We start from the raw sequence: 57,671 nt of genomic DNA on the forward strand, positions 1-57,671 counted from the left end.
TCATGGCTCCATCTTCTCAAGAGTGGGAGCCTCCACCAATCCCGGGGCGGTTCACAAAGCCTGGACCCAATTGCCAACATCAATCCTTCCTGCATCCTTCAACGGGTTCTTCTCACCATAGTGTTTGGCGAACCCTTCAACCGCAGTTGTTTTTATTTTAAACGTCTTGGTTTTGGTTGAAGACTTGATCTCAGCCAACCACTGCACGACAGCCTTACCGATGGCAATGCTGGGAATGGAAGACGAAGGATTGGCGGGGGGTTTTGCGGAAGAAGCTTGGGCTTGTTCGATGATGCGTTGAGCTTCAGCTTTGATGTATTCCTGATAGTACGGCTCTTTATTCAAAGGACCGATGTGCTCTACCGCATCCATGAGAAGCTCATGGTCCTCTTTGCCAGTGGCTTCAATCTCTACGGTGCCATCGGGTCTGACAATGACCCGATATCCCAAGGCAATGGCCTTGGCGATTTCATCAACAGAAGGTAAGCCATCCTTAGCCACTGACACACCCAGCCCCCCAACTTGTGTGAAGGGTTGAGCATACGCTTGGACCAGTGCCAAAGCACGCCTTTGAGCCGTGAGGAGATCACGGGTTCGCAGGCTTTTAGTGATTTCAGTTTTGCCCGCTTTGCGAGACAAATACGTCGGAATTCTTTGGCGAAAATGCCAGATTCCTGATGTCGCCAGCCGAAGGTAATTCGGGATACGCATACCGTTCCTTGTGGAGCGATATGTGGACTGGCAAGCTTTTCTCAGTTATGAGGAAAATCTTTCAAAATCAGAGACTTTACTGAGGTGGCGGAGAGAGTGGGATTCGAACCCACGGTAGGCTTACACCTACGGCAGTTTTCAAGACTGCTGCCTTAAACCACTCGGCCATCTCTCCATTTTTACTTTGCGAACAGGTGCGCTATGCGCACCTCTACGGCAGTTTGACTCCGGGCATCCTGCCCTCCGCCCCTTCGGGGCCATCGGCTTCGCCGATGTTCGCTCCGGCTTCCTGCCTCCGCGTCAAGACTGCTGCCTTAAACCACTCGGCCATCTCTCCGTGTTTTGTGAGCGACCCGGTCTCTCTAGACATCTAGGAAGTCGCCGGGTTGACGAGTCTTTGACTCACTTGCAAGGCCGGTAATCCTATCAGGAATCACGTGTTTGCGGGCCAGGCCGCCCCTTCCGCGACAGCGACACCAGTGCCCAAACCGTGATCGCCACCGGAATCAACGCCCCAAGCAGCGGAAACAGCGTCACCGGATAGCGCACCACCATCGGCACCAATTGCGTAGCCGTAGCGAAGCCGATGATCCACAACCGCCAGCTCCGCCGCTTGCGGGCAATCCAGAAACTGGCCAGCACCAGCACGAGGGCGATGATGCTGAAGACCATATCCAGCCTCGGGATTTCCCACACGCTGGTAAAGCTCAAACGCGTGCCGATGACGGAGGCGAGCACGATCATCAGGAAGTAGCTGGAGTAGAACTCCACTTTGTCCCATGAGCGGCTCGCCTGCGCGGTCATGCGATTTTCTCGGCGCCGTGCATGTAGGGGCGCAGGGCTTCGGGCACGGTGATGGCGCCGTCGGCGTTCTGGTAGTTCTCCATCACGGCGATCAAGGTGCGGCCGATGGCGAGGCCGGAGCCGTTGAGGGTATGCACGAGTTCGGGTTTGTTGGTTTCCGGGTTGCGCACGCGGGCTTGCATGCGGCGTGCCTGGAAATCCGTACAGTTGGAGCAGCTGGAGATTTCGCGGTAGGTGCTCTGGCTGGGCAGCCACACTTCCAGGTCATACGTTTTGGTGGCGGTGAAGCCCATGTCGCCACCGCACAACAGCATTTTGCGATACGGCAGGCCGAGCTTTTGCAGCACGGTTTCGGCGTGGCCGACCATTTCTTCCAGTTGCGCGAAGGAATCTTCAGCGCGTGTGATCTGCACCATCTCCACTTTTTCGAACTGGTGCTGGCGGATCATGCCGCGTACGTCGCGGCCGTAGCTGCCGGCTTCGGCGCGGAAGCACGGGGTGTGTGCGGTGAGGCGCAGCGGCAGTGCGTCGGCGTCTTGAATGGTGTCGCGCACGAGGTTGGTGAGCGAGACTTCCGCGGTGGGAATCAAATAGCGCTTGGTTTCGCCGACGTGCGTGGCGAACAGATCTTCTTCGAACTTGGGTAGCTGGCCGGTGCCCTGCATGCTGTCGGCGTTGACCAGCAGCGGCACGTTGCATTCCAGATAGCCGTGTTCGCGCGTGTGCAGGTCGAGCATGAATTGCGCGAGGGCGCGGTGCAGTTGCGCGAGTTGGCCGCGCATCACCGTGAAGCGCGCGCCGGAAAGCTTGGCACCGGTTTCGCCGTCGAGCCAGCCGTGGCGTTCGCCGAGGTCGACATGGTCTTTCACGGCGAAATCGAACTGGCGTGGCGTGCCCCAGCGGGTGATTTCCTGATTGTGTTTTTCGTCGCTGCCCAGCGGCACGGATTCGTGCGGCACGTTGGGAATGCCCAGTGCAATGTCGTTGAGTTGGGCTTGCACTTCGGCCAGGGCGTGTTCGTTGGCCTTGAGCTTGTCGCCGATGCCGGCGACTTCGGCCATCAGCGGGGCAACGTCCTCGCCCTTGGCCTTGGCCTGGCCGATGGCCTTGGAGCGGGTGTTGCGCAGGTTCTGCAGCTCCTGCGTTTCGGTGGAGAGCTGCTTGCGTTGGCTTTCCAGCGTTTCCACGGCGGCCACGTCGAGCATGAAGCCACGGGTTTCTTTCAGGCGCGCGGCGGTTTCGGCCAGGCGCGAACGCAGCAGTGCGGGGTCCAGCATGTTCGGATCCGAATATGGGGCAAGAACGCTGGATTATCGCTGTGGGGGCGCGGCGGTCGCAATGCGGCGCCCCGCCCGGTCAAACCGGCTTGCGCTCCGCTCGGCCGATCCACCACGCCATGACGGCGCCGGCAAGCAGCCAACCGATGAGTTGTTCGGCTAGCGCGGCCCAGGCTAATTCGACCGGAAAGCGGTACCAGGTCCAGTACGGCACCAGGGTGGACAGCCAGGCGAACACGGCCGCGGCGGCAGCGATACCCAAGCGCCTGGCGAAGCCGAATACGGCCAGTCCCATCACAAACGCGAGTGCCAGCGACGCCAGGGTGTCGGATGCCCACTGGCGCGGGAGCTGGCGATGCATGTCGGTCATGTCGTCGCCTTGCGGCAGGTAGACGATCCATGCGTAGGGCGAGGTGGCGGTCTTTTGCGCGTAGGCCTTGCGCGCGGCCTGGTCGCGCCATTGGCTGGGATCGAAGCTGGGCAGGATGTAGACGCCCGGGGTTTGGCCCAGGCCTTCGTGCAGGGTGCTCAGTACGGCGTCTTCATGCGCGGGTTGATGGATGCCAGGGTTGCCCAGGCCAAGTGCCATGTGGGCGATGGCGCCCCAGATGAACATGACGATGCCGCCGAAGATGGCGGCGACGAGGATGCGCATGGCGGTGCTCTCCCCTGGTGGATGGTGAGGGGAATTTACGGCGGGGGTTGGGTGGGCGCAAATGCCTTCGGAAGTTCCAGCTCCGGATGAAGGCCGAGGTTGGTCTAGCGTCATTCCGGCGCAGGCCCACTGGTGTCCGGCGCGGGTTTTGCAAAGCCGCAGCAAGATGTGGATATGACGCAATTTAGTGCTTTTCTATCGAGGGCAAGACTCAAAAATCCCCGTAAGGCCGTCATTCCCGCGAAAGCGGGAATCCATTTTGCTCTGGTGCATCCCTGAAATGGATTCCCGCTTTCGCGGGAATGACGGCCGTATGGGATACCGCAGACGTACATGAAGCTACGCAAATTCCTTGCCGGACAGCAGTGGGCGCAGGCCGGAATGACGACTAGCTTTGAAACTACGTCTACGTGAATTTCCAGGTTATGGTGTTGGCCCGGTTACTTCTTGCGTGCCTGCTTGCGCGCTTCGCGCAGCGCCAGCAGCTTTTCGCGCAGCTTCAATTCCAAGCCGCGTTCGACCGGTGCGTAGAACTCGGTGCCTTCCAGTGCATCCGGCAAGCATTGCTGATCGAGCGCGATGCCGCCTTCTGCATCGTGGTCGTATTGATAGCCTTTGCCGTAGCCGAGGCCCTTCATCAAACGCGTGGGTGCGTTACGCAGGTGCATGGGCACTTCCAGCGTACCGGTTTGGCCGATCACGTCGCGCGCCTTGTTGTAGGCCATGTAAGCCGCATTGCTCTTGGGGGCGATCGCCAGCCAGATGGCGAGCTGCGCCAGGCCCAGTTCGCCTTCGGGGCTGCCCAGACGTTCATACGTATCCCATGCATCCAGCGCCATGCGCCACGCGCGCGGTTCGGCCAGGCCGACGTCTTCCACCGCCATGCGCGTCATCCGGCGCGCGAGGTAGAGCGGATCGCAGCCGCCGTCGAGCATGCGCGTGAGCCAGTACACAGCAGCGTCGGGGTCGGATGAGCGAACGGATTTATGCAGCGCGGAGATCTGGTCGTAGAACTGTTCGCCGCCTTTGTCGAAGCGTCGCGTACGATCGGCCAGCACCTGTTCGAGGGTGGCTTCGTCGATCATGTGGCCGTCGGCCAACTCGGCAGCAATTTCCAGCAGCGTTAACGCGCGGCGCACGTCGCCATCGGCGGCCTGGGCGATCAGGTGCAAGGCGGTATCGGCCACGTCCAGTTGCATCGCGCCCAAGCCACGTTCGGCATCGGCAAGCGCACGTTGCAAGGCTGCAACGATGTCGTCGATGGATACCGCATCCAGCACGTGAACGCGGCAGCGCGACAGCAACGCTGAGTTCAATTCGAACGAGGGGTTTTCGGTCGTGGCGCCGATAAAGATGATCACGCCGCGTTCGATATGCGGCAGGAAGGCATCCTGCTGCGCCTTGTTGAAGCGATGCACTTCGTCCACGAACAGCACGGTGCGACGGCCTTGCGCGAAGTTCACTTCCGCTTCGGCCAAGGCTTTGCGCACCTCGGGCAAGCCGGAAAGCACGGCGGAAATGGCGCGGAAATCGGCATCGGCGTAACGCGCCACCAGCAATGCCAGCGTGGTCTTGCCGCAACCGGGCGGACCCCACAGCACCATCGAGTGCACGCGGCCGGCTTCCAACGCTCGCCGCAGAGCCTTGCCGGGTGCAAGCAGGCGTTGCTGGCCGACGATCTCGTCGAGGGTGCGTGGACGCATGCGCTCGGCCAGTGGCTTGAGTTCTTCCGTGTCGCTGCCGAACAGTTGCGGGGTATGGGGTGCTTCGCGTCGTTCCATCGGTGGATGATAGGGCATTCGGCATGGGCGACGGTTCAAGGCTTCACAACCTCTTCGTGGGGAGGGAGCAACACGATGCCGCTTGCATAAGGAAATTCTTGGCGATTATTATTAATAATGATTTATTTCAATAATGATTCATAGCTTAGTTTTGGCTTAATTAAGTCCAGTCATTTAGCGCAAGCATTAGCCGCCTTTATTACATCGGCAATGCAAGGCTTAGATTAGCCTTAGCGCATTTTCTTTCGCATCACAAAATCGTCATTTTTAATGCCATTGTTACGGAATTGTCATACTGCATCTTTACGGTGTCGGCCTTTCTACAACCCCGCCGATACCGGAAAAAACCATGACTGCATCCACACATGCGCTGTACCGCCGCACGCCGGTCTATCTCGCTCTTTGCCTGGCCATGGCCGTTGCGGTACCCATCCATGCGCAGGATGCGAGCCGTAACGGCGCCAATGCCATTAGCGGCCCAAGCGCCGAGGATAATAGTGGCGACGGCACTTCCAATAATCCCAAAACGCTTAATGGCGTGCAGGTAACGGCCAATACAGCGGTCAGCTCGATCGCCCCCACCCAAGGGTCGACCATCGCCACCGAGCCGCAATCGATTATCGGCAGCACCTATATCCAGGAAAATGTACCGCCCAGCGGCGACTACTCCGACATCGCTGCCATCGCGCCGAGCGTGTATACCGTGACGCCGAACGGCGCCGGCTTGATGGAAGCCGCAGTCGTTTCCATCCGCGGCTTCCAGGATGGCCAGTACAACGTGACCTTCGACGGCATTCCGTGGATGGACTCCAACGACTTCACACACCACTCCACCTCGTACTTCACCAACCAGGAAACCGGCAGCGTGGTGGTGGATCGCGGCCCGGGTACGGCCGGCACGCTGGGTAATGCCACCTTCGGCGGCACCATTTCGGTGGATTCGATCAGCCCGCAAGGGAAGTTCAACGTCAACCCGTACATCAGCTTCGGTAGCTGGGATACTGCCATTGAAGGTGCGCGCATCGATACTGGCGCCTTCACCAGCAGTGGCACCACCGCGGTGATCAATTTGCAGAACGGCGAGTCGGATGGCTACCTCAGCTACGCCGGCCAGCGCCGCCAGAGCGTGTTCGCCAAGGTTATTCAGCCGCTGGGCGACAACACCACGCTGACTTTCGCCGCGCTGTGGAACAACTTGCACCAGTACGTGCCGTTTGGTGCCACCAAGGCGGAGATTGCGCAGTACGGCGTCAATTGCGGGTTGAACAACGACCCGACCAGTCAGGCCTACTACCGCTACAACAAGGACGAAATCGACACCGACATGGCCTATATCGGCCTGCATTCGGAGTTCTCCGGCTGGACGATCGACAACAAGACTTACACCTACGGCTACAACCACTTCGGTTTCAACGGCGAAGATCCGAATGGCGAAACGCCCAATGGCACCGCCTATAGCCTCACCGACGTGCCCGGCCAGCACATGCGCAACACGAACCGTTCGTGGGGCGACATCTTCCGCTTGAGCAAGGAAATCGGCCCGGGTGAAGTGCGCACCGGCGTGTGGTACGACCATCAGGACGACATCCGCTGGCTCTACGAATTCGACGATACGCTCGATGCGCTCAATCCCGTGGTGATTCCCGGCGCCTCGACGCTGCAAATGGCCGCGGCCGACCGCCGCATGAACGACTCGCTGATCACCATCCAGCCGTTTATCGAATACCAGTGGAACATCACCGACAACGCCTATTTTGTCGGCGGCGCGAAGTACAACTACTTCAAGCGCAACCTTGATGCTTCGGTGAACCAGAAGACGGGCACGCCGCTGAACTACTCCAAGGACTGGAGCGTCACCCTGCCCTCGGCTGCGTTCCACTACGCGTTCACCTCCAACTGGACCGCGTACGCGCAATGGGCCAAGGGCTTCCTGGCCCCCAACCTCAACTTGCTGTACGTGCCGGACCCGGCTTTCTCCGACAGCGCCGTGGCGCCGGAAAAGACCACCAATATCCAGCTCGGCAGCACCTGGAGCAGCGATCGCCTGACGCTGTCGGCTGACGTCTACAAGATCAACTTCAATAACTTCGTGCAGAGCCGCAAGGTTGCCAGCATTACCTATTTCTACAACGGTGGCGGCGTGCACTATAAGGGCATCGAGCTGGAAGGCACTTACATGCTGGGCGACGGCTTCAGTGTGTATGCCAATGGCTCGTTGAACCGCGCCATCCAGACGGCGGACAACTCGTGGAATCCGAACACGCCGCACAAGACTGCCGCGCTGGGCTTTATCTACAGCAGCGGCCCTGTCTATGCCTCGTTGGTGGACAAGTTCGTGGGCAAGACCTATTACACCGCCAGCAACAACGACGACACACCGATCGGGGGCTATGCGATCACCAACTTCACCGCCAGCTACACGTTCGATCCGCACATCACCGATGTGAAGGATTTCAAGATCGGCTTCCAGATCAACAACATCTTCAACAACACGACCATCAATGCGCTGGCCGGTACCACTGGCGCGGATGGCACGCCGCTGTATTGGACGATTCCGGCGCGCAATTTCAACTTTACCGTGTCGGCGGATCTGTTCTGATGAAACGCAGTGCACTGCTGTTTGCGTTGTTTGTGATCGGCCAGTCCGCCCTGGCTTATGGCGACGGCGCCTCTCCCGCCCTCGTTCAATTGTCGAACCTGCTGCCGCCTCCGCCGGCAGCAGGTTCGACGGCGGCTCAACGTGATTTGCAGGCGGTGTTGGCCGCGCAGAAGATACGCACCGCGCAGGATATGGCGGCGGCCAGGGCGGACTCGGAGCGTTCCGTGTTTCGCTTTGCCGATGCGCTGGGTTTGACCACGCAACCGGCCGCATTGCCGAAGACGGCGGCATTCTTCGATCGCCTTGCCCAGTTGGACAAGGCCGAGGCGAAAGAGGCTAAGGAGTTCTGGAAACATCCACGCCCTTCAGTGGTATCCAGCCAGGTGCAGGCCTTGTCGAAGGAGAAGCCCGATGATTGGAGCTATCCAAGCGGGCACGCGACGTTTGGCTATAGCACCGCGGTGTTATTGGCCAATATGCTGCCGGAAAAGCGCACGGCGATTTTTGCGCGGGCGCATGTGTATGGCGAGCATCGCGTGGTGATGGGTGTGCATTTTCCTAGCGATGTGGAAGCCGGGAAGATTGCTGGGACGGTGATTGCGGATGAGATATTGCGTGATCCGCAATGGCAGGCTGATTACGCTGCGGCGCGCGTTGAATTGCGGCATGCGTTGGGATTGCCTTGACGTGGGCTGGGATGACAATCCCAGCATGGAGATGGCAAAGAGTGCTGGGATTGCATCCCAGCCTACGAGTCAATTCGAAGCGAATTGTCATTCCGGCGAAGGCCGGAATCCAGTTCAAATACGTCGCGCGAAGCGCTCAACATAAAGAAGTTAGGTGTGCTTCGCACGGTTTATTTGACTGGATTCCGGCCTTCGCCGGAATGACGGTGAGGGTAAACCCGGCCTATCGCGCAGACCGCTGCAAAAAGAAATGCCGGTAAATGCCATACCCCAATCCAACAACACCCGTCAGCACCGCCGGCACCAGCAACACCCGCTCCTGCATATGCGCATAACCCAGCGCGCCCAGCATCGAACCAGCAATGAAGTTGCTGGCCACCAGCAGGCAGATGTGGATGCGTAGTACGTCCACATCCAGGCCACGCAAGCGCTGGCCCAGGTACATGCCCAAATCGGTAAAGATGCCCGACACGTGCGTCGTGCGCAGGGCCGCGCCGCTGTAGGTACTCACCATCGCATTTTGCAAACCGCAAGCGCTGGCAGCCAGATAAAGTCCAAGATCCTTGGCGTCGTGAATCAGGGGCATCGCGACGAACAGCAAGACCGATTCCAGCATCAGCACCACGCCGTAGCGACGCCCCACCTGCAGCGCCCGTTGTTCGACGATGAAGCCGCTTACGATGGCGCCGATCAGAAACGACACCAGGGTCAGGCCCCAGTGCGCAATTTCCTTCAGATCAGCGTGCGCGACCGCGATGCCAAGTTCGGTGCTGGTACCGGTGAGATGCGTCACCGGCTGATGGCGAAAACACAAATAGCCGACCGCGTTGATGCAACCGGCGACCAGCGCAAGCAGGCTGCCGCCGATCCAGGCCCAACGCGGCAGCTGGCGGATCAATTTTTCAACGGTTGCGTGTTGAGTTCAGGCAGGTCGCCGATCACGTCCGTGCCCTTCGGCGGCGTGAAATTGAAATCCTGCGGGGGGATTTCCGGGTTGCGCTTCCAGTTGGAGAAGCGGATGTCGGTGATGGCGCCGAGCTGGTCCTTGAATTGCATGCGCGCCAGGCCATTCGCGTCAAAACCGAGGTCGGCGTAATTGAATTGCGGATCTTTCGCGGTGGAGGTGAGCCGCAGCCAGACCAGGCCGTCGTGCTCACCTTGCTCGGTGACGTGGAACTCCTTGTCCAGCTGCGAGAGATCGGTCAGCACGGTCAGGGGGCTGTGTGCTTCTTCGGTGTCCTGGCGGCGCACGGTGACTTGTTCCAGGTCCGGGTCGTACAGCCACACACGGCTGCCATCGGCGACGATGGTCTGCTTGTAGGGCGCGAGCGTATCCCAGCGGAATTGGCGGGGAGCCTGCAGCACCAGGGTGCCGTTGCTGGTTTTGCTGTTTTTGCCGTTGGGGTCGGTGAGGGTTTGCGAGAAATTGCCGGAGACGGCGTGCAGCCCTTGGGCGAAGGCGTCGAGACGGGCGCGTGCCGGGCCGGTGGCGGCGGCTTGGGCCAGGGTGCTTGCGAACAGCAGCAACACGGCAAGAAGGACTGCGACGTGGAGGCGTTTCATGGATTCCTGTTCCTGGGTTTGCCTGATGCGGTCAAGTGTAAATCCATGGACGTCATTCCCGCGGAAGCAGGAATCCATCTTGCCCTGGCATCTCTGGAAATGGATTCCCGCTTTCGTGGGAATGATGTCCATCCATAGGTTGGGTTGGGGCAGCGTAACCCAACAATTACGTAGTGAAACGGCTGCTCAAAATCTTCGGTTACGCTGCGCTAATCCACAAGCCACGCACTTCTTTTGGCCGTCATTCCCGCGAAAGCGGGAATGACGGCACGTACGTAAATACAAGGTTTACCGCAAGATCAGCCCCTCACCCCAGCCCTCTCCCCGGAGGGGGAGAGGGAGAAAGCAGTTCAGTGCTTCGGCGGTGGCGGCGCCAGCACTTCGCGGTTGCCGTTGTGCAGCGGCGCGCTCACCACGCCGTCCTGCTCCATCTGCTCGATCAGGCGCGCAGCGCGGTTATAGCCGATGCGCAGATGGCGCTGCACGCCGGAGATCGATGCGCGGCGCGTTTCGGTGACGATGCGCACGGCCTTGTCGTAAAGCTGCGCCTCGGCGTCGCCACCTTCTTCCCCATCCTGCGGCAGGCCCGATTCATTGATGAATTTGCCGTCGCTGGTGGCCTGCACTTCCTCCAGCACGCCTTCGATGTATTGCGGCGCACCCTGCGATCTCAGCCAATTGACCACGTTGTGCACTTCATGGTCGTCGACGAAGGCGCCGTGCACGCGATCGGGCGTGGCGGTGCCGGGCGGCAGGTAGAGCATGTCGCCATGGCCGAGCAGGGTTTCGGCGCCGGATTGATCGAGGATGGTGCGCGAGTCGATCTTGCTCGATACCTGGAACGCGATGCGCGTGGGGATGTTGGCCTTGATCAAGCCGGTGATCACGTCCACCGACGGACGCTGCGTGGCGAGGATCAGATGCACGCCGGCGGCGCGCGCCTTCTGCGCCAGGCGGGCGATGAGTTCTTCCACCTTCTTGCCGACGATCATCATCATGTCGGCAAACTCGTCGATGATCACCACGATGTACGGCAGCGTCTCCAGCGGCTCGGCCACCTGGCCGGGCATGTCGGGATTGGGGCGGAACAGCGGATCGAGCAGCGGCTGGCCCGCGTTCTCGGCATCCTTCACCTTTTTGTTGAAACCGGCGAGGTTGCGCACGCCCACGGCCGCCATCAGCTTGTAGCGTCGCTCCATCTCGGCCACGCACCAGCGCAGTGCGTTGGCGGCTTCCTTCATGTCGGTGACGACCGGCGCGAGCAGATGCGGAATGCCCTCGTAGACCGAGAGTTCCAGCATCTTCGGATCGATCATGATCATGCGCACGTCTTTGGCGCTGGCCTTGTACAAGAGGCTGAGCACCATCGCGTTCACCGCCACGGACTTGCCGGAACCGGTAGTACCGGCGACCAGCAAGTGCGGCATCTTGGCGAGGTCGGCCACCATGGCGCGGCCGCCGATGTCCTTGCCCAGTGCAAGCGTGAGCGGCGATTTCTGCTGGTCGTATTTGTCGGAGCGCAGGATTTCCGACAGATACACGATCTGCTTCTTGGCGTTCGGGATTTCCAGGCCGATCACGTTCTTGCCCGGAATCACGTCGACCACGCGCACGCTGACCACCGAAAGGCCGCGCGCGATGTCCTTGTCCAGGCTCGACACCTGGCTGCCGCGCACGCCGGCGGCGGGTTCCATCTCGAAGCGGGTGATCACCGGGCCGGGGAAGACGCCGACTACCTTGGCTTCGATCTTGAAGTCCTTGAGCTTCAACTCGACCTGGCGTGAGAGCACTTCCAGTGTTTCTTCCGAGTAACCCGGCCCCTGCTCCGGCGCTTCATCCAGCAGCGACAGCGGCGGCAGTTCGCCTGGTTGCGCGGCGCCGACGAACAGCGGGATCTGCGTTTCCACGCGTGCGCGTTCGCTCTTCACCACCGGCGCGGCGGGTGCCTCGATGCGCACGGGTTCGCGCTTGGCCTGCTTGATCGCTTCGTTTTTCTTCACCACGTCGCGCTCGACGCGCGCCTGGTGCGCGGCGATCACTTCCGGCGCCTTGCGCAGCTTGCCGCCGAACCAGCCGGCGAGCTTCAGCACACCCTGCCCGGTGAGATCCATCAGCTTGAACCAGGACAGCCCGGTGGCGAAGGTGACGGCGGCCAGGAAAACCGCCAACAGGAACAGCGGCGCGCCTTTGTCGCCAAACGCACCGAGCAAGGCATGGCCGATGCCGCGGCCAATCACGCCACCGGGCCCTTCCGGCGCCATCGCGCTGTCGCGGAAGATGATCCAGCACAACCCCGGCGCGGTGATGAAAAAGAACACCGAACCGATCAGGCGCAGCGAGGGTTCCCACGGCTGCACGCTGCGCACGCCGTGGTTGCGCAGCACCTTTATGCCGAGCAGCAACAGCAGCAAGGGGAAGCAGTAGGCCACGATGCCGAACAGATAGCGCAGCAGGTCGGCGATGTACGCACCGACCGTACCGCCCAGGTTGTGCACGTGGCCGCCGGTGTCGGCGTGCGACCAGCCGGGATCGGCGGCGTCGTAACTGAAGAGACACACCAGCAGATACAAGGCCAACGGCAACAGCAGCAACGCGCCCGCCTCACGCAGGCGGCGCTTCACTTCCTCGCTCAAGGCCGTCTTTTCCTTTGCTTTTCGAACGTTTGCGCTGCGCGCCGCCACCGGGGTGTGTTTCCTTGTAGGAATGTCGAACAAATTTGCGCGTTGCAGTGTAACCAACCGAAGGTGGTCGCCGAACAGCGGGGGCACTACCGTCGATGGACAGGTTCAGAAACCGGCAGCGCAAGTCAACCTTGAATAGCCCCCGCGACTTCCCCATCCTTGCGGCTTCCTCGGAGCGCCTGCGAAGGCTTTCTTCCCGATCCAGAACCGCCCTGATAAATCGTCTGCAACCCCTTAAGGATTATAGCAATGACCACCCCCAAGCATAGCCGCCTGCTGATCCTCGGCTCGGGCCCCGCCGGTTACACCGCCGCGGTGTACGCCGCGCGTGCCAACCTCAAGCCGACCATGGTCACCGGCCTGCAGCAGGGTGGTCAATTAATGACCACTACCGAGGTCGACAACTGGCCGGGCGATGTGAAGGGCGTGCAGGGTCCGGAATTGATGCAACGCATGGCCGAACATGCCGAGCGCTTCGAGACCGAGATGGTGTTCGACCATATTCACCAGGTCGATCTCAAGCAGCGTCCGTTCCGCCTGAAGGGCGACTCGGGCGAGTACACCTGCGATGCACTGATCATCGCCACGGGCGCCACCGCCAAGTACCTCGGCATTCCGAGTGAGGAACATTACAAGGGCAAGGGCGTCTCGGCCTGCGCCACCTGCGATGGCTTCTTCTTCCGCGAGCAGGACATCGTGGTGGTCGGCGGCGGCAACACTGCGGTGGAAGAGGCGCTGTACCTGGCCAACATCGGCCGCAAGGTGTACCTGGTACATCGCCGCGACAAGCTGCGCGCGGAGAAAATCATGCAGGACAAACTGTTCGAGAAAGCCGCCGCCGGCAAGATCGAACTGGTGTGGAACCACACCATCGATGAAGTGCTGGGCGACCACACCGGCGTTACCGGCGTGCGCGTGAAGGACATCAACAGCGGCGTCACGCGCGATATCGCGGCGACCGGTTTCTTCGTCGCGATTGGCCATTCGCCGAATACCGGCATTTTCGAAGGCCAGCTGGACATGCACGATGGCTACATCAAGATCCGCAGCGGCCTGGAAGGCATGGCGACGATGACCTCGGTACCGGGCGTGTTTGCAGCCGGTGACGTGGCTGACCATGTATATCGGCAGGCAGTAACGTCGGCTGGCTTCGGCTGCATGGCGGCGCTGGATGCGGAGCGGTGGCTGGATCAGAACGGTAAGGTTTGAGGCTTGTTACTTCCATTCCTCGCACTGGGGAAGCAACCTCAGTTCGTCGTCCCGGCGAAGGCCCGGACCCGGCGACTTTGCGTTGCAGTAAAGACACTGGGCCCCGGCCTTCGCCGGGGTGACGGACATAAGACCAGTGCTCCGCGCTACTGATGATCGAAGCCCGCTTCCACGACAGTATCGACGACATCCCCGCCTCCGCCTGGGACGCCTTGCGCCCGGACGACAATCCCTTCCTCTCGCACGCCTTTCTCGCCGGCCTCGAACGCACCGGCTGCATTCGTCCCGAGTGGGGCTGGCAGGCACATCACCTGGCGCTTTATCGCAACAGTGCATTGATCGCTGCGGCGCCGCTGTACCTGAAAGGCAATTCGCACGGCGAATTCGTATTCGATTGGAGCTGGGCGGCCGCGTGGGAACGCGCGGGCGGGCAGTATTACCCCAAGCTGCTCAATGCGGTGCCCTACTCACCCGTGACCGGGCCGCGCCTGCTCGTCGGGAATGATCCAGCGCAAGCACCCGAACTGCGTGAGCTGCTGGTGGAAGCAATGCGGCAACAGGCACAACGGCTGCAATTGTCATCCGTGCACGCCAACTTCCTCGCCGACACCGACCTTGACGCTTTCGATGGCGACTGGATGGCACGCAGCGACGTGCAATTCCATTGGCATAACCAAGGCTATGCGGATTTCGACGCCTTCCTCGCCGCGCTGAATCACAAGAAGCGCAAGAACATCCGCCACGAGCGCAAACGCGTGGCCTCGCATGGCCTGGATATCGGCATGGTCGGCGGTGCGCAGCTCACCATGCGGGAATGGCGGCGCGTGCATGCGCTCTACACCGATACGTTCGATGCAAAAGGCAATCACGCCGCGCTCACCGAAGCGTTCTTTCAATACCTGCGCAAGGAAATGGGCAATACGGTGCAGCTGGCGCTGGCCAGGCAAGCGGGGGAGATCGTGGCGGTGGCATTGATGCTGCGCAGTGCAAGCACCTTGTACGGACGCTATTGGGGCGCCAGTGTCGATCTGCCGGATCTGCATTTCGAACTGTGCTACTACCAGGGCATCGAATACGCCATAGCGCAGGGCCTGCAACGCTTCGAGCCCGGCGCGCAGGGCGAGCACAAGCTCGCGCGCGGCTTTCTGCCGGCACGCACGCATTCGCGCCACTACCTGGTGCATGAGGGCTTCCGCAGCGCCGTGCGTCGTGCGCTTGCGCACGAATGCGAGAGCATGGACGCTTATGCTGACGATCTTTTAGATCACAGCCCTTACGCACGATCATGATTCGCCTCCCCAGGCTCGACGACCGCGCCCCGGGTCATTTTCCCGACCCGCGCACTGCCCTCATCGAACCCAACGGCTTGCTTGCCTTCGGCGGCGATCTTTCGCCCATGCGCCTGATGACGGCGTACGCGAACGGCATTTTCCCTTGGTACAACGAAAACGAACCCATCCTGTGGTGGTCACCCGATCCGCGCTGCGTGTTTCACACCGACTCGCTGCGCCCCAATCGCAGCCTGCGCCGGGCATTGCAGGGCAAGGCTTGGACCGTGACGGTGAATCGCGCTTTTCGCGCCGTGATGCAAGCTTGCGCGGGGCCGCGGCCAGGCCAGTTCGGCACATGGATCAGTGCCGCGATGATGGATGCGTATGAAGCGCTGCATCACCTGGGTTACGCACACAGCGTCGAAGTGTGGGAACAGGAGCGGCTGGCGGGTGGTGTCTACGGCGTTTCCATGGGGCGATTGTTCTGCGGCGAATCGATGTTCAGTGCGCAAAGCGGCGGTTCGAAACTGGCCTTGTGTGCACTGGCTGCCTTGTTGCGCGAATGGAAATTTCCGTTGATCGATGCGCAGGTGAGCAATCCGCATTTGCTGGGGTTGGGTGCGGTCGAGATCTCACGCGATGCGTTTTTAGAGAACGTCGCGACGTTGGTGACGGCGCCGTTTGATGAGAAACAGTGGAAAGACCTCCCCGGCATTCCTGCGCAACGTATTCTGGAAAACGGCTGCTTTACGCTGCGGGAGTGACAGCTGCGGAGTTACGGTTTACGGCCTCTATGCTCGCGATCCTTCACGTGATCGATAAACGCACGCAACTTCGGCATGATCTGCCGGCGGCTGGGATAGTAGAGAAATACGCCCGGCATCACCGGCGCATAACACTCCAGCACTTGCACCAATCTCTTCGTTTTCAAACCTTCCGCCACCATCGGCTCCGGCAGCTGGGCAAGCCCTACGCTTTCCAGTGCCGCGCCAAGCATGGTGGGAAAATCATTGGCGATAAGCGGCCCGCCCACGGCGATCTCGATCGCACGGCCGTTGTCGTTGAATGCCCACGGCGCAAGCGCACCGTTGGATCGCCGCCATCGCAAGCAGGCGTGCTGGCGCAGGTCATCCAGCATCTTGGGCCGCTTGCGGCTTTTGAAATACATAGGACTGCCGACCACGACGAAATGAAACGGCGGGCTCAGCGGCACGGCGACCATATCCGCATCAAGAAACTGCCCCATGCGCACGCCGGCATCGAAGCCTTCCGCCGCAAGGTCGATCAATTCCTCGCTCGCGGCGAGTTCCACTTCGACCTCGGGATAGGCCGCGCAAAACGATGCAATCAGTGGTTCCAGCAGGATCGGTACCGCCGCGCGCGGCACGGAAAGACGCAATAGTCCCGCTGGCCGCTGGCCGAGCCCGCGCGCCACGTCGCTCGCCGCAACGAGTTCCTCGAAAGCAGGCTTGGCACGCGACAGAAACCGTTCGCCGGCTTCGGTCAGGCCAACGCTGCGCGTGGTGCGGATGAAAAGCGCGGCGCCGATACGTGCTTCAAGCACGCGAACCGCCTGGCTGATGGCCGAGGGCGTTACGCCGAGTTCCGCTGCGGCCCGGCGAAAACTGCGATGCCGGGCCACGCTGAGGAACGACTCCACGCCATCCAGCGCGCCCTGCCTGACTGTGAAGTTTTGCTTCATAGCCCATCAACATTGTGAGCGATAGTCGCTCGTGCGAGGCGATGGTACACCTTACTCCTCCCGTACCCATGAGGAAGTGCTGCCATGACCGATGCATTTGAAGGCGTCCGCGACCACTATCGCGCGAACGGCCTGACCGAGCGGCTGAAGACGGCGCTTGCCGTGTTCGGGCCGGAGGAGCGCGGGCTCACGCCGCAACAATTGGGTGCGCTCGATCAATTCCACACCCGCGGGCTTGCTGCGACCGCCGAGCTGGCTACATTGGCGAACATTCACGCCGGCATGTCGGTGCTGGATGTCGGCTGCGGTATTGGCGGACCGGCTCGTTTTCTGGCGGCGAGCCATGGCTGCAAGGTTACCGGCATCGATCTCAGCGAACCGTTTGTGGACGCCGCGCGCTATCTCACCCGGCGCACAGGACAAAGCGAACAGGTGTCGTTTCATGCCGCCAGCGCATTGGAACTTCCTTTCGATGCCGGCCGTTTCGACGTCGCGTTGCTGCAGCATGTGGCCATGAACATCGCCGACCGCGCACGGCTGTACCGGGAAATCCGGCGCGTATTGAAAGCCGGCGGCAAGCTGGCGACCTTCGACGTGGTTACCCTCGGCGGCGAACCGCATTACCCCGTTCCCTGGGCACGCACGGCGGCAACCAGTTTTCTGCTTACCGCCGATGCGACGCGCCAGACGATTGAACACGCAGGTTTCCGCATGCTGGCATGGCAGGACGACACCGCGGCAGCAAAAGCATGGGTTGCCCAATGGCGTGAATCCGGCCCGCCGCCGTCGCCGAACCTCGGCGTGGTCATGGGAACGGATTTTGCGCAACTGGCCAGCAATCTCGGGCGCAGTCTGCTGGAAGGCCGGCTCGGCGTTCTGACTGCCGTGTTCGAAACCACCGCCTGACAGGAGGCACCATGTCGCCGGAAGTTCTTTTTCGCTGGCATCTCGTCTTGGGATATGTCGCGTGGCTGCTTTGCTTCGGCACCTACGTCTGGCCCAGGCTTAAATTGATGACACCATTCGATGCCCAACGTGCCATCGCCACGCTGCACAGTTTTCGTTTCTTCGGCCTGGTGTTTCTTCTGCCGGGCGTCGTCGGCCCCGATTTGCCGGCAAGCTTCGCGGTGGTCGCGGCCTACGGCGACTTCGCTACGGGTTTGCTGGCGATGCTGGCGCTGCTTACGGTTCGCCTACGCCCGCTGTTCTGGTCGTTCGTGGTGGCATTCAATGTGGCGGGCGTGATCGATCTTGTGCTCGACTACTACCACGCCACGCTGGCCAACCTGCCCGCGCATGCGGGGGAACTGGGCAGCTTGTATGCCATACCGATCATCTACGTGCCGCTGTTGATGATTACGCACGTGACCGCGTTCTATTTGTTGTTGCGTCCGCAGGCCAGGGCGAACGCGTAACCCACGGCCGTCATTCCCGCGAAAGCGGGAATCCATTGCCCTGATGCAAAAAAAGCGAAGATGGATTCCCGCCTTCGCGGGAATGACGGCCGTGAGGCCATGTGGCGAGACCAGGGGGTCAGCCGTTCAATGCCAGCGCCTTCAATTCGGCGTAGTGATCGAGAAACAACCTCACCAGATGCGGATCGAGATGGTTGCCCGAAGCATGGCGCAGGTAGTCCAGCACTTCCACTTCCGGCCATGCGGGCTTGTATACGCGCGCATGGCTCAAGGCATCCCACACGTCCACGACGCTGAAGATGCGGGCGGCTAGCGGAATCTGCTCGCCCTGCAAGCCCTGTGGATAGCCGGTACCGTCCCAGCGTTCGTGGTGGCTGTAGGGAATGGCACTGGCGCCGCGCAGAAAATCGATTCGTTGCAGCATGTCGTAGCCCATGCGCGGATGGGTGCGCATCAGCTGCGTTTCTTCGTCGTCCAGTTTGCCGGGCTTGATCAGGATGGCGTCCGGCAAGGCCAGCTTGCCGATGTCATGCAACAGCGCACCGAACTTCACGTCACGCAGGGCATTGCCTTCAAGACCTGCCAGCCGGGCCAGCCCCATCGCCATGCGCACCACGCGCTCGGAATGGTCGCTGGTTTCCTTGTGCCGGATGTCCATGGCCTCCACCAGCACGTGCAGCGCTTGCTCGTGACTGACGAGCAACTGCCGGTTGGCTTCGCTCAGGCGTCGCACGGTGCGGCCGATCATCCAGTACAGCAGCAGGCCGGTGCCCAGAACGAACAACCATCCCTTGGCGATCTGATAGAGGATGATGCGACGCGGATCATGCACCAGGTAACCCAGCAGGTGCCCGGAAAACCAGATCCATGCCGCCGACACCAGCACATAGGTGCCGGCGGTGCGCCATTGCGGACTGATCCTTATCACGGGCTGGCAAACATTCGGCAGGCAAGCAATGCACGGGAATGGCGCGACGTCAGCAAACTGTTGCAAGCGCTGTCAGGAAGAAATGCCACGCCACGCCCCTGTGTATCTAAAAGATGCATTCTGCCATTCGCCGAGTGAAGCATGTCGTGCTGATTTGCGCAATTCGGATGGCGAGATAATCGAATGACGTCATCATTGCGAACAGACGTTGCGGCCAACCTACTGGCGGCGTAATGCAGCTTGCAGCAGCCGGCGTTGCAGGCGATCGCTCAACGAAATCGCTGTGGACAGTTGCATGCGCTCCAGCGTTGCGGCTTCTTCCGCCCTGGCTTCGCCCGGCTTGCACAGTGCCTTGAACAATTGCCAGCGGCCTTTCCATGTGGCACCGGACGATTGCAGCCATCCCAAGGCTGGCAACAGGCGCCGTTCAACCTCGGTAAAATCGCTACCGAAGGGAAACGCCGGCAGCAGTCCCTTGCGCATCGGTTTGGCCAACGCCTCGTGCAGCGCTTCAGGACAATGCTTGCGCCAGGCTTCCGGAATCTTGAAATCGGCAGCCAGTTTTCCGTGCGACTTGGCTTCGGCCGCCAGCGCATCGACGAAGCGCGCATCGCTGATCGCCAACATGGCTTCGATGCATTCGCTATCGCTTTTGCCGCGCAGATCCGCCACGCCATATTCGGTTACCACGATGTCGCGCAGATGCCGTGGGATGGTGTTCTGGCCGTAATGCCAGCGAATATTGGTTTCCACACCGTTGCGCCCGTACCGCGTGGCGCGCTGGAGCAGTACGGAACGGCCATCGGGCAGTTCGTGCGCCATTGCGACGAAGTTGTACTGGCCGCCGACGCCGCTGACCACGTGGCCGTCCTCCAGCGTTTCGGAAGCCGCCGCGCCGAGCACGGTCGATATCATGCAGGTGTTGAAGAAACGCGCACCGCGACGCTGCAGCATGGCCAGGGACTGGTGGTCCCCATACAGCTGGTTGACGTTGGAAACCGGGCACATGTCGATCGCATCGACGTCACTGCCCACAGTGGTATCCAGCCATTCGTAGAGGTCGCGTGTGCCAAGAAAGAATGCACCGCGCAGGTAATGGCCGCCGGGGACGTCGTCCGGCAGGCGTCCACCGGCCGCAGCGCGCTCCAGCGCAAGATTGTCCCAGCTGCGCCGCTTGAGGATGCCGCCCTTGGCCAGATGCATGAAGCCATCCAGCACCATTTCGCTGCAGCCGTACAGGCCGGTCTTGAAAACACCCAGGCCGCCGAAGCGTTCGGCCAGTCGATGCGTCGCACCGTGTGGATCGAGCGCCACCAGCATTTTTCGCCAGGCGGTGTTGTCCTGATGCCGCAGCAACAATCCTTTCACCAAGGCGTCCGACAAAGCGCCGATACCGATCTGCAGGCAACCGCCATCTTTCACCAATGCGCTGGCATGCAAGCCCAGCGCATATTCGCTTGCATCCACTGGCATTCTGGGTAGTGCGAACAGCGGTGGCGAGGCTACGGGAGCGAGTTCGACATCGAAGAAATTCTGCGGGACCTCCGCCGCGCCGGTGATGTAGGGCAAGGATGGATGCACTACCGCCACACACAATGGCCGCGCCTTGCCGGCCGCCTTGAGGCGATCGAGAAAATCCAGCGTCAGGTCCGGATTGCAGGACAGGCTGTAATGCACGCCGGCGGGCGTTTCGCGCCGTGCAACCAGCTGCACCAGCAGGTTGATGTCCTGCACGACCAGGTCGCGCGCGACATGGGTGTAGTTCTGGCTGATGTAGTGGCGCTGCGCACTGGCCGAGTGCAGCAATGCACCCGATTGCATGTAGAACTCGTGCACCGCCACATTGGGCGGCAACTGGCCTTGCATCTGGTCGATGGCGTATTGCGGATCGAGATAGCCGGCGCCGAAGTGGCGCTCCACGAAGGGATCCAGGAAACGTGCTTCCAGCTTGCTCTTCGCGCGCGGCCGCACCAGCGACAAGGCGGTGTACAAGGTCATGGAGCGCCAGGTATCGGCCTGCATCAGGCCGTACAAGGTATTGAGCAGGCCATGCGGTTTGCCCAGACCCAGCGGCGCCGCGACGCGCAGGTCAGCCCCCAGCCGCTCGACGATAAAGCGCGCGCAGGCATCGGTATCCGTAAAACGCTGCTCTGGCAACATGGCGCGATCATGCCAGAAAGCGTCGAAAAGGAAGCGTGGGGCATGCTTCAGTGCGAAGCCCCCCTCTGCTTGCACCTGATTGGCGTCGACCCTCCGCTGTGAGAGGTGCAATCCCCTCCCCCGCTGTCACCGGGGAGGGCGTTGTTCGTAGCGAGCAATACGCTTCACGCGCTTTTGTAAACGCCACGCGGGTTTGCACTCCAACTTACATCCCTATACTTCCCGCATGCCTACCTCGCCCCCTCCCCATCGCCTGCTCGCCGAACAAGCGTTGAGCCGTGCTGCCGGCGCGCCGCTGCTGGGCGGCAACAAGGTGGAATTGCTGATCGATGCCGAGCAGCATTTCGGGGCCTGGCTTGCAGCCATCCGCGGCGCGCAGCAGCGGGTGCTGCTGGAGAACTACATCGTTCGCGACGACGAGGTCGGGCGCGCCTTTCGGGATGCCCTGGCGGAACGCGCACGCAGCGGCGTGCAGGTTGCTGTCATCGTGGATTGGCTGGGTTGCCTGGGCCAGTCCGGTTCGGCTTTCTGGAAACCGTTGCGCGAGGCCGGTGGTGAAGTGCGCGTATTCAACCCGCCGCAGTTCGGGCAAGCCCTCGGCTGGATGAGCCGCGATCATCGCAAGCAATTGGTGGTGGACGGGCGCGTGGGGTTCCTGTCCGGTGTCTGCATCAGTGGGAAATGGCTGGGCGATCCGTCGCGTCACGTACCGCCATGGCGCGATACCGGCCTGGCCTTGCGCGGGCCCGCGGTGCTGGAGCTGGAAGCGGCGTTTGCCGATAGCTGGATCGCCGCCGGCGGTGCGCATCCCATCTATGCACCCGTCCCTGCCGACACGGAAATCGGCAACGTGGCGCTGCGCGTGATCGCCACCCAGCCGGCCACCGCGGGCATGTACCGGCTGGACCAGCTGATCGCTGCGATGGCGCGCCATAGCCTGTGGCTGACCGATGCGTATTTCGTGGGCGTGGCGCCCTATGTTCAAGCCTTGTCCGCCGCCGCGCGCGATGGTGTGGATGTACGACTGCTGGTACCGGGCAGCAGCGATATTCCGCTGGTAGCCAGCCTGTCGCGCTCGGGCTACCGGCCATTGTTGAAAGCCGGCATTCGCGTGTTCGAGTGGAATGGTTCGATGCTGCATGCCAAGACGGCGGTGGCGGATGCCCAATGGGCGCGCGTGGGTTCTTCCAATCTCAATCTCGCCAGCTGGTTGAACAACCGCGAGATCGACGTGGCGATCGAAGATGCCGGCTTTGCCTCGCAACTTGCAGCGCAATACGAAAAGGATCTGGAGAACGCCACCGAGATCGTGCTGGCGCGGCGGCGTTATCGGCGCGGCGAACGCGTGCGCAGCAGCGAAGCACGTCCACCGCAGCCACGCCACGTGGGCGGGAGTTCCAGCCGTGCCGCGGCAGGCGCGCTGCGCATTGCCAACACCATGGGTGCGGCACTGACCGATCGCCGCGTGCTGGGCGATACCGAAACCGGCACACTGCTGAGCGTCACATTGCTGTTCGCCGCGCTCACGGTTATCGCCGTGCTCTGGCCTGCCGTGATCGCCTGGCCGCTGGCGGTCATCGCCGCGTGGTTTGCGATCAATACCGGGGTTCGCGCATGGCGATGGCGCAAGCGGCATGCACGACGCCTGCGCGAAATGCGCGAATACGACGACATGTGATGGTGCCGTCGGCTGCGATGGAATCCCAGCCAGCGGTGACGACGATCACAGAGAGAAACGGGGACGGATTGCGTGCTGCTTTTCCTCGCAGTGCCTACACGAAACCTTTCGTTGCTCGTGACTAGAGTCCAGCCGAGCAGACAGGCATCCTTTCGACATGCGATCCACTGCGTCTGCTCGATCCGCCCGGGGATAGTCAGGCGACCTTGCGAAGCGCGTTGCACCCGCCGATGGTGCCCGGCCACCTAACGCTGTCTTACGTCGTAGCGAGGAGGCACTTATGAAGCGTACGTCTGTCTTCACATTCAACGCGACCAGTGTGACCAGCATGTTGGCCATGGCGGCTCTGACGGTAGCAACTACATTCCTGAGTGCAGGGCCGGTCCACGCGCAAACGAACAGCCCCGTTATCCTTGAGTGCCAGGCGGGCACCAACGGCAATGGCTACGCCCTCGGCTGCAACGGCACAACGCCGTCCGGCAGCGTCGCGTTGAATTGCCAATCACCCAACCCGATCAGCAACAGCGGTGGCCTATACGTCGCCATTGCCGCGAACTGCAGCGGCATCTTTACGATCGGCGGCACCACCGTATCCAATGCCCTGGTCTTCTCCATCGTCAACATTGATGCGAACAATGGATCGATCATCGGCAGTGGAGGCGGATCGGACACGCTTTCCGTCAGCAATGCACTGTCGAGCGTCAAGGCCTCCTTGCAGGGCAGTTCTTTCTCGTTGACCTCATCGCCGCTTACGCTCACCACACCCAGCGGCAATATCAACGTTAGCGCGAGCGTGCTCGGCATCGGCCTGGCGCAACTTGCGACGCATGGTGGCACGGGCTCCGTGAGCGTGACTGACGCGCCGCTACCAAGCCTTCTGATCAATGCTGCCAACATCAGCGCCAGTGCGTCCGTGCTCGGCCTGCTTAACGCGAATCTTGCCTGTGGCAGCTCAGTGGCCATCAATTTGAATCAGATCTTCCCGATCGCCATTCCGCTAGCCTCTTGCAGCGGGTCGTAAGCCTCGCTACATCCTTGCACTGGCCGGCCGTGGGTCCGGTCAGTGCAACGTCATGTCGCTTTGCATCTTCACACGATGCTGTCAGCGCCATTCGTGCTAGTCTCCCGCGTCCATGCACGCGCCCGACGATTTCACCGAAGGTGCCGGCGGCAAGCCGACCCGACACGTCCTTACACCCAGCACGCTCAACCGGCTGGTACGCGGTTTGCTGGAAGATGCCTTGCCGTTGGTATGGATCGAAGGTGAATTGTCCAACGTGGCGCGCCCGGCGTCCGGCCATCTCTATTTCACGTTGAAAGACAGCCTGGCGCAGGTGCGCTGCGCCATGTTCAAGACCAAGAGCATGGGGTTGCGCTTCCGGCCGGCAGACGGCGTGCACGTGCTGTGCCGCGCGCGCGTGGGGTTGTATGAGCCGCGCGGCGAATTCCAGCTGGTGGTGGAGCATATGGAGCCGGCCGGCGAAGGTGCGTTGCAGCGCGAGTTCGAGCGGCTGAAGGCGCAACTGGATGCGGAAGGCCTGTTTGCACAGGAACGCAAGCGTCCCCTGCCCCGCTTTGCACGCCGTATCGGCGTGATCACTTCTGCGACCGGTGCCGCCATTCGCGATGTATTGAGCGTGATGTCGCGGCGTTGGCCGCTGGTGGAAGTAGACGTATTGCCCGTGCCGGTGCAAGGGCGCGAAGCGCCGCCGGCGATCGTGTCCATGGTGCGCAAGGCATCGGCCTGCGGGCGCTACGACGTGCTGCTGCTCACGCGCGGCGGTGGTTCGCTGGAAGACCTGTGGGCGTTCAACGACGAACAGGTGGCGCGCGCGGTGCATGCCAGCACCGTGCCGGTGGTCAGTGCGGTGGGGCATGAAATCGACTTCAGTATTTCCGATTTTGTCGCCGACCTGCGTGCACCGACACCCTCCGCGGCGGCGGAGCTGCTGGTGCCGGACATCCTCGCGCTGCGCCGTCATGTCGAACAGCTGCATCAGCGTACGGTCGCCATCCACGAGCGGCGTTTGCACACCCGCATTCAACGGCTCGACCACCTGCTGGCGCGCTTGCAGGCACAACGCCCGCAGGCGCGGTTGGCCCGCGATCGGCAACGGTTGCAGCAATTGCAGCGTCGCCTGCTTGCCTGCCGGCAGGCGCAGCTCACGCGGAAAACCATTCGGCTGGATCGCGTGCATGCGCGGCTGTTGGCGCAACATCCGCGCCAACGCGTCGCGCTGTTACGCCAGCGGCTCGAACAGCATGCGCTGCAACTGCGCCATATGACGCAACACAAGCTGCAACGCGAGCGCCTGAATGTGCAGCAGATTGCGCGCGCGATGCACGCGGTGAGCCCGCTGGCGACGCTGGAGCGCGGCTATGCGATCTTGTTCGATGAAGAAGGCAAGGTATTGCGGTCGGCGCAGAACGTAGCGGTGGATACGCCGTTGCGGGCGAAGCTGGCGGATGGCGAGTTGGCGTTGCGGGTCAGCAAGAAATAGCCGCATCATCCACATGCCGTCATGCCAGACCATCACCGCGTAGGTTGGGGTGAGTCGCAGCCGAACCCCAACATGGCATGCACGTATCCGGTGATATCCCCTCTTCGTCATTCCAGCGAAGGCTGGAATCCAGTGCTTTTTTTGGCGCCAAAGTCGCTGGATTCCAGCTTTCGCTGGAATGACGAGCGAGAGTTTCTGGCCAGCTTGCAAGGACCCCGCGATGTTGGGGTTCGCGTTCGCTCACCCCAACCTACGATGGTTGGCCGGCCATCCATTCTTCACGCGACTCAAACGCATTCCCGCACGAATCGAACATCGGAGTACAAATAGCAGCGCTATCTTTCCTGGAGACGATGCATGAAGGCCGCGGCCTTGTTTGTCAAAGCGTTGGAAGCCGAAGGGGTGACCCGCATCTTCGGCGTGCCGGGCGAGGAAAACCTCGACCTGGTGGAGGCGTTGAGGGAATCGTCGATCAAGCTGATCGTGACCCGCCACGAACAGGCAGCCGGTTTCATGGCAGCCACCTGGGGCCGGCTGACCGGTGAAGCGGGCGTGGCGCTATCCACCTTGGGCCCTGGCGCCACCAACCTGGTGACGGCCGCCGCCTATGCCCAGCTCGGCGCCATGCCGATGCTGATGATTACCGGGCAAAAGCCGATCCGCACCCACAAGCAGGGCTTGTTCCAGCTGGTGGACGTGGTGGACATGATGCAGCCGCTCACCAAGTACACGCGCCAGCTGGTATCGGCGGCAACGATTCCGGCGCGCATCCGCGAAGCATTCCGCCGTGCGGAGGAAGAACGCCCCGGCGCCGTACATCTGGAATTGCCGGAAGATATAGCCCGCGACGAAGTGGACGAATACATCCTGCTGCCCACTGAGTACGCGCGCCGGCCCTCACCTGACGATGCCGCGCTGGTGCAGGCGGCCGAAGCGATCAGCCTCGCCAGGCATCCCATCCTGATGATCGGCGCCGCCGCCAATCGCCAGCGCACGGCGGTGGCCCTGCGCGCCTTTATCGACAAGCTCGGCATTCCCTTCTTCACCACGCAGATGGGCAAGGGCGTGGTGGATGAGGATCATCCGCTATGGCTGGGCAATGCGGCGCTATCGGATGGCGATTTCGTGCATCGCGCGATCGATGCGGCGGACGTGATCATCAACGTCGGCCACGACGTGGTGGAGAAGCCGCCGTTCTTCATGCAGCGCGGGCGGCGCACAGTGATCCACATCAATTTCTCCTCGGCCGAAGTGGATACGGTGTATTTCCCGCAGATCGAGGTCGTGGGCGATATCGCGCACACGGTGGAACGCCTGACCGATGCGCTGAGTGTGCAGGAGCACTGGGATTTCCAGTATTTCAACAAGGTGCGCGAAGCGTTCCGGCATCAGCTTGGCCAGTACGCCGATGAAGCACGCTTCCCGATGCACCCCGTGCGCATCGTCGCCGACACGCGCCGCTATATGCCGGACGACGGCATCCTGTGCCTGGACAACGGCATGTACAAGCTGTGGTATGCGCGCTACTACAAGGCGCGCCAGCCCAACACGGTGCTGCTCGACAACGCGCTCGCCACCATGGGTGCAGGGCTGCCCTCGGCGATGGCGGCGAAGATGGTGTACCCGGAGCGCAAGGTACTGGCGATCTGCGGCGACGGCGGTTTCATGATGAACGCGCAGGAGCTGGAAACCGCGGTGCGCTTGAAGCTGGACCTGGTGATCTTGCTATTGCGCGACGACGCCTACGGCATGATCCGCTGGAAGCAGGCGGAGATGGGCTATGCCGATTACGGCATGCAGTTCAGCAATCCGGACTTCGTGCGTTTTGCCCAAGCGCATGGTGCGCATGGGCACCGTCCGCAAAGCGCGGATGAATTTCTCCCTACCCTGCAACGCGCCTTCGACGAAGGCGGCGTGCACTTGATTGACCTTGCAATCGACTATTCCGACAACCATCGTGTGCTGGACGAAGAAATCCGCAGCCTGAGCGCCGCGGTGAAGGAATGAGCATGCTCGATAAAACCTATCCCTATTACCTGGCCAACGAGCCGCGCACCTCCTCCGCGATGATGGAGGTATACGACAAGTTCAGCGGCGAGGTCGCCACGCGCGTGGCCGTGCCGGATGCGCAAGCCACGGAAGAAGCCATTCGCGCGGCCGTGCAAGCGGCTGGCCCCATGAAACGCTTCAAACCCTGGGCGCGCCAGGCCGTCTTGCAGCATTGCGTGAAGCGTTTTCAGGAACGTTACGACGAACTCGCCATGGCGCTGTGCATCGAGGCCGGCAAGCCGATCAAGGATGCCGCCGGCGAAGTGACGCGCCTCATCGAAACCTTCCGCATCGCCGCCGACGAAGCCGTACGCGCGAATGGCGAAACCTTGAACCTGGAACTGGCCGGACGCCTGGATGGCTACCACGGGTTTACCCGCCGCGTGCCGCTGGGGCCGGTGTCGTTCATCACACCGTTCAATTTTCCGTTGAACCTGGTGGCGCACAAGGTGGCGCCGGCGATCGCCGCCGGCTGCCCGTTCGTGCTGAAACCTTCGGAAAAAACACCTGTCGGCGCACTGATCATCGGGCAGGTGCTGGCAGAAACCGATCTGCCCAAAGGCGCCTTTTCCGTGTTGACGCTGGACGGCAAGCACTCGGCGCCGCTGGTGGAAGACGAGCGGCTGAAGCTGCTGTCCTTCACCGGCGGACAGATCGGCTGGGATCTGAAAGCACGCGCCGGCCACAAGAAGGTGACCTTGGAATTGGGCGGCAATGCCGCGTGCATCGTGGATGCCGATCAGCACGCGCACCTGGACAGGGTGATCGAGCGACTGATCTTTGGTGCGTTCTATCAATCCGGCCAGAGCTGCATCAGCGTGCAGCGCATCTATGCGCATGCATCGCTCTATGAGGAACTGAAGCAACGCCTGGTTGCCGCCGTGAAACAGCTAAAGGCCGGCGATCCGAAGGACAAGAGCGTGTTCCTCGGCCCAATGATCGATGAAGCGGCAGCAACACGACTGGAAGGCTGGATCAACGAAGCGCAGCAGGCCGGCGCCAAGATTCTCTGCGGTGGCAAGCGCAAGGGCAACATGCTGGAAGCCACGGTGATGGAAAACGTGCCGAAGGATGCCAAGGTCAATCGCATGGAAGTATTCGGGCCATTCGTGCTGCTGGTGCCGTTCGAACACATCGACGAGGCGTTCGCGATGGTCAACGACTCCGATTACGGTCTGCAGGCCGGCATCTTTACCAACAGCCTTTCCAACGGCATGCGCGCGTGGGATGAGCTGGAACAAGGCGGCGTGATCGTCAACGACGTGCCGAGCTTCCGCGTGGACAACATGCCTTATGGCGGTGTGAAGCTGTCTGGCGTGGGACGCGAGGGCGTGCGCTATGCGATCGAGGACATGACCGAGATTCGGTTAATGGTGATGCGGGAGACATGACCCGCATCATTCCGACGTCGTCATTCCGGCGAACGCCCATTGCTGCCCCGGGGAAATTTTCCGTCGTCCTTGCGGAAAGCTAAAACGACGTCATTCCAGCGAATCACTGCTGTCCGGTACGTATTTTGCGCTGCTTCGCAGGCAATCCCCACGGCCGTCATCCCGCGAAAGCGAATGACGGCCATAGAGCTTCTAGCGCTTTTCGAGCCGCGGCATCGGCAGACGACGCTAAGTGCTTGTGATCCATCATGTCGCCATGGATTCGCAAAACGCATGCCGGACAGCAGTGAGCTTGCGCTGGAATGACGAGATAGGGGTTACGCGGAAGCCTCAAGCTCCACGCATGGCGCGCCCATCGCGCGCAACCGCATCACATCGCGCAACGGTGGCGCGCCATGCTGCCGGCTGTATTCACGGCTGAACTGTGAGGGACTTTCATAACCGACGCGATGCGCCGCGGTGGCCACGTCGCAACCTTCGGTCAGCAGCAAGCGGCGGGCCTCATGCAGGCGCAACACTTTCTGGTATTGCAAGGGGCTCATCGCGGTGATCTGGCGGAAGTGGTGATGCAGCGACGAGGGGCTCATGTTCACCATGCTGGCCAGTTCGGCGATGCGCAGCGGCTTGTTGTAATGCACTCGCAGCCACTGGATGGCGCGAGCGATCTGCTGGCCCTGACCGCCGGCCATGGCGATCTGAGCGAGGCGCACGCCTTGCTCGCCGGTAAGCAATCGGTAAAGCAGTTCGCGTTCGATCAACGGCGCCAGCAACGACAGGTCGTGGGCTGAATCGAGCAAGCGCACCAGGCGCAGCAGCGGGTCGAGCACCTCGGCGCTGATCGGGCTCAGGGCAATGCCACGCGCGGTGGCAGTCGCCGGCTTGGCCAGTTTTACTTCCGACAGCCATTCGCCGATGCGCACGGGGTCAAGGCGCAAGGTGATGCACAGGCAGGGCTGCTGCGGCGAGGCACGCACCACCTGGGCGGTGACTGGGACATCGATGGAGTTGATCAGGTAGTAGCCATATTCCTGCTCCAGCCGTTCATCGCCCACCAGCACGTGCTTGTTGCCCTGGAGCAGCAACCCCAGGCACGGTTCGTACATGGCACAGCTGCGGTCGCTGGGAGCATCGGCGCGGAAGAACGACAGGGCCGGCCAGGCTGTCTGGGTGACGCCTTCCGCCTGGGCGTATCGTTCAACAATGGCTGTCAATTCCTCGCGATCCTGCTCGAGGCGGGAAGGCATCTCGATCGGTTTGAGCTGAGTGTTCATGCGGAATACCGCCTACCTGGAACGCGTGAAGCTTGCCTGTTACTGCATATCAAAGCGAGTGTTCAGGGGTGAATTTGCAGGATCAAGCAAGCATCTAGCAGGATTCGGCTACTTCGCTTTTGCTGCGCTGCGCATACTTTGCGGCCTTCCTTCGTTTTCATGTCCCTGGAGAACCGCATGGCCCTGAGCATCCGCGGCTACGCCGCGCAATCCGCCACTACCGCGCTGGCACCCCATCAGTTCGACCGGCGCGATCCGCGCGCGGACGACGTAGTGGTCGACATTCTGTATTGCGGCGTCTGTCATTCCGACATCCACACGGCCCGCAATGAATGGGGTGGCTCCCAGTATCCGGTGGTGCCCGGTCACGAAATCATTGGCCGCGTGGCCTCGGTGGGCGCACAGGTCAGCGGCTTCAAGCCAGGTGACCTGGTGGGCGTGGGCTGCATGGTGGATTCCTGCCAGCATTGCGCGGCTTGCGAACAAGGCCTGGAGCAGTACTGCAAGGAGATGCCCACCTTCACCTACAACAGCCGCGACCGTCGCGACGGCATGATGACCTACGGCGGCTACTCCGAGCGCATCGTGGTGAGCGACAAATTCGTGCTGCGCATACCGGAAGGCGTGGACCCGAAAGCTGCCGCGCCGCTGCTGTGCGCCGGCATCACCACCTGGTCGCCGCTGCACCACTGGAAGATCGGCAAGGGCCACAAGGTGGCCATCGTGGGCCTCGGCGGCCTGGGCCATATGGGCCTGAAGTTCGCCAAGGCATTGGGTGCGGACGTCACGCTGTTCACCCGTTCGCCCGGCAAGGAAGCCGAAGCGCGCCGGCTGGGCGCCAATCACGTAGTGCTGTCTACCGATGAGAAGCAGATGGCGGCGGTCGCCGGCCACTTCGATTTCATTCTCGACACGGTGCCGCACCAGCACGATCTCAATCCATATCTCGCCACGCTGAAGATCGATGGCGTGCACGTGCTGGTGGGCCTGGTGGAACCGGTGAATCCTCCGGTGCACGCCGGCAGCCTGATCTTCGGCCGCCGTTCGCTGGCGGGCTCGCTGATCGGCGGCATTGCGGAAACACAGGAAATGTTGGATTTCTGCGCCAAGCACGGCATTGTCTCGGACGTGGAGATGATCGACATCCAGGACATCAACACGGCTTACGGGCGCATGCTCAATAGCGATGTGCGTTATCGGTTCGTGATTGATATGGCGTCGCTGAAGAAGTCAGCGTGAATCACAAACCGCAGCCAAGCAGTTCCCTCCCCTGCCTGCAGGGGAGGGAACGATTGATCGCGATGCTCGATTTTGAAGCCGCCTCAAACTCGTTATCAATAGACAAGCACTGATGCGGAGCAGACCCACCACCTTAGCTGCACGTCAAGCTGCGCCGTATCGGCTCGGCGGCGCATTCCAACCCATCAAGTTGTAAATGTGAAACGTCAGCACGCCCACATATTCATGCAAGGCCATGTCGGTAAGCGCCATGTTCCAGCCATTGGGCAACCACGTCGGACGTGCATTGACGTAATCGCCGCGCACCAGCAAGGCATCCATGCCGAAGTGCTCGAAGTATGTCTGCGCACGGCGCATATGTACGGCCGAGGTCACCAGCACGATGCGCTGGGGCATGTATGCCTTGATCATCGGCCGCACGAACTGCGCGTTCTGCCAGGTATTCAGGCTATTCGCTTCTAGCAGGAGGTCATTGCGGTCCACGCCCATGTCCACGAGCGCATCGCCGTAAACCTCCGCTTCCGCCCTGCCGTAGTGCAAAGGGTCACCGCCGCTCACGATCACCTTGCACTCGCTGCCACTTTGCTTGCAGGCGTGGTACAGCTTGTAGCTTTCGATCAGCCGGTTGCCGGCGAAGATCATCGGGCCTACCTCGCCGGTGGCCGCCACGCGCGAGGTGCCCACGCCCAGCACGACGATGGCGTTGCGCTGCGCCCAGGTCACCTTGGGCCGGGTGGCATACGGCGCTTGCAGGTGCGTGAGCAGCCACGCCGGCAAGAAACCGCAGGCGCTGACCACGAACAGCACGAATGCCAGTCCGTAGAACACCCATCCGCCACGGTCACGACGAAAGCGGCCTACCACATAACCCATCAGGCAAAGCAGCAACAACAGCAGCAACATGCAAGTTTTCCTTGTCGAAAGAAACAAGCGTAACGCAAGCTTTCTATGACCGCAGGCGCGTCATCGACGGTGCATCAGCGCGCAGCATGCCTGTACGCGGGCGGATTCCAGCCCATGGCATTGTAGATGTCGTATACCAGCACGCCGGCGTATTCATGCAAGCATCTGTCAGTCAGCGCCATGCTCTGGCTGTTGGGGAGCCATGAGTACCACAAGCCAACGTAATCGCCGCGCACTGGCAAGGCATCGATGCCGAAGTGCTCGAACGCCTTTTGCGCGCGACGCATGTGCATCGCCGACGTCACCAGCACTATGCGCTGTGGTGCATAGGCCTTGAGCATGGGTTGCACGAATTGGGCGTTCTGCCAGGTATTCAGGCTGCGCGACTCAAGCATGAGGTCGTCGCGGTTCACGCCCATGCGCAGCAAGGTATCGCCATACACTGCCGCTTCGCTCTTGCCGACATGGGATCCATCGCCGCCGCTGACGATCAGCTTGCAATCGTTGCCGGTCCGCTTGCATTCGCGATATAGCGCGTAGCTTTCGACCAGCCGGTTGCCCGCAGTCACGGGTGGGATCACTTCGCCGGTGGCGAAAATCAGCGTGTTGCCTGCGCCCAACACCACGATGGCATTGCGCGGCGCCCAGGTGACGGTTGGATGGCCGGCATAAGGCGCTTGCAGATGCATGGCCAGCCACATGGGCACGGGACCGCAAGCGCTGGCTGCGAACAAGACCAGTGCCAGGCCGTAGCACACCCATCCAGCACGGCGGCGGCAAAAACGATTTGCCACCAAACCCAGCACGCAAAGCAGTAGCAACAGCAGCAACATGCGAGCCATCCCGGTCGAAAAAGCGTAAGCCTAATGCAAGCGCCATGTGACCGCAGAACGCGCTTCCCCTACTCTGCGCAGCATGACGTCGATACTGCACACCCTCGTTGCGCCGTTCCAGCACAGCGAAGACATTCGCAAAAGCCGCTTCCTCGCCCGGGCCGCTCCGGTGGAAACACCGCAGCAGGCATTGGCCTATGTGCAGCAGGTGAGCGATGCGTCCGCCACGCACAATTGCTGGGCGTACCGTATCGGCCAGGACTACCGGTTCAACGACGACGGCGAGCCGGGCGGCACCGCCGGGCGCCCGATCCTGCAGGCGATCGAGGGCCAGGGTATCGATCGTGCGGTGGTGGTGGTGACGCGCTGGTACGGCGGCATCAAGCTGGGCGCTGGCGGCCTGGCGCGGGCCTATGGCGGCACGGCGGCCGAATGCCTGCGGCTGGCCGAGCGGACGCCTATCGTGGCGTTGGCGCGGCTGGGTCTGCACTGCGAGTTTGCCGAGCTGGCGCTGATGAAAGCGCGGCTGAAAGAGCTTGGCGTGGAGATCGAGCAGGAAAGCTTCGAGGCCGGTGGGGTAACGTTGCGGATGCGTCTTCCCGCCGCACGGGTGCATGAGGCCAGGGCGCGTATCGTCGATATCAGCCGTGGACGGAGCGAGGGGTATGCGCTTGAGGGGTAGCCCGCACCTGCCTCGCCGCCATCACGCGCGGCGCGCGGAACGATCATTGAATCACCTCCGGCCACCCTTATCTGATTCTCCATCTCCCTCACGGCGAACCTCATGAGCTCGACGCCCGCGAACGATCCCAAGCCCCGTCGCCGTATCGGTTCCCTGAAGTTGCTCTGGCCGTTCGTGAAACCCCATCGCATGTTGGCGGTGGGCTGGCTGGCGTTCCTGGCCATTTCTTCCGGCTCTACGCTGGTGCTGCCGATGGCGGTGCGGCACATGATCGACCATGGCTTTCGCAACTCCAGCCTCACGGCGATCAATGCCAGCTTCCTTGGATTGTTCGTGGTGGCCCTGGTGATGGCGTTTGCCACGGCGGCGCGCTTCTATTGCATCTCGCTCCTGGGCGAACGCACGCTCGCTGCGTTGCGCGCCAAGCTGTACGCGCACGTGATTCGGCTGGACGTGAGCTTCTTCGAACGCAATCGCGTGGGCGAACTTATTTCGCGCCTGGGCACCGATACGGAAGTGGTACAGGCCTTGGTGGGCTCCGGCATTTCGGTGGCGCTGCGCAGCGCAGTGATGCTGATCGGCGCAACGGCGGCGATGATCTGGACCAGCCCGCACCTGGCCGGCCTTACCGCGCTGGTGATTCCGGCGGTGGTGCTGCCGATCCTGATTTTCGGGCGCCGCGTGCAGAAGCTTTCGCGCGCCAGCCAGGATCGCCTCGCCGACACTGCCGCCATCGCCAATGAAACGCTCAATGCCGCCACCGCGGTAAAGGCATATGCGCGCGAAGGCATCGAGAGTGATCGCTATGGCAACGCCATCATGCGCGCGCTGGCGACGGCGCGCGAACGGATCGGCATGCGCACATTGCTGACCGCGGCAGTGATCGTGCTGTTCTTCGGCGCGATCACACTGGTGCTGTGGGTGGGTGCGCGCGACGTGCTGGATGGCAGCCTGGATGCCGGCGTGCTGGCGCAGTTCGTGGTGTACGCGATGCTCTCCGGCGGATCGATGATGGGCCTTTCCGACGTGTGGGGCGACGTGCTGCGCGCGGCCGGCGCGATGGAACGTATCGGCGAACTGTTCAACGAGGAACCGACGATTGCCGACCCGCCGCATCCGCAAACCTTGCCGCAACCGGTACTCGGCGCCTTGCGTTTTGAGGATGTGGAGTTCCACTACCCCACCCGCCCGGACGCGCCGGCGCTGCATCAGTTCAACCTGGATATCCGCCCCGGTGAAACGGTGGCGCTGGTAGGTCCCTCGGGCGCCGGCAAGAGCACGGTATTTGCACTGCTGCTGCGCTTCTACGATCCGCAGCGCGGGCGCATTTGCTTCGATGGTATCGACCTGCGCGCCATGGCCTTGCCCGAGCTGCGCGGCGCAATTGCCCTGGTGCCGCAAGAAACGGTGATCTTCGGCGGCACCACGGCCAACAACATCCGCTTCGGCCGCCAGGATGCCAGCGACGAGGAAGTCCGCGCCGCGGCCCGCGCCGCCGAAGCGCACGACTTCATCCAAATGCTGCCCGATGGTTATGAGGCTGAGCTGGGCGAGCGCGGGGTGCGACTATCCGGCGGCCAGCGCCAGCGCATTGCGATTGCGCGTGCGATTCTGCGCAACGCGCCGCTGCTGTTGCTGGATGAGGCGACCTCGGCGCTGGATGCGCAATCGGAGGCGGCGATCCAGCAAGCCCTGGAGCGACTGGAAAAGGGCCGCACCACCCTGGTGATCGCCCACCGCCTGGCCACCGTGCAACGCGCGGATCGGATCGTAGTGATGGATGGCGGACGCATCGTGGCGCAAGGCACCCACGAAAGCCTGCTGGCGGAAGGCGGACTTTATGCGGAGCTGGCGCGCCTGCAGTTTGTGGCTTGAGCGGGTGCGCCGGCTTTGATGCGGCTCTTGATGCTGGGATTTCATCCCAGCCTACGCGGCTCGCGATTTAGGGATAACTATTTCTATCGATTTAAATAATCATTCAAAAAAGAAAACCCTGCCGCTAGCAGGGTTTTCTCGTTGAAGCATGGTAACAATGACGGATGACTACGCGATTTCGACGCCGGACGCCTGGGCACCCTTCGGGCCCGTGGTCACTTCGAACTTCACGCGCTGACCTTCTTGCAGGCTGCGGAAGCCCTTGGAGTTGATCGCCGAGAAATGGACAAACACGTCCTCCCCACCGTCCTCGGGCGCGATAAAGCCGAAACCCTTGGCATCATTGAACCATTTGACCGTACCGAAACGCATTTGCGTGAACCTCTGAATCTAAGGACTGGATGCACCAAGTCTCCGCGAGAACCACCTCTACCCCTAGGTCCGCCGCCCCTGGCACAGGCGAAGTATCCTCATGTTTTCAGGCAAAGCGCAATATGCAGTGCGGCTTGGCCCGGCTGGAATGATCAGCTTTTGAGCAGTTCGGCAAGAATGGGGGGCACGGCCGCCGTCGCTGCCGCCAGGTGCGCAAAGATTTCCTCGATGCTGATTTCCGCCTCGTCGCCGCAACCGGCGGCGAAGTTGGCGACCAGCGCCAGGCATGCGTAATCCAGTTCCAGTTCGCGCGCCAAGGCCGCTTCCGGCATGCCGGTCATGCCGACCAGATCGCAGCCGTCGCGCTTCATGCGCGCGATCTCCGCACGGGTTTCCAGGCGCGGTCCCTGGGTGGCGCCATAGCAGCCGCCATCGATCGCCGCGATCCCTGCCCGCTTTGCTGCGTCGATCAGCGCAGTGCGCAAGGAAGCGGTATACGGCTCGCTGAAATCGATGTGCTTGACCTCGGCGCCTTCCACGTCGCAGAAACTCGTATAGCGGCCATGGGTGTAGTCGATGACCTGGTCCGGCACCACGATGGCGCGCGGCCCCATGTCGTTGCGAATGCCGCCGACCGCATTGACGCCGATGACCCGGCGCGCGCCCAGGTGGTGCAAGGCCCATACGTTGGCGCGATAGTTCACCCGGTGCGGCGGCAAGGTATGGCTTTCGCCGTGGCGCGCGAGAAAGGCGATGCGGCGGCCGGCGAAATCGCCCACCACGACATCACCGGATGCCGGGCCATAAGGTGTGTCCGCGCTTTGCCGCGTGGCGTTTTCCAGGCCAGGGAACTGGTACAGGCCGCTGCCGCCGATGACGGCGAGGTCGATGGGTTGTGACATCACGCTTTCCTGTCGCTAACACCTCGGAGCCGTCATTCCCGCGAAAGCGGGAATCCATCTTGCTCTTTGGCGGGATCGAAAAATGGATTCCCGCTTACGCGGGAATGGCGGCCAAAAGATAGTGCGCGGCTATTCTTTCAACGCGTAGATGGCAGGCAGGTTACGGCCTTGCTCGTAATAATCCATGCCATAACCGAAGACGTAGCGGTCGGGCAGTTCCACGCCATTGAAATCGCTTTGGATACCATCCACGCAACGGCCGTGCACTTTGCGGCATAGCGTGGCGATCAGCACGCGCCTGGCACCGCGGCGCAGGCAATCGTCGCGTACGGCCTTGAGGGTATGCCCTTCGTCGAGAATGTCATCGACCAGCAATACGGTACGCCCTTCCAATGCCACGGCAGGTTCGCGCAGCCAATGCAGATCGTTGCCGGAGGTGGCGCCGCGGTAGCGCGTGGCATGGACGTAATCGAACTCCATATCCGTGCGGACCGACAACGCAAGCTGGGCACCGAACATCAGCGCGCCATTCATCACGGTGAGAAACACTGCGCGCTCGCCATCGAGCGCCGCATCGACAGCCCGCCCCAGGTGGGCGATGACGCTTTCAAGATCCTGGCGCGCGAACAGTATGTCGGAGCGCGTGAGTGCTTCGGCCAGCGAGGGAACCGTCGTGGTTGTGCTCATAGCAAAGCCCTTTAGCTATTCAATGCGGTAACGCGCGCGACGAAATGATCGCGCTGCGGATTATCGAGCAGGCTGGCCCAGGTGGAACCGATCGCGCCACGCAGGGCGGCGACGCGCTGCCTGCTGATGTCAGACGGTGCGGGGATGGCGGCAATGGCTTGTTCCACCACGTTGGGGAAGCAGGCGAGCACGAGATCGCAGCCCGCCTGCAGATGCGCGTGCACCCGTTCGGCCACGCCACCGGCAACGCCGGCCGCGGCCATGCTGATGTCATCACTGATCACGGCGCCGTTGAAGCCCAGCTCAGTACGCAGGATGTCTGCAATCCAGCGGCGCGAATAGCCGGCCGGCTGATCATCTACGGCGGGATAGACCACGTGCGCCATCATGACGGCTTCGGCACGCGCCGAAAAACCTTCCAGGAACGGACGCAGGTCGTTCTGGCGAATCGCATCCAGCGAACGCGGATCGATCGCCTGCGCCTTGTGCGTATCGATGGCGACCGAACCATGGCCAGGAAAATGCTTCAGCACGGCCGCCATGCCGCCGAGGTGGATACCGCGCACGTAGGCGTGGATCAGTTCCCCGGCGACCTCGGGATCGGCATGAAAGGCGCGCGTGCCGATGGCGGCATTGCCGCGCGCAAGATCGGCCACCGGCGCGAAGCTGAAATCGATGCCGCTGGCGCGCAGTTCGCTCGCCATCACCCAGGCGTGTTCTTCTGCCAGCTTGATCGCTTCGGCCGGATCGCGGTCATACACCTCGCCGATCTTCAGCAAGGGCGGCAGGCGCGTGAAATCCGTGCGGAAGCGCTGCACGGGGCCGCCTTCCTGATCGACCGCGAGCAGGAAATCCTCGCCCGCTATGTCGCGAATCGATTCGGCCAATGCCAGCAGTTGTTCGCGGTTGCTGTAATTGCGCGAAAACAGGATCACACCAGCCACGCCCGGCGCGGTAAGCCATGCATGTTCGTGCGGTAGCAATGCGGTGCCCGCGATACCGATCAACAGCATCAGTCGCCCTCCCCTGCCTGCACGTCGGGAGCATTGCGCTCATCCGCGCTCCACTCGCCATATGGATGCTCGAGCAGGTTGACGTTGTAGTAGCGCGCCAGTGTGCTCACCTCGCGGCCCAACCATTCCGGGTGTGGATAGGCAGCATGCGTTTCAGGCAATTCGAGTTCGGCCACGACCAATCCATGATTGGCGCCGAGAAATTCGTCGATCTCGAACGTCCAGCCTTCGACTTCCACATGATGGCGAACTTTTTCCAGCGCGCCGTTGCACATGGTCGCCAGCATGGCTTGCGCATCGGCAAGCGCCAGCGGCAATTCGTATTCGGCCCGCGCGATACCCAGTTCCACTGACTTGATATTGAGCCAGGCCTGCTCGCCGCTGATGCGGACGCGCACGGAAGCGCGCGCGGTGCCGTCGCGCAGTGCACGCACGTCCACCAGGTACCCCTGCGCAATATGCTTGCTGGTACTGACTGCCTTGCGCCAATCGTCATTGGCGAGCAGGAATTTGCGTTCGATTTCGATGCCCATTGAAGAAGTTTACCTGCGTTCGAACAAGGCAATGGATTCAACATGAGCAGTATGCGGAAACATGTCCATCACGCCGGCTGACTTCAAACGGAAACCATGCTGGTTCACCAGGATGCCCGCATCGCGCGCCAGCGATGCAGGATGACATGAGACGTACACAATGCGTGCCGTTTCTTTGTGCGGCAGGTATTCCAACACTTTGTCCGCGCCGGCGCGGGGCGGATCGAGCAGCAGCTTGTCCCAGGGCTTGCGCGCCCAATCGGTGCCGCGCTGATCTTCGAACAGATTGGCGACGTGGAAACGCGCGTTGCTCAAGCCGTTGCGCGTGGCGTTGTCGGCGGCACGCGCCACCAGGCCATGCTCGCCTTCCACGCCGGTGATTTCGGCAACGCGACGGGCCAGCGGCAAGGTGAAGTTGCCCAGGCCGCAGAACAGATCCAGCACGCGATCGTGCGGTTGCGGATCGAGCAGTTCGACCGTTCGCTGCATCATGCGGCGGTTCATGCCTGCATTGACTTGCACGAAATCGAGCGGCTGGAATTCCAGCTCCACGTCTTGCACGCCCTCGCCGGCAGGAATGCGGAACGCCAGGCGCGGATGTTCGGGCCACAGCGGATGCACGCTGCTGACGCCGCCGGGCTGCAGGTAGATGGCAAAGCCGTGCTCCTGCCCGAACGCGATCAGCTTTGCGCGATCGCTTTCGCTCAACGGCTGCAAGTGGCGGAACACCAAGGCAACGGTGTCGTCGCCGGCTGCGAATTCGATCTGCGCGATATCAGCCGCAGCGTCCATGCTGCCGACCAGTTCGCCGAGCAAGCCGATCTTGGGGCCGAGCGCGGGATGCACCACGTCGCAATGCAGGATGTCCGCCACGAAACGTGGATTGTTTTCCTCGCGGAAGCCAACGAGTACGCGACCTTTCTTGGCCACGGCGCGGACCGACAAGCGCCCCTTGCGGCGATAACCCCAGGCTTGGTCGGTAAGCGGCGACAGCCAGCTTTCGGGTTCCACTTTGCCGATGCGTGCGAAGTTGTCGACCAGCACGCGCTGCTTGGCTTCGATTTGCGCGGCAGCGTCCAGGTGCTGCAACGAGCATCCGCCGCATTGGCCGAAATGGCTGCAACGCGGTTCCACGCGATGCGGCGAACGGGCGAGGATCTCCAGGGTTTCCGCTTCGTCGAAATTGCGATGGCGCTTGCGGATGCGCAGGCGCACCTGCTCGCCCAACAACGCGCCGCTGACGAATACCGTTTTGCCATCGATGCGGGCCACGCCCCGGCCGTCGTGACTCAGATCGGTGATGGCGGCTTCAAACTCGTTCATGCTTGGGGAAACTCGGGAGGCCGGATCGCACACGATCCGGGCGGGAAACGGAAAAGGAAGAAGGGCGGACCTCGCCGGCCACCCAGCTGTTCATGATACCGCGGCAGGCGAGCTTAACGCTCCGCGACGGCGCCCTGGGTGGCCGACTTGAGGCGCTTGACCAGCAACGGCCATTCGATGCGGTTCTGGGTACCGGTCACGTGCATGTACGGCAGGCCACTGCCTTCGACGATCGAATAGCCGCCGTCGTCGCCATCCAGCCCGCTGAGTGTGCATACGCCGTTCTGCAACGCGACGTTGAGGCCCATCCGCTTGTAGCTGGCGCTCTTGAACAGCTTCATCATCGCGCTCTGCAAGCCGCTGGCCGGCGAGCCGCCGGTAATGACCGAAAGATTGTTGGCCGCGCGCAAGCTGATGCGGCCACCGTTCTCTGCCAGCAACGACGCCTTGAACGCCACCGGGCTGCCGCCTATCAGCTGCAACCCGGCGATGCTGCCATCCAGCTTGCCGCTGATGGCGCCGAAGTTGAAGGTATCGGCCAAGGGTGCCAGGTCGATCTGATGCAGCGTTACATCCGCGCTCAGGCCGGGAGTGTTGCCGAACGGCAGTTGTACGGCGAGGTGGTCGATTTGGGCGGTGCCGCCGAACGCCTTGATGGTCCATTGGCCATCCAGTGCATAGCGATCCCCCGTCCAGTGCATCGAAGAAACGTTGCCGTCCAGCGTGCCGGGGATCGGCGCCCACCCGAGCGCTTGACTGACTGCCGCCATGTCCGCGCCTGAGACGCTGGCTGCCAGGTCGAAGCGCTCTGCTTTCGCGCCATCCAGCCGCCAGTCGAAGCGAGTCAGCTGGGCGCGGCCTTTCCATGCCGCCAACTGCAGCGGTGCTTGCAGGCTCAAGACGCCATCATGACTGCGCCAGCGCGATTGCATCGCGCCGCTGGTGAATTGGCGCAGCGCCAGCTGGTTCCACGCCAAGGTGGTCGCGGCTTTTTCGCTTTGCGCGGACCAGTCCAGCTCGCCGTGCAGGCCGCTCGCCTGCCATTGATCCGTGCTGTCGGCGACATCCAATGCCTCGGTGCGCAAACCGAAGCTGCGCAGGTGCTCGCCTGCATAGTCCACATGCCCCTCGAGCTGCCCGGCGATTTGCAGGTCGGGTGCGATCAGATTATCCAGCCACGGCCCGCCGTAGCGTTCGTAGGCTGCGGGGAAACGCGCCCGGAAGCTCTCCAGCTTGAGCTTCGGCAGAGTGCCCTTGGCATCGATGGTCAGCGCGCCGTTCAGCTGCAATGCGTCGGCATCGTCCATGTGCAAGCGGTTGACGGCCAGGCTGCCGCGCTCGGCGCTGGCATTGAGATCCAGCACGACGTCATGGGCGGGTAATTTGGCTAGCACCGGACCAAGCTGCAGTTCACCGTTATGAATGCCTCCGTTCAAGGTCAACTGGGCGGGCCGTGCCGTGGCGTCCAGCTCGAAACGCGCGTGTCCGTCCAAACCTTGGCCCGCGGTAGTGCCGGTGGGGGTAGCGTATTTGATGTCGGCGAAGGTGACGTCGCCGGAAGACTGGAACCCATCCTCGCGCACGTCAAGCGCGAGATCCGCATCCAGCTTGCCGCCCGCGATATGCGCCGGCCAGATGGCGGCGAGCAAGCCCTGTAGCCAGCTGGCAGGGAAATTGCGCAGGTTGACCTGCGCGTGCGTAGGCTGGTCGAGCGGGAATGCCGTATCGATGCGCGCGATGCCCTGGCTGGCGTTGATCTCCAGCGTGTTCGCGGAGGCGTCGACGACCAGGTTCATGGCGGCGTTGCTCAGCGCACCGCCGGGTGCGCCGCTGAGCTGCACGGTACCGTCGAACATCCAGCGCATCCGCACATCACGGTGCAGGTTGCCCTCCATCACAATGCCGACCTTTCGCCAGCCGAATCCGGGTATGTCGGCCTTGCCGGCACGCAGGCTGATCTGTACGGTGTCGGGTGATGCGCCGGGGGTGAGTTGCGCACGCACATCCTGCAAGCTTACCCCGGGCATATCGACGCGCTTGGCGACCACGACGGTGCCGGCCCAGGTGGGTGCAGCCCACAACAGGGTCCAGAGAGCACACATGGCAAGCGGGCGGCGGAGTGAAAACATGAGGGGCCATTCTGCCAAACTAAGCTGAACGATACGGACACAGGACTATGCCGTACCCGCCGCACGATGCGATGACTGCTGCAGACGTTGAACCCTACCTGCTCGTGGCCGACGACGATGCGCCCACGCGCTGCTTTCTCGGCGATGCCTTTCGCCAGTTCGGCGCGCGCGTCGTGTTCGCGGCGTCGGGCAGCGAAGCGGTGGCACTGGCGCGCAATGAGACATTCGATCTGCTGGTGCTCGATTGCCGGATGCCCGGTGGCGGTGCGGTCGATATCCTGAATCGGCTGCGCAACGATCCGCAGGCGAACTCAGGCTGTCGACCCGCCGTCGCCAGCAGCGCAGAGCTGGATACCCAGGCGCAGCAGGCACTGCTTGCAACCGGCTTTCACGCCGTATTGCTCAAGCCCTGCACCTTGGCGGACTTGCGCGGCGTGCTGGGGCTGGCCGCCGTGGGGCTGCGCAGCGTGCCGGTGCTGGATGATGGCCAGGCACTCCATACCAGTGGCACGCCGGCGGTCGTGCAGGCCTTGCGCGGTTTGCTGCGGCAGGAGTTGCTGACGATCAACCAGGAGCTGGATGAGCTGGCTTCCGATCCGAAAGACCTGGAAGCGCGCCTGCATAAATTGCGCTCGTCGTGTGGATTCTGTGGCGCGACGTCGCTGTCCGAACACATTGTGTCGTTGCAGCAGCATCTGAAACTGGATCATCGGGGCGCGATGCTGCCGCTGGTGGATTTCCGGCGCTCGATGCAGGAGACGATTGAAGCGCTGCCGCTCGCCTGAGTTATCAGGCCATCATCGACGCGTCAGTGCGCCGCGCAAGACACGCCATGCGCGCAGCTCGACGCCGCCAAGGTGGAAGCGAATCAGCTCGCGCATCATGCCGCGCAAGGCATGCAAGCCTTGTGCGTCGGGCATGCGATCGTCGTGCAAAGCCAGCAGATCGCTGCCACGCACGGCATAAGGCTCGTTGGGCCGGCAATGCACGGCACCCTGTTCGGCCCGATACGCGTACAGCGCTTCGGGCTGCAGCGGCTCACCGGTGTCCGCTTCGACATCCAGCTGCATGGCATAGCCCAACGTGCCGAGCAAATCGCGTTCGAAACGTCGCAAATGCCACGCCAACGAGGTGCCTTCGGCGATGCGCGCAAGCGTTTGTGCGTAAGCGTCAAAGAGCTGCGGATGCGGGTCTTGCCGCTCGGTCAACCGCACCACCAGCTCATTGAGGTACAGGCCCGCAAGACTGGCATCGCCGATGAGGCGAAACGGCGCGGCGGACACTTCGGCGCCACGCAAGCTGGCAAGCTCACCCCGCATGTGCAGGTTGAGCACCAACGGCTGGAACGGCTCCAGCTGCGAGCGCTGCAGACGTCCACGCTGACTGCGCACGCCGCGCGCGACCACGCCAAGACGGCCTTGCTCACGCGTGAGGCATTCGATCAACAGTGACGTTTCGCGATAAGGGCGCGAGTGCAAGACGTACGCGGGCTGTTGCTCGATGAGCATGGCCGATGGGATCAATCGTTGTACCCGAACTGCTTCAGCATCGATTCGTCATCGGCCCAGCCTTCGCGCACCTTCACCCACAACCGCAGGAACACCTTGCGATCGAACATGCGCTCCATATGGCGGCGCGCGCCCGTGCCGATGGCCTTGAGCTGTTCGCCGCCCTGTCCGATGACGATGGCTTTCTGGCCTTCGCGTTCGACCCAGATCACCGCGTGGATTTCCGCGACGCCATCTTCCCGATCGTTGAACTGCTCGATCTCCACGGTGGTGGCGTACGGCAGCTCCTGGCTGAGGCGTAGCATCAATTGCTCGCGGACCATTTCCGCCGCAAGGAAGCGTTCGCTGCGATCCGTGACTTCGTCCTCGCCGAACATCGGCGCACGCACCGGTAGGCGCGTGAGGATGTCCTGGCTGAGCACGTCCAGTCCCTTGCGCTTGAGCGCACTGACGTAATGCACCGCGTCGAAATGACGCTTGGCGGTGAGCTCGGCCACGAAGGGCAAGAGCGTACCTTTGTCCTTGCTGAGATCGACTTTGTTGATGGCAAGGAGGCGCGGGATGTTCTGTTCGCCCAGCGCCTCGTAAAGGGCTTCGTCCTCGTCCGTCCAGCGACCAGCCTCGATCACCTGCACGGCCACTTCCACTTCGCTCAATGCGGAATGCACGGCGCGGTTGAGGCTGCGGTTCATCGCCCGCTTGGCGCCACGATGCAGGCCGGGCGTATCGACGTAGAGAATCTGCCCGGCGTCGCTGGTGGCGATGCCGAGGATGCGGTGGCGAGTGGTCTGCGGACGCGGACTGACGATAGACAGGCGAAAACCGATCAAGGCATTGAGCAGGGTCGACTTGCCGACATTGGGCCGGCCGGCCAACGCTACGAAGCCGCAGCGGAAATCAGGGCGCGGCAGCTGGTTTTCGGCGGTGTCGTCGCGTTCGTCGGTCATGGTGCGCGGTACTCAGAGGAATGGGTGTAAGCATGGCGCCACGCGCTCGCGAACGCCACCGGCGTGGCGCCGTGGCCATGCGCAAAGATTATGGGATGGCCATGTGGGGCGGATTACTGGCTTTCCTGTTCGCCAGCCAGGCGGTTCAGCACCACTTCCGCGGCATCCTGTTCGGCCAGTCGACGGCTGCTGCCGCGCCCGGCCTCCTTCACGGTCATCGGCTGCGAGACGATGCAATGGACTTCGAAGGTGCGCGCATGCTCTTCGCCCTCGGTCGCCACCAGTTCGTATTGCGGCAGCGGCCAGCCTTGTGCCTGCAGCCACTCTTGCAGCCGGGTCTTGGCATCCTTGGACGCGTGCGGCAATGCGGCAATGCGATCGGCGAACAGGGTTCGCACCGTGCTCCGGCAGGCGTCGAAGCCGCCATCCAGGTAGATCGCGGCGACCAGGGCTTCGAAGGCGTCGGCAAGGATGGAGTCGCGCCTGTAGCCGCCACTCTTCAGCTCGCCCGAGCCCAGCTTGAGCTGGTCACCCAACTCAAGCTCACGCGCCACCACCGCCAGCGCCTGTCCGTTCACCAATTGCGCGCGCAGTCGCGACATGTCGCCTTCGGCGGCCTTGGGATGCGTCTCGTACAGCATCTCGGCGATGATCGCCCCGAGCAGGGCGTCGCCGAGAAACTCCATGCGCTCGTTGTTGGGTTTGCCGGCGCTGCGGTGTGTCAGAGCAAGCGCGGCAAGCGACGGATCGCGAAAGTGATAAGGCAATTCCACTGTTTATTGGGGTGGAGCGACATTGCCCGCCACGGGCACGCTCTTGCTGAAGTGGATCAGGAAATCGATGTTGTACATGAACGGGATTTGCTTGTCGTAGCTGACGCGCAGTTCGTTGCCGCTCGCACCCTGGCCGAAAGTGATGTCGCTGGGATGGATGGTGGCATCGTCCACGTATTGGAAGCCCAGTTTGAACATCAGGTCGCGGCGGACTTGGTCGAGCGTTTTCCCGTCCACGCCTTCGGTGCCGATTTGATTCATGGCCTTCACCACGCCCGCGTATTCGGTATAGGCCGGCACCAGCTTCATCGCCATGTAAGCGAAAAAGCCGGCCACCGCCAGCACCACGATAAAGCCGATGAGCGTGATGCCTGTCTGTTTCGATTTCATAGTCCCCTCGCTATGCCGCAAGCGCGGCCCCCTGTTCCGGACAAATAACCCATCCCACTACTTTGCCGCGTCTGTGCGGGTATCGCCAGCGACATGTTCACGGTTCCGCGAGCGGGTTGGCACGATCAGTGAATGATCTTACCAATGCGGTGGAAGTCCACGGCACCGGTGCCCCAGCCCTTCCAGCTGAACCAGATCATGAAGGCTTTGCCGACCAGGTTTTGTTCCGGCAGGCAACCCCACCAGCGGCTGTCTTCGCTGTTCTCGCGGTCGTCGCCCATCACGATATAGCAGTTCGGCGGCACCACAGCCGGTACGCGCGCATTGGGGATCGGCGGCGTGGGGCCGCGCGCGGGCATGCGTGCAATGAGGTGATTGACCGGGCCTAGCTGCTCGCTCCAGACCGAGGCGTTGTAATACAGCAGCTCGTTGTCCTCGGGACGGGCGGGATTGCCCTTGAACGGGCCGATTTCGGTATCCACCACCGGTTTGCCGTTGATCACGATCTGGCTGTCGTGCACTTCGAGCGTATCGCCGGGCAGGCCGATCACGCGCTTGATCCAGTTCTGGCTGGGCACCGGCGCATGCGCATCGGCGCAGGTGATGTCACCGCTGCGCACGGTCTTGCCGCTGTCGTCCTGGCAGATGTAACCGGGAAAACGGAAGACCACGACATCGCCACGCTTGGGCTCGCCAATGCTGACCACCTTGTTGTTGAAGGCCGGCAGGCGCAAACCAAACGCGAACTTGTTCACCAGGATGAAATCGCCCACATCGAGCGTGGGCATCATCGAGCCTGACGGAATGCGAAACGGTTCGGCCACGAAGGAGCGCAGCAACAGCACGACGAAGATCACCGGAAACAGCGAACGCGCCCAATCGACCGCTGCCGGATCGCGATACTCCTCGCCGGCCGCGACGAAACGCGCTTGACGCTTGCGGTAGAACAGCAAGCGATCGAGGCCCCAAACCACACCGAACAAAACGGTGAGGGCGAGCAAAATGGCCGAAAAATCAAAATCCATGCGTTGGCTCCGCTATTTGTCCACTTTGAGCACGGCGAGGAAGGCTTCCTGCGGAATCTCAACCCGGCCGACCTGCTTCATGCGCTTCTTGCCTTCTTTCTGCTTCTCCAGCAGTTTCTTTTTACGGCTGACGTCGCCGCCGTAGCATTTGGCAAGCACGTTTTTGCGCAGCGCTTTCACCGTGGAGCGCGCGATGATCTGTGCGCCGACCGCAGCCTGGATCGCCACGTCGAACTGCTGGCGCGGAATCAGATCCTTCATGCGCTCGACCAGGTCGCGCCCACGCCGGTCGGCATGGCTGCGATGCACGATCAAACTGAGTGCATCCACACGATCACCGTTGATGAGAACGTCAACGCGCACGAACGGGCCGGCGTCGAAACGCTCCATGTGGTAGTCCATGGACGCATAACCGCGCGACACCGACTTGAGCTTGTCGAAGAAATCCAGCACCACTTCAGCCAGCGGCAGCTCGTAATTGATCTGCACCTGCGTGGCGAGGTATTGGATGGAGCGCTGCACACCGCGCTTTTCTTCGCACAGCGTGATGATGTTGCCGATGTAGTCCGGTGGGGTAAGGATGTTCGCCACGATTATCGGTTCGCGAATTTCTTCGATCTGCGTGACCGGCGGCAGGCGTGCTGGATTGTCCAGCTGCATCACCGAACCGTCGCTCTTGAGGATTTCATACACCACGGTGGGTGCGGTGGTGATGAGGTCCAGATCGTATTCGCGTTCCAGGCGCTCCTGCACGATCTCCATGTGCAGCATGCCGAGGAAGCCGCAACGGAAGCCGAAGCCGAGCGCCACGGAGGACTCCGCCTCGAAGCGCAGGGCTGCGTCGTTGAGGCTGAGCTTGTCCAGCGCCTCGCGCAGCGCGGGGAAATCGTCGGCCGACACCGGGAACAACCCTGCGAACACACGCGGCTGCATGGTTTGGAAACCGGGCAACGGGTGTTGCGCCGGCTTGCTGGCCTGGGTCAAGGTATCGCCCACCGGTGCGCCGTGCACGTCCTTGATGGATGCCGTGATCCAGCCCACTTCGCCGGCGGAAAGTTTCGCGAGCTTTTTGCGCTTGGGCGTGAAGACGCCGACTTCGCTTACTTCGTGCGCACGGCCGGTGGACATCACCAGCAGCTTGTCGCCGGGCTTGATTTCACCCTGCATGATGCGCACCAGCGACACCACGCCGAGGTAGTTGTCGAACCAGGAATCGATGATGAGGGCCTGCAAGCGATCGGTATCGCGCGGCTTCGGTGGCGGAATGCGCGCCACGATGGCTTCGAGTACTTCCACCACGTTCTGGCCGGTCTTGGCGCTGACTGCTACAGCGTCGGTGGCATCGATGCCGATCACGGCCTCGATTTCACCCTTCACCTTGTCCGGATCGGCCGTGGGCAAATCGATTTTGTTGAGCACGGGCACTACTTCCAGCCCCTGTTCCACCGCCGTGTAGCAATTGGCGACCGACTGCGCCTCCACGCCCTGGGCTGCATCCACTACCAGCAAGGCACCTTCACAGGCGGCGAGCGAGCGGCTTACTTCATAAGAGAAATCGACGTGCCCGGGGGTATCGATGAAGTTGAGCTGATAGGTCCTGCCGTCCCGTGCCTTGTACGGCAGCGATACGGACTGTGCCTTGATGGTGATGCCGCGCTCGCGCTCGATCGGATTGCTATCCAGCACCTGGGCTTCCATCTCGCGATCGGCCAGGCCCCCGCAAATCTGAATGATGCGGTCGGCAAGCGTCGACTTGCCGTGATCGATGTGGGCGATGATGGAGAAATTGCGGATCAGTTCCATGGGCACGCTGTCAGCTTCACCGCCTCGCGCGATGCGTAGGCAGGCTATCACCGGAATGGCGATATTAGCCGCGCATTATCGCATGGATTGAGAACGAGGGCCCACGCCGGGCTGGGGCCGCCCCAGCGCAAGCCTCGCATAAGAAAGGCCCGCCTTGCGGCGGGCCTTTGTACGGCGGTTATTCGTCTTTGCCGCTTGGAACGGTGAGTGCGATGAAGTTGTTCGAGTCGCCACGCCGCACCAGCAACAGGACCGTGTCACCTGGCTTCACGTCTGCCGTGGCAGCGCGGAAGGCCTCCACGCTACCCACCTTCTTCTGGTTCACCATCAGAATCACGTCGCCCTGCTGCAGACCGGCCTGCGCAGCCACGGGGCCGGTGACATTCGCAACGGCCACGCCCTCGCCCGCTTTCAGGCCGAGCTGGCTGCGCGTGGAAGCGTCCACGTTCTCCACGCTGAGGCCCAGGGCATTCGCACCGCTGCCAGGCGCTGCCTTGCCCATGGCGGAAAGAGCATTCTGGTCGCGCGGCATGGTGCCGATAGTGGCGTCGATGGTCTTTTCTTTGCCGTCACGCAGAATGGTGATCGGTACCGATGCACCCGGCTTGGTCATGGCGACCATCGGTGGCAGGTCCGCGCCCTGCACCACATCGTGGCCGTTGTACGCAAGAATGATGTCGCCCGATTGCAAACCGGCTTTCTGCGCAGCGCTGTTCGGCTCCACGCTGACTACGATCGCACCCTTGGCGGTATCGAGCTTCAGTGCCTTGACCATGTCCTCGTCGACTGGCTTGATCTGCACGCCCAGCATGCCGCGCGTGACGTAGCCCTTGGTCTTCAGCTGATCGACCGCGTTCATCGCCAGGTCGATCGGTATCGAGAACGCAATGCCCTGATAGCCGCCGGTATCCGAATAGATCTGCGAATTGATACCCACGACCTGCCCCTGCAAATTGAACAGCGGACCACCGGAATTGCCGCGGTTGATCGGCACGTCAGTCTGGATGAAGGAGGTACTGGGCTGATCGCCAGCGCCGAGGTTTCGTCCCACGGCGCTCACAATGCCTTGCGTAACGGTGTAATCAAAACCGAACGGCGAACCAATCGCCAGGACCCACTGACCGGGCTTGAGCAAGCGCGAATCGCCAATGGTCACCGTGGGCAAGGGGCTGCTGGCGCTCACCTTCAACAAGGCGATGTCATAGGTGGGATCAGTACCCACCACCTTGGCGGTCAACGTGCGGCGATCCTGCAGGCGCACGGTTACCACATCGGCGTGGTCGACCACATGGTTGTTGGTAAGGATGTAACCGTCACTGGAAATAATGAAGCCCGAACCCAGCGAGGTGTGCGCCTGTTCCTCCGGCGACGGCATGATAGGCATGCCGAAGAATCGACGGAAGATTTCCGCCTGACCTGGGTCCATGCCTTGCAGCGGCATACCGCCGGCGCTCTTTGGGCGACGGCTGGAATACTTGGCCTCCACATGCACCACGGCGGGCGCGTTCTTCTGGACGATACCGGTGAAATCCGGCAAACCGGCGGTTGCCGGCGCAGCCTGCGCCCATGCCGCAGAACCGGGCATGACAATACCCGCACCCAGGGCGCAACCGAGCAGGCCACAGAGAAGACGGCGACTGACGAGACGGGGGTTACTCATGACTCCTCCTCAGATTTCGGACAACCCCTCTCACGCTCCAGGGCTCGCCAAGTGGAACGAGAAAGGGGGAACAACAAAGAAAGGGAAAGCCTTGTGGCTGACCTGTTGGGAAGCTGGCGGGTAAAAAACGCGCACCGCTTCCCAGGTACTGCTTAGCGGACGCCGTGCACTGTGGCGGCACGCGACTGCGGCGTATCGATCAACAGCAGATAACTGCCATCCTGATTGTTGAGCGCCTTGTAGCCTTGCATCGAATCCTGCATGGGATAAGACGCGCCGCGATAGCTTTGAAACAGCGGATTGTCAGACGGATCGCCCAACGTGGCGGAAGCACGCTGGCTCAACATCGAAGCGGAATAAGGGCTCAACGACGGCGGCACGGCGGCCAATACATCATTGCTGGCGTGGGTTACCGGCGAGGCGGCATTGACCGCAGCAAGCGATGCATCAGCTCGCACCCCCTGCGATGTCACGCCATTGGTAGCAACGCGACTGGGACGTTCGGAATCAGGGGCGGTAGGCTGCGACACCATCAGGGCCGCCACGGCGACACCGGCCGCAATGGCTCCGCCCAAGGACAACCGCAACCAGTCCCGCTTGGACGACTTGCTGGCTGCTTGTTCGCTCTCGATGGCAATCATCACGCGTGAAGCAAAACCCGGGCTAGCCAAGGGCGGCAGCGGGCGGCGCAGACTTTCGCCGGCAACGTGATAACGCGTCCACGCCTGTACCAGCGAAGCGTCGTGGTCGAGCCGGCGCAACAAGAAGCGCAGCTCTTCCGTGGACAATTCGCCGTCCATCGCCGCAGAAAGATTTTCCATGTTGGCTTCACTCATGACATCTAATCCTCGCGGTCTGAAAGCAGCGGCCGCAACTTTTCGTCGATCGCCTCGCGTGCCCGGAAGATGCGTGAACGCACGGTTCCAATCGGGCAACCCATGGCTTCGGCAATCTCTTCATAGCTGAGGCCTTCCACTTCACGCAGGGTAATGGCTGTCCGCAGCTCCTCGGGCAAGGCTTGGACAGTGGCAAATACGGTTTGTTCAATTTCCTGGCGCATTAATTCGCGTTCGGGGGTGGCACCCTCCTGCATGCGGTCGGCACCAGGCACGTATACCGCATCTTCGATCGCGATGTCGTCTGCGGGTGGCCGGCGCCCCATCGCCACCAGGTGGTTCTTGGCCGTGTTGACGGCAATTTTGTACATCCAAGTATAGAAAGCGCTGTCGCCGCGGAAGGAACCAATGGCCCGCCAGGCGCGGACAAAGGCTTCCTGGGCCACGTCCTCGCACTCGGCGGCATTGTGCACGTAGCGTGAGATGAGGCCGATGACCTTGTTCTGATATTTGCGCACCAACAGGTCGAAAGCGCGCCTGTCTCCGTTTTGTACACGCTCTACCAGCGCACTATCGAGTTCGTTGTCGCCCATCCGGGCCGTCTCCTTCGTCACTGGACCATACGGGCGGTATTCCCACGGGATGGGTGAGCTGCTCAGACCTGTTTTGCGCTCGCAAGTTCAGCGATGCGAAGACCGCTCCCCGCCGCCATTCTAAGATGGGGCCGCGCCGGTGTCGCGCAAGCAGAAACCGGGATTTCAGGCAGAGACGGCCGAAAGGGTCTGTCCGGACAACAGGCGCTCGCGCTCGCCCAGCAGGCGCTCGAAACTGGTATGCGGCAGAGGCCGGCAGAACAGATAGCCCTGCAGCTCGTCGCAGTGATTGGCGCGCAGGAACTGCAGATGCTGCTCGATTTCCACGCCCTCGGCCACCACGCCGCGCTTCAGGCGATGGGCCATTTCGATGGTGGCGCGTACGATCGCCTCATCGTCCGGGTCCACGCCGATATTACGCACGAAGCTTTGGTCGATCTTGATCCGGTCGGCCGGAAGCTTGCGCAGATAGTCCAGCGACGCGGCACCGGTACCGAAATCGTCGATGGCGATATGGCAACCGAGCTTGTGCAGCTTCTGCATGTTTTCCATCAAGTTGGGTGCGGCCTTGATACTGATGCTCTCGGTGACTTCCAGTTCGAGCAGGCCCGGATCAAGGCCGCTCTCTTCCAATACCGACGCCACCACCTCGGAGAGATCCGGCTGCATGAGCTGCACGGCGGAAAGATTCACGCCTAGCCGCAGGCGCAAGCCGAAGCGGTCATCCCAAGCCTTGGCCTGTTTGCAGGCAGTGCGCAGCACCCACTCGCCAATCGAAACGATCAGCCCGGTTTCTTCGGCCAGCGGAATGAAGAAGCCCGGACCGATGTTGCCCAACTCCGGGTGCTCCCAGCGCAGCAGCGCTTCCATGCCGACGATGTCTTCCGTTTCCGCGCTGATCTGCGGCTGATAGAACACGCGCAATTCACCATTGCCTTCGGCATGGCGCAGGCGGGCTTTCAGCGCCGCGTTCTGTTGCTCTTGCGCGGGGCTTACATCGTAGACACGGTAGTTGTTGCGGCCCAGGCTCTTGGCGGCATACATCGCCTCGTCCGCATGCTTGAGCAGCGTCTCGGCATCGAGCGCATCTTCGGGGAAGTAGCTGATCCCGATGGATGCAGTGACCTGCAGCTCCGGGCCATCTTCCAGATGCAGCGGCGCTTCCATCAGCTGCACGATTTTGTCCGCCACACGCAGCACATCATCGGTTTTCACGATATGGCGCAGCACGATGATGAATTCATCGCCCGCATAGCGCGCCACGGTATCAGAGGCACGCACGCTGCTGCGCAGCCGCTGCGTTACCGCAACCAGCACTTGATCGCCTACCGCGTGGCCAAGCGTGTCGTTGATGAATTTGAAGCGATCGAGATCCACGAACAGCACCGCGAACGTTTCGCCGGTGCGGTTGGCTTCGCGAATGATGGTGTCGAGGCGGTCGTTGAACAGCAGGCGATTGGGCAAGCCCGTGAGTGCATCCAGCAAGCCTTCTGCACGCCCCTGCTCGCGCGTGCGGCGCAGTTCGAGCATGTGCGCAAAATGCGCGGCCGCGCAATGCAGCACCGGCTCCACGATGCCCGGCTCACTGAAGGGGTAGCGACTGCCGGCCAGCAAGGCGCCCAGCACGCTGCTCCGTTCGTCAAGCAACGGCAAGCCGACAAATCCGCGCAAACCCAGCAGGCTGATCAAGGGATCGACCTCGGCCAGCCGCCGCGCGTCCTGTGGATGCATCAACGTACGACCGCCAAGCACCAGGCGCAGCGAACTTTGCAACTGCGGGCCCGGCCAGATCTGCTCCTCGCCGCGCCAGCGCTGAACGATCTGCGCCGGTACGCTGCTTTCTTCCGGACGGGCGGACCACACTGCCAAGTAATCCAGATCCATTTCATCCAGCAGCAGGCGCGCGGTTTCCGGCAAGCTCGCATCGTCATGCCCACAGGCGAACAACCGGCCAAGCACTGCCAAGGCCGCAACCGGCCGCAACCCGGCACTCGCGCTACGAAAAGCCAGCGCGACCGTGTCCCGGCCCTGATGCTTTATCCGCCGCACGCTGGCTTCGCCCACGTCATGCCCGCGGATCGATTTGCGCCGGCAGGCGAGCCAGGATCGATCCGCATCGAACAGCGCCTTTTCCAGGCTGACCGTTTCAAAGATCAGCACCTCCGACAGCGTCATGCCGGTCAGCAAGCTGTTGGCCAGGCCGCTATGCCTGATGTAAGCGGGATTGGCTTCTACCACGCGCTCGGCGGTCGGGTCGATGATCAGCCAATCGCCTTCGCTCTCTTCAAAAACGAAGCGATAGTCGCCGGTGGCGGAGGGCAGCGCAAAAGAAGGTGCGCAAGAGGTAGCTGGAACCGGCTCCGGCGAAGGCGTGGGCTTGCCGCTGAGCAGTTGCTGCCAGCGGGCAATCAGTTCTGTACCGATCTGCGAGGCGTACAGCCATCCACCAATCACTGGCGGCAAGTGGGTAGGTTTGATCGTGGCGTCGTCGACCAATACCGCAATCATCGGCGCAGTCGCGCACGGAGGCAGCAAGCGCAGCTGCTCGCAAAGCGTGCTGCTGGCACGCCCGTCGCCATCGAACACCACCACGATCAATGCCAGCGGCTCGCGTCCCTCCAGCAGGATGGCCGCGTGAGTGGTGTCGCGTGCGGAATGAATGGTGGGATGCCCTTCGCGATCGAGCACGTCGAACAGCTCGCGGCGAAGATCGCGCTGCGAGGCAACCAGCAGGATGCCCGCTTTAAAAGTCGGCCCGTTCATAGCAGCCATCGACCGTCACGCAGCCGCGGGCGCTGGATCACATCTGCCGCGCTGCCCAAGCGCACCGCAACGTCATCGATGCTTGACACCAATGTTTGCGGCGCATCAAGCAGGACGACCCGGCGCACGTGCCCTGCCGGTGCACGTGCCAGTTGCCGCAGCAAGCTGCTATCTGCCGGCAGCAACGGCAAGGGAAAGGGAGAAAGCAGGTAGACGCCAAAGTGGATGCTTTGCTGGATATAACGCAAGGCATTGCCCAGACGCAGGGAACCGGGAATAACCGCATGCGCCTCGCGCAGGTTTTCCATGCCGGTTTCAGGCCGCCACAGGTAAACCGACTGCCCATTGAGGCGGGTCAAGGCGCGAAACTGTTCGATCAGTGCCTTGCTCTCGATGTGTTCAAGCACGACCAACCCACCGGGTGCCGTCAGGATGCGCTCGTAAATGTCGCTGCCGGCAAGCGGCGCGGGAGCCATCAGAGAAGTCATACCGCCCAGGGAGAAGTTGTCGCATGTCGTACGTTACGCAGTCGTACGCGAAGCGCAATAGCCGGAGCGCAGAGGCGTGATCCACCCGGCATACCCTGGCGGGAATCCCCCAATACCCGCCCGCATGGTACGTCTCGCAATCATCGCTGCGGGACGGTATGGTGAAGGTCTCCCGGCCATTCCCAACCGTGCCCCATGTTCGAAGGACTGCGCTTCAATCACTGGAAAACGAGCCTGGATGACAGCGGCATCGTTACCCTTACGCTGGACCGCGCCCATAGCAGCGTCAACGCAATTTCTCGCGACGTCCAGGACGAACTGGGGCAGATCGTGGAGCGGCTGGCGATCGAAAAACCTACCGGGGTCATCATTCACTCCGCCAAGGCGAACGGGTTCGCCGTTGGCGCGGACATCAAGGAATTTGTCGAGTACGCCAAGCAAGGCACAGTGCTGGAAAACATCGAGAACGGCCAGCGGGTGTTCGAAGCGCTGGCGCGCCTGGCCTGCCCCACGGTCGCCGCGGTGCATGGCGCTTGCATGGGCGGCGGGACCGAACTGATCCTTGCCTGCCGCCAGCGCATCGCTGCCGACGATGAGAAAACGCGGATCGGCCTGCCGGAAGTGATGCTCGGTATCCATCCCGGCTGGGGCGGCTCGGCCCGTCTGCCGCGACTGATCGGCGCACCGGAAGCGCTGCCCGTCATGCTGACCGGCAAGGCCCTCTCCGCCCGCAAAGCCCAAGGCCTGGGCATCGTCGATCGAGTGGCCAATCCTGATGAACTGATGGCCGAGGCCCGTGCCCTGCTCCGCCATCCCCATGTGCGCCCGTTCGCGCAGCGCACCACGGCATGGGTCACCAATACCTGGCTGGCACGCCAGGTCCTCGCCCCCATGGTGATCAAGCAGACGGCCGCCAAGGTACGCAAAGAACACTATCCAGCTCCCTTTGCCTTGATCGATGTCTGGAAGCGCGGCGGCAACAGTATTCAGCAGCGCCTGAAACTCGAAGCACGGTCGGTGGCCAAGCTGGCGGAAACCTCTACGGCACGCAACCTGATCCGCATCTTCTTCCTGCAGGAGCGCTTGAAAGGCCAAGGCAGCGGCATCGATGCCGGCATCCATCATGTGCACGTCGTGGGGGCAGGCGTGATGGGCGGCGATATCGCAGCCTGGGCGGCGTTTAAAGGTTTCGACGTGACCTTGCAGGACCGCGATATGAAGCTCATCCAGCCTGCATTGGATCGCGCCCGCGCGCTGTACGAAAAGAAACTGAAAACGCCGGAAAAAGTAGCAGAGACGCGCAAGCGTCTGCGCGCTGATGTGGAAGGCGTGGGTGTTGCGCAAGCGGACCTCGCCATTGAAGCCATCTTTGAAAATCCCGAGGCGAAAGAGGCGCTTTACAACATCGTGGAGCCGCCGTTGAACAACAGCAACGGCATCCTCGCCACCAATACGTCATCGATTCCGCTGGACGAATTGCGCAAAGGCCTGCAAGCGCCGCAGCGTTTCCTTGGCCTGCATTTTTTCAATCCGGTAGCACAAATGCCACTGGTGGAAGTCGTGCGCCATGATCGCCTCGATCCCGCCATCGAGAAACGCGCCATGGCATTCTGCAAAGCCTTGGGGAAGTTGCCGGTGGCGGTCAAAGGCACCCCGGGGTTTCTGGTGAACCGCATCCTGATGCCCTATCTGCTGGAGGCCTTGCGCTTATACAACGAAGGGGTCCCAGGGCCGGTACTTGACAAGGAAGCGAAAGCCTTTGGCATGCCAATGGGCCCGATCGAATTGGCCGATACGGTTGGCTTGGATGTCTGCGCCTCCGTCGGCAAGGAGCTGGCGCCATTCCTGGGCTTGGAACTTCCACCTGGCCTGGAAGAAAAACTCCAAGCCGGCAGGCGTGGCAAGAAGGATGGCCAGGGCTTGTACACCTGGCAGGAAGGCAAGCCGCAGAAGCCGGCAGTGGACCCGGGCTACACGCCGCCTCCGGATTTGCGCGAACGCATGATTCTCGCCATGGTGAACGAGGCGGTCGCGTGCCTGGGCGATGGCGTGGTGGACGATG

50 protein-coding genes and 1 tRNA gene (1 of these 51 running past the window's edge) are annotated in these 57,671 nt (G+C 62.0%); 17 read left to right on the forward strand and 34 right to left on the reverse strand.

Going from position 1 to position 57,671, the window contains the following annotated elements:
• Positions 1-51 precede the first annotated feature (51 nt).
• The 6 genes from V7M64_RS11250 to V7M64_RS11275 all read right to left on the reverse strand — a co-directional run bounded on the left by V7M64_RS11250 (position 52) and on the right by V7M64_RS11275 (position 5,228).
• On the reverse strand, positions 52-711 hold the full coding sequence (locus V7M64_RS11250) for a DUF6538 domain-containing protein (protein ID WP_333679238.1): 660 nt from the start codon (positions 709-711) through the stop codon (positions 52-54).
• An 85-nt stretch (positions 712-796) separates the two neighbouring features.
• Positions 797-886: transfer RNA gene (locus tag V7M64_RS11255), tRNA-Ser, on the reverse strand.
• A gap of 251 nt (positions 887-1,137) precedes the next feature.
• Positions 1,138-1,515, reverse strand: a complete 378-nt coding sequence (locus V7M64_RS11260) for an LrgA (protein ID WP_333679239.1) — start codon at positions 1,513-1,515, stop codon at positions 1,138-1,140.
• A complete protein-coding gene (gene serS / locus V7M64_RS11265) occupies positions 1,512-2,792 on the reverse strand; it encodes a serine--tRNA ligase (RefSeq protein ID WP_333679240.1) in 1,281 nt (426 codons plus the stop codon). The genes V7M64_RS11260 and serS overlap by 4 nt, the downstream gene beginning before the upstream one ends.
• Positions 2,793-2,871: 79 nt before the next feature.
• Positions 2,872-3,447, reverse strand: coding sequence for a hypothetical protein (locus V7M64_RS11270; protein WP_333679241.1), 576 nt, complete (start codon positions 3,445-3,447; stop codon positions 2,872-2,874).
• Between the two features lie 440 nt (positions 3,448-3,887).
• Positions 3,888-5,228, reverse strand: a complete 1,341-nt coding sequence (locus tag V7M64_RS11275) for a replication-associated recombination protein A (protein WP_333679242.1) — start codon at positions 5,226-5,228, stop codon at positions 3,888-3,890.
• A gap of 349 nt (positions 5,229-5,577) precedes the next feature.
• Between V7M64_RS11275 and V7M64_RS11280 the strand changes: the two genes are divergently transcribed.
• A complete protein-coding gene (locus tag V7M64_RS11280) occupies positions 5,578-7,827 on the forward strand; it encodes a TonB-dependent receptor (protein WP_333679243.1) in 2,250 nt (749 codons plus the stop codon).
• Positions 7,827-8,513, forward strand: a complete 687-nt coding sequence (locus V7M64_RS11285) for a phosphatase PAP2 family protein (RefSeq protein WP_333679244.1) — start codon at positions 7,827-7,829, stop codon at positions 8,511-8,513. Before V7M64_RS11280 ends, V7M64_RS11285 begins: the two co-directional genes overlap by 1 nt.
• A gap of 223 nt (positions 8,514-8,736) precedes the next feature.
• On the opposite strand, the gene V7M64_RS11290 is transcribed toward V7M64_RS11285, so the two are convergent.
• From V7M64_RS11290 to V7M64_RS11300, 3 genes are all read right to left on the reverse strand, one after another.
• Positions 8,737-9,411: a YoaK family protein gene (locus tag V7M64_RS11290; RefSeq protein ID WP_333679245.1), complete on the reverse strand. Its 675-nt coding sequence runs from the start codon at positions 9,409-9,411 to the stop codon at positions 8,737-8,739.
• Positions 9,408-10,076, reverse strand: coding sequence for an outer membrane lipoprotein chaperone LolA (lolA, locus tag V7M64_RS11295; RefSeq protein ID WP_333679246.1), 669 nt, complete (start codon positions 10,074-10,076; stop codon positions 9,408-9,410). Before lolA ends, V7M64_RS11290 begins: the two co-directional genes overlap by 4 nt.
• Positions 10,077-10,426: 350 nt before the next feature.
• Positions 10,427-12,709, reverse strand: a complete 2,283-nt coding sequence (locus V7M64_RS11300; RefSeq protein WP_333679247.1) for a DNA translocase FtsK 4TM domain-containing protein — start codon at positions 12,707-12,709, stop codon at positions 10,427-10,429.
• Between the two features lie 297 nt (positions 12,710-13,006).
• On the opposite strand from V7M64_RS11300, the gene trxB reads away from it, so the two are divergent.
• The 3 genes from trxB (at position 13,007) to aat (ending at position 16,001) form a co-directional block, all read left to right on the forward strand.
• The gene (gene trxB / locus V7M64_RS11305; protein WP_333679248.1) at positions 13,007-13,966 is read left to right on the forward strand and encodes a thioredoxin-disulfide reductase; all 960 of its coding nucleotides are present in this window, start codon (positions 13,007-13,009) and stop codon (positions 13,964-13,966) included.
• Between the two features lie 152 nt (positions 13,967-14,118).
• A complete protein-coding gene (locus tag V7M64_RS11310; RefSeq protein ID WP_333679249.1) occupies positions 14,119-15,255 on the forward strand; it encodes a GNAT family N-acetyltransferase in 1,137 nt (378 codons plus the stop codon).
• Positions 15,252-16,001: a leucyl/phenylalanyl-tRNA--protein transferase gene (gene aat, locus V7M64_RS11315; protein WP_333679250.1), complete on the forward strand. Its 750-nt coding sequence runs from the start codon at positions 15,252-15,254 to the stop codon at positions 15,999-16,001. Before V7M64_RS11310 ends, aat begins: the two co-directional genes overlap by 4 nt.
• Positions 16,002-16,012: 11 nt before the next feature.
• On the opposite strand, the gene V7M64_RS11320 is transcribed toward aat, so the two are convergent.
• Complete coding sequence (locus V7M64_RS11320) at positions 16,013-16,939, reverse strand: LysR substrate-binding domain-containing protein (RefSeq protein WP_333679251.1); 927 nt, start codon at positions 16,937-16,939, stop codon at positions 16,013-16,015.
• Positions 16,940-17,023: 84 nt separating this feature from the next.
• Here V7M64_RS11320 and V7M64_RS11325 point away from each other — a divergent pair, with 84 nt between their 5' ends.
• On the forward strand, positions 17,024-17,845 hold the full coding sequence (locus V7M64_RS11325; RefSeq protein WP_333679252.1) for a class I SAM-dependent methyltransferase: 822 nt from the start codon (positions 17,024-17,026) through the stop codon (positions 17,843-17,845).
• A 107-nt stretch (positions 17,846-17,952) separates the two neighbouring features.
• Entirely contained in the window at positions 17,953-18,354 is a 402-nt protein-coding gene (locus V7M64_RS11330) for a hypothetical protein (RefSeq protein ID WP_333679253.1), read from the forward strand.
• Positions 18,355-18,472: 118 nt separating this feature from the next.
• Here V7M64_RS11330 and V7M64_RS11335 read toward each other — a convergent pair whose 3' ends face one another.
• Together V7M64_RS11335 and V7M64_RS11340 are read right to left on the reverse strand one after the other, a co-directional pair.
• Positions 18,473-19,282: an HD domain-containing phosphohydrolase gene (locus V7M64_RS11335; RefSeq protein ID WP_333679254.1), complete on the reverse strand. Its 810-nt coding sequence runs from the start codon at positions 19,280-19,282 to the stop codon at positions 18,473-18,475.
• A gap of 219 nt (positions 19,283-19,501) precedes the next feature.
• Positions 19,502-21,442 carry an acetyl-CoA hydrolase/transferase C-terminal domain-containing protein gene (locus tag V7M64_RS11340; protein WP_333679255.1) on the reverse strand — a complete coding sequence of 647 codons (1,941 nt, stop codon included), beginning with the start codon at positions 21,440-21,442 and terminating at the stop codon, positions 19,502-19,504.
• Positions 21,443-21,668: 226 nt separating this feature from the next.
• Here V7M64_RS11340 and V7M64_RS11345 point away from each other — a divergent pair, with 226 nt between their 5' ends.
• From V7M64_RS11345 to V7M64_RS11365, 5 genes are all read left to right on the forward strand, one after another.
• Positions 21,669-23,120: a phospholipase D-like domain-containing protein gene (locus tag V7M64_RS11345; RefSeq protein ID WP_333679256.1), complete on the forward strand. Its 1,452-nt coding sequence runs from the start codon at positions 21,669-21,671 to the stop codon at positions 23,118-23,120.
• Between the two features lie 280 nt (positions 23,121-23,400).
• Positions 23,401-24,141, forward strand: a complete 741-nt coding sequence (locus tag V7M64_RS11350) for a hypothetical protein (protein WP_333679257.1) — start codon at positions 23,401-23,403, stop codon at positions 24,139-24,141.
• A 112-nt stretch (positions 24,142-24,253) separates the two neighbouring features.
• Entirely contained in the window at positions 24,254-25,621 is a 1,368-nt protein-coding gene (gene xseA, locus V7M64_RS11355) for an exodeoxyribonuclease VII large subunit (protein ID WP_333679258.1), read from the forward strand.
• A gap of 357 nt (positions 25,622-25,978) precedes the next feature.
• Positions 25,979-27,628, forward strand: a complete 1,650-nt coding sequence (locus tag V7M64_RS11360) for an acetolactate synthase large subunit (RefSeq protein WP_333679259.1) — start codon at positions 25,979-25,981, stop codon at positions 27,626-27,628.
• Between the two features lie 2 nt (positions 27,629-27,630).
• Entirely contained in the window at positions 27,631-29,061 is a 1,431-nt protein-coding gene (locus V7M64_RS11365; RefSeq protein ID WP_333679260.1) for an aldehyde dehydrogenase family protein, read from the forward strand.
• Positions 29,062-29,081: 20 nt separating this feature from the next.
• Here the strand turns inward: V7M64_RS11365 and V7M64_RS11370 are convergent, their stop codons facing one another.
• Together V7M64_RS11370 and V7M64_RS11375 are read right to left on the reverse strand one after the other, a co-directional pair.
• A complete protein-coding gene (locus tag V7M64_RS11370) occupies positions 29,082-29,246 on the reverse strand; it encodes a hypothetical protein (protein ID WP_333679261.1) in 165 nt (54 codons plus the stop codon).
• Positions 29,247-29,378: 132 nt separating this feature from the next.
• A complete protein-coding gene (locus V7M64_RS11375; RefSeq protein WP_333679262.1) occupies positions 29,379-30,332 on the reverse strand; it encodes an AraC family transcriptional regulator in 954 nt (317 codons plus the stop codon).
• 177 nt (positions 30,333-30,509) lie between these two features.
• On the opposite strand from V7M64_RS11375, the gene V7M64_RS11380 reads away from it, so the two are divergent.
• Entirely contained in the window at positions 30,510-31,571 is a 1,062-nt protein-coding gene (locus tag V7M64_RS11380; RefSeq protein ID WP_333679263.1) for an NAD(P)-dependent alcohol dehydrogenase, read from the forward strand.
• Positions 31,572-31,715: 144 nt separating this feature from the next.
• Here the strand turns inward: V7M64_RS11380 and V7M64_RS11385 are convergent, their stop codons facing one another.
• Both V7M64_RS11385 and V7M64_RS11390 read right to left on the reverse strand, forming a co-directional pair.
• Positions 31,716-32,474 carry a YdcF family protein gene (locus V7M64_RS11385; protein WP_333679264.1) on the reverse strand — a complete coding sequence of 253 codons (759 nt, stop codon included), beginning with the start codon at positions 32,472-32,474 and terminating at the stop codon, positions 31,716-31,718.
• Positions 32,475-32,548: 74 nt separating this feature from the next.
• Positions 32,549-33,307: a YdcF family protein gene (locus tag V7M64_RS11390; RefSeq protein WP_333679265.1), complete on the reverse strand. Its 759-nt coding sequence runs from the start codon at positions 33,305-33,307 to the stop codon at positions 32,549-32,551.
• Positions 33,308-33,389: 82 nt separating this feature from the next.
• Between V7M64_RS11390 and V7M64_RS11395 the strand changes: the two genes are divergently transcribed.
• Positions 33,390-33,989: a YigZ family protein gene (locus tag V7M64_RS11395; RefSeq protein WP_333679291.1), complete on the forward strand. Its 600-nt coding sequence runs from the start codon at positions 33,390-33,392 to the stop codon at positions 33,987-33,989.
• A gap of 102 nt (positions 33,990-34,091) precedes the next feature.
• Positions 34,092-35,864, forward strand: a complete 1,773-nt coding sequence (locus V7M64_RS11400; protein WP_333679266.1) for an ABC transporter transmembrane domain-containing protein — start codon at positions 34,092-34,094, stop codon at positions 35,862-35,864.
• Positions 35,865-36,032: 168 nt separating this feature from the next.
• Here the strand turns inward: V7M64_RS11400 and V7M64_RS11405 are convergent, their stop codons facing one another.
• From V7M64_RS11405 to V7M64_RS11435, 7 genes are all read right to left on the reverse strand, one after another.
• Positions 36,033-36,236 carry a cold-shock protein gene (locus tag V7M64_RS11405; RefSeq protein WP_324150468.1) on the reverse strand — a complete coding sequence of 68 codons (204 nt, stop codon included), beginning with the start codon at positions 36,234-36,236 and terminating at the stop codon, positions 36,033-36,035.
• A 152-nt stretch (positions 36,237-36,388) separates the two neighbouring features.
• Entirely contained in the window at positions 36,389-37,138 is a 750-nt protein-coding gene (locus V7M64_RS11410) for an S-methyl-5'-thioinosine phosphorylase (protein WP_333679267.1), read from the reverse strand.
• A gap of 129 nt (positions 37,139-37,267) precedes the next feature.
• Complete coding sequence (locus tag V7M64_RS11415; RefSeq protein ID WP_333679268.1) at positions 37,268-37,825, reverse strand: hypoxanthine-guanine phosphoribosyltransferase; 558 nt, start codon at positions 37,823-37,825, stop codon at positions 37,268-37,270.
• Positions 37,826-37,836: 11 nt separating this feature from the next.
• The gene (nagZ, locus tag V7M64_RS11420; RefSeq protein ID WP_333679269.1) at positions 37,837-38,838 is read right to left on the reverse strand and encodes a beta-N-acetylhexosaminidase; all 1,002 of its coding nucleotides are present in this window, start codon (positions 38,836-38,838) and stop codon (positions 37,837-37,839) included.
• Positions 38,838-39,371: a CYTH domain-containing protein gene (locus tag V7M64_RS11425; protein WP_333679270.1), complete on the reverse strand. Its 534-nt coding sequence runs from the start codon at positions 39,369-39,371 to the stop codon at positions 38,838-38,840. Before V7M64_RS11425 ends, nagZ begins: the two co-directional genes overlap by 1 nt.
• Before the next feature lie 9 nt (positions 39,372-39,380).
• Entirely contained in the window at positions 39,381-40,694 is a 1,314-nt protein-coding gene (rlmD, locus tag V7M64_RS11430; protein WP_333679271.1) for a 23S rRNA (uracil(1939)-C(5))-methyltransferase RlmD, read from the reverse strand.
• A gap of 113 nt (positions 40,695-40,807) precedes the next feature.
• Positions 40,808-42,823: a hypothetical protein gene (locus V7M64_RS11435; protein ID WP_333679272.1), complete on the reverse strand. Its 2,016-nt coding sequence runs from the start codon at positions 42,821-42,823 to the stop codon at positions 40,808-40,810.
• Between the two features lie 47 nt (positions 42,824-42,870).
• Between V7M64_RS11435 and V7M64_RS11440 the strand changes: the two genes are divergently transcribed.
• On the forward strand, positions 42,871-43,608 hold the full coding sequence (locus V7M64_RS11440) for a response regulator (RefSeq protein WP_333679273.1): 738 nt from the start codon (positions 42,871-42,873) through the stop codon (positions 43,606-43,608).
• A gap of 12 nt (positions 43,609-43,620) precedes the next feature.
• Here V7M64_RS11440 and recO read toward each other — a convergent pair whose 3' ends face one another.
• The 11 genes from recO to V7M64_RS11495 all read right to left on the reverse strand — a co-directional run bounded on the left by recO (position 43,621) and on the right by V7M64_RS11495 (position 55,597).
• Positions 43,621-44,331: a DNA repair protein RecO gene (recO, locus tag V7M64_RS11445; protein ID WP_333679274.1), complete on the reverse strand. Its 711-nt coding sequence runs from the start codon at positions 44,329-44,331 to the stop codon at positions 43,621-43,623.
• 11 nt (positions 44,332-44,342) lie between these two features.
• Entirely contained in the window at positions 44,343-45,278 is a 936-nt protein-coding gene (gene era / locus V7M64_RS11450; protein ID WP_333679275.1) for a GTPase Era, read from the reverse strand.
• Positions 45,279-45,391: 113 nt separating this feature from the next.
• Positions 45,392-46,051, reverse strand: a complete 660-nt coding sequence (gene rnc / locus V7M64_RS11455) for a ribonuclease III (RefSeq protein ID WP_333679276.1) — start codon at positions 46,049-46,051, stop codon at positions 45,392-45,394.
• A 3-nt stretch (positions 46,052-46,054) separates the two neighbouring features.
• Positions 46,055-46,441 carry a DUF4845 domain-containing protein gene (locus V7M64_RS11460; RefSeq protein WP_333679277.1) on the reverse strand — a complete coding sequence of 129 codons (387 nt, stop codon included), beginning with the start codon at positions 46,439-46,441 and terminating at the stop codon, positions 46,055-46,057.
• A 125-nt stretch (positions 46,442-46,566) separates the two neighbouring features.
• Entirely contained in the window at positions 46,567-47,466 is a 900-nt protein-coding gene (gene lepB / locus V7M64_RS11465) for a signal peptidase I (protein ID WP_333679278.1), read from the reverse strand.
• Positions 47,467-47,478: 12 nt separating this feature from the next.
• Positions 47,479-49,269 (reverse strand): translation elongation factor 4, encoded by a 1,791-nt coding sequence (lepA, locus tag V7M64_RS11470; protein WP_333679279.1) that lies wholly within the window; start codon positions 49,267-49,269, stop codon positions 47,479-47,481.
• Positions 49,270-49,447: 178 nt separating this feature from the next.
• On the reverse strand, positions 49,448-50,929 hold the full coding sequence (locus tag V7M64_RS11475) for a DegQ family serine endoprotease (protein ID WP_333679280.1): 1,482 nt from the start codon (positions 50,927-50,929) through the stop codon (positions 49,448-49,450).
• A gap of 152 nt (positions 50,930-51,081) precedes the next feature.
• Positions 51,082-51,765: an RseA family anti-sigma factor gene (locus V7M64_RS11480; RefSeq protein ID WP_333679281.1), complete on the reverse strand. Its 684-nt coding sequence runs from the start codon at positions 51,763-51,765 to the stop codon at positions 51,082-51,084.
• A 5-nt stretch (positions 51,766-51,770) separates the two neighbouring features.
• Positions 51,771-52,358, reverse strand: coding sequence for an RNA polymerase sigma factor RpoE (gene rpoE / locus V7M64_RS11485; RefSeq protein ID WP_333679282.1), 588 nt, complete (start codon positions 52,356-52,358; stop codon positions 51,771-51,773).
• A 165-nt stretch (positions 52,359-52,523) separates the two neighbouring features.
• The gene (locus V7M64_RS11490; protein WP_333679283.1) at positions 52,524-55,121 is read right to left on the reverse strand and encodes an EAL domain-containing protein; all 2,598 of its coding nucleotides are present in this window, start codon (positions 55,119-55,121) and stop codon (positions 52,524-52,526) included.
• Positions 55,118-55,597, reverse strand: coding sequence for a hypothetical protein (locus tag V7M64_RS11495; protein WP_333679284.1), 480 nt, complete (start codon positions 55,595-55,597; stop codon positions 55,118-55,120). The genes V7M64_RS11490 and V7M64_RS11495 overlap by 4 nt, the downstream gene beginning before the upstream one ends.
• A gap of 207 nt (positions 55,598-55,804) precedes the next feature.
• Here V7M64_RS11495 and V7M64_RS11500 point away from each other — a divergent pair, with 207 nt between their 5' ends.
• Positions 55,805-57,671, forward strand: the 5' portion of a protein-coding gene (locus V7M64_RS11500; RefSeq protein WP_333679285.1) for a 3-hydroxyacyl-CoA dehydrogenase NAD-binding domain-containing protein. 215 nt of this gene lie beyond the right edge of the window; only the first 1,867 of its 2,082 coding nucleotides appear in the window; its start codon is at positions 55,805-55,807; its stop codon lies off the right edge, out of view.

Origin of the sequence: Dyella sp., from assembly GCF_036746095.1 — a bacterium.
GTDB lineage: Bacteria > Pseudomonadota > Gammaproteobacteria > Xanthomonadales > Rhodanobacteraceae > Dyella_B.

Excerpts from the sequence above, each read along its gene's own strand:
- V7M64_RS11250 (WP_333679238.1), bottom strand. The coding sequence starts at position 711 with ATGCGTATCCCGAATTACCTTCGGCTGGCGACATCAGGAATCTGGCAT.
- V7M64_RS11260 (WP_333679239.1), bottom strand. The coding sequence starts at position 1,515 with ATGACCGCGCAGGCGAGCCGCTCATGGGACAAAGTGGAGTTCTACTCC.
- serS (WP_333679240.1), bottom strand. The coding sequence starts at position 2,792 with ATGCTGGACCCCGCACTGCTGCGTTCGCGCCTGGCCGAAACCGCCGCG.
- V7M64_RS11270 (WP_333679241.1), bottom strand. The coding sequence starts at position 3,447 with ATGCGCATCCTCGTCGCCGCCATCTTCGGCGGCATCGTCATGTTCATC.
- V7M64_RS11275 (WP_333679242.1), bottom strand. The coding sequence starts at position 5,228 with ATGGAACGACGCGAAGCACCCCATACCCCGCAACTGTTCGGCAGCGAC.
- V7M64_RS11280 (WP_333679243.1), top strand. The coding sequence starts at position 5,578 with ATGACTGCATCCACACATGCGCTGTACCGCCGCACGCCGGTCTATCTC.
- V7M64_RS11285 (WP_333679244.1), top strand. The coding sequence starts at position 7,827 with ATGAAACGCAGTGCACTGCTGTTTGCGTTGTTTGTGATCGGCCAGTCC.
- lolA (WP_333679246.1), bottom strand. The coding sequence starts at position 10,076 with ATGAAACGCCTCCACGTCGCAGTCCTTCTTGCCGTGTTGCTGCTGTTC.
- trxB (WP_333679248.1), top strand. The coding sequence starts at position 13,007 with ATGACCACCCCCAAGCATAGCCGCCTGCTGATCCTCGGCTCGGGCCCC.
- V7M64_RS11310 (WP_333679249.1), top strand. The coding sequence starts at position 14,119 with ATGATCGAAGCCCGCTTCCACGACAGTATCGACGACATCCCCGCCTCC.
- aat (WP_333679250.1), top strand. The coding sequence starts at position 15,252 with ATGATTCGCCTCCCCAGGCTCGACGACCGCGCCCCGGGTCATTTTCCC.
- V7M64_RS11320 (WP_333679251.1), bottom strand. The coding sequence starts at position 16,939 with ATGAAGCAAAACTTCACAGTCAGGCAGGGCGCGCTGGATGGCGTGGAG.
- V7M64_RS11325 (WP_333679252.1), top strand. The coding sequence starts at position 17,024 with ATGACCGATGCATTTGAAGGCGTCCGCGACCACTATCGCGCGAACGGC.
- V7M64_RS11330 (WP_333679253.1), top strand. The coding sequence starts at position 17,953 with ATGACACCATTCGATGCCCAACGTGCCATCGCCACGCTGCACAGTTTT.
- V7M64_RS11340 (WP_333679255.1), bottom strand. The coding sequence starts at position 21,442 with ATGTTGCCAGAGCAGCGTTTTACGGATACCGATGCCTGCGCGCGCTTT.
- V7M64_RS11345 (WP_333679256.1), top strand. The coding sequence starts at position 21,669 with ATGCCTACCTCGCCCCCTCCCCATCGCCTGCTCGCCGAACAAGCGTTG.
- V7M64_RS11350 (WP_333679257.1), top strand. The coding sequence starts at position 23,401 with ATGAAGCGTACGTCTGTCTTCACATTCAACGCGACCAGTGTGACCAGC.
- xseA (WP_333679258.1), top strand. The coding sequence starts at position 24,254 with ATGCACGCGCCCGACGATTTCACCGAAGGTGCCGGCGGCAAGCCGACC.
- V7M64_RS11360 (WP_333679259.1), top strand. The coding sequence starts at position 25,979 with ATGAAGGCCGCGGCCTTGTTTGTCAAAGCGTTGGAAGCCGAAGGGGTG.
- V7M64_RS11365 (WP_333679260.1), top strand. The coding sequence starts at position 27,631 with ATGCTCGATAAAACCTATCCCTATTACCTGGCCAACGAGCCGCGCACC.
- V7M64_RS11370 (WP_333679261.1), bottom strand. The coding sequence starts at position 29,246 with ATGGCCGTCATTCGCTTTCGCGGGATGACGGCCGTGGGGATTGCCTGC.
- V7M64_RS11375 (WP_333679262.1), bottom strand. The coding sequence starts at position 30,332 with ATGAACACTCAGCTCAAACCGATCGAGATGCCTTCCCGCCTCGAGCAG.
- V7M64_RS11380 (WP_333679263.1), top strand. The coding sequence starts at position 30,510 with ATGGCCCTGAGCATCCGCGGCTACGCCGCGCAATCCGCCACTACCGCG.
- V7M64_RS11385 (WP_333679264.1), bottom strand. The coding sequence starts at position 32,474 with ATGTTGCTGCTGTTGTTGCTGCTTTGCCTGATGGGTTATGTGGTAGGC.
- V7M64_RS11390 (WP_333679265.1), bottom strand. The coding sequence starts at position 33,307 with ATGTTGCTGCTGTTGCTACTGCTTTGCGTGCTGGGTTTGGTGGCAAAT.
- V7M64_RS11395 (WP_333679291.1), top strand. The coding sequence starts at position 33,390 with ATGACGTCGATACTGCACACCCTCGTTGCGCCGTTCCAGCACAGCGAA.
- V7M64_RS11400 (WP_333679266.1), top strand. The coding sequence starts at position 34,092 with ATGAGCTCGACGCCCGCGAACGATCCCAAGCCCCGTCGCCGTATCGGT.
- V7M64_RS11405 (WP_324150468.1), bottom strand. The coding sequence starts at position 36,236 with ATGCGTTTCGGTACGGTCAAATGGTTCAATGATGCCAAGGGTTTCGGC.
- V7M64_RS11410 (WP_333679267.1), bottom strand. The coding sequence starts at position 37,138 with ATGTCACAACCCATCGACCTCGCCGTCATCGGCGGCAGCGGCCTGTAC.
- V7M64_RS11415 (WP_333679268.1), bottom strand. The coding sequence starts at position 37,825 with ATGAGCACAACCACGACGGTTCCCTCGCTGGCCGAAGCACTCACGCGC.
- nagZ (WP_333679269.1), bottom strand. The coding sequence starts at position 38,838 with ATGCTGTTGATCGGTATCGCGGGCACCGCATTGCTACCGCACGAACAT.
- V7M64_RS11425 (WP_333679270.1), bottom strand. The coding sequence starts at position 39,371 with ATGGGCATCGAAATCGAACGCAAATTCCTGCTCGCCAATGACGATTGG.
- rlmD (WP_333679271.1), bottom strand. The coding sequence starts at position 40,694 with ATGAACGAGTTTGAAGCCGCCATCACCGATCTGAGTCACGACGGCCGG.
- V7M64_RS11435 (WP_333679272.1), bottom strand. The coding sequence starts at position 42,823 with ATGTTTTCACTCCGCCGCCCGCTTGCCATGTGTGCTCTCTGGACCCTG.
- V7M64_RS11440 (WP_333679273.1), top strand. The coding sequence starts at position 42,871 with ATGCCGTACCCGCCGCACGATGCGATGACTGCTGCAGACGTTGAACCC.
- recO (WP_333679274.1), bottom strand. The coding sequence starts at position 44,331 with ATGCTCATCGAGCAACAGCCCGCGTACGTCTTGCACTCGCGCCCTTAT.
- era (WP_333679275.1), bottom strand. The coding sequence starts at position 45,278 with ATGACCGACGAACGCGACGACACCGCCGAAAACCAGCTGCCGCGCCCT.
- V7M64_RS11460 (WP_333679277.1), bottom strand. The coding sequence starts at position 46,441 with ATGAAATCGAAACAGACAGGCATCACGCTCATCGGCTTTATCGTGGTG.
- lepB (WP_333679278.1), bottom strand. The coding sequence starts at position 47,466 with ATGGATTTTGATTTTTCGGCCATTTTGCTCGCCCTCACCGTTTTGTTC.
- lepA (WP_333679279.1), bottom strand. The coding sequence starts at position 49,269 with ATGGAACTGATCCGCAATTTCTCCATCATCGCCCACATCGATCACGGC.
- V7M64_RS11475 (WP_333679280.1), bottom strand. The coding sequence starts at position 50,929 with ATGAGTAACCCCCGTCTCGTCAGTCGCCGTCTTCTCTGTGGCCTGCTC.
- V7M64_RS11480 (WP_333679281.1), bottom strand. The coding sequence starts at position 51,765 with ATGAGTGAAGCCAACATGGAAAATCTTTCTGCGGCGATGGACGGCGAA.
- rpoE (WP_333679282.1), bottom strand. The coding sequence starts at position 52,358 with ATGGGCGACAACGAACTCGATAGTGCGCTGGTAGAGCGTGTACAAAAC.
- V7M64_RS11490 (WP_333679283.1), bottom strand. The coding sequence starts at position 55,121 with ATGAACGGGCCGACTTTTAAAGCGGGCATCCTGCTGGTTGCCTCGCAG.
- V7M64_RS11495 (WP_333679284.1), bottom strand. The coding sequence starts at position 55,597 with ATGGCTCCCGCGCCGCTTGCCGGCAGCGACATTTACGAGCGCATCCTG.